Raw genomic sequence first — 57,508 nt, forward strand, 5'->3', positions numbered from 1 at the left:
GGCTGGTCGTCCCGCTCGGGTTGAGACTCAACGGCGGCAGGTAGAGCCCCACCCGCTCTCGAGTCCACCACGCCCCCGTGCGCCGGCGTGTCTCCAGGTCCGTCATCCGATAGTCGTAGAGCACGGCGCGGATGTAGCGCGGTGGGTGCTCGGGGAAGGGATTGCGGGCGAAGAGCTTCAGCACGTCTGGAGCGCCCTCGAGCAGACGCAACAGGAGGGCGAGCACCCAGATGGGCGGCGAGCTCAGCGCCGCGAACCACATCTGCCAGTCCACTCGGGGCTGATGCGGAGCCACCTGCCTCGGCGCGCGCGTTGGGTCACTCACCTTGTAGCGGAAGGTGTACTCGCTCCAGGTCTCGCCGTCGTCAGAGCCCTCGACGGAGATCTCCGGCCGGCGCACCGTCATCACCGCGAAGAGGCCATAGGGATTCACGATGCGCAGCGGGCGGGCCCGCATCTCCAGCCTGTCCAGCCACCGCGGGGACAGGCGGCGCGTCCGGTCGAAGCGGGCCAGTATCTCGTTCGCGCCCAGGGCGAGGAGCGGCATGGCCGGGAGCCAGGCTCCCAGCATGCGCCACAGAGGCCTCGGCTTCGCCGGTGGCGGAGAGGGCAACAGGCGCCGCAGGGCCGCATCGTCCAACAACCACAGGCCGAGCACCAGCGCCTGCACATTGAAGAAGCCGTAGTTGCCCGTGGCGATGAGGACTCCCTGCAGCCCGGAGAAGAGCCAGAAGCCCGCGAGCCTCAACGGCCTCGGAGCGAAGGCGAGGAACGGACCCACCGTCTCCAGTGCGAGCACCGTCAGCGTGGAGAGCTTCTGCACCCGCTCCGGCAGGTGGTGCGCGTAATAGCCCCCCCGGTTCGGGAGCGGCTCCGTCTCGTAGTAGTAGTCGCAGGCGGTGAGCTTGCGCCATGTCTCGTCACCGGACTCCAGCTTGGACACCCCGGAGCCGAAGTAGAGCCGGAAGACGAGCGCACGCCACAGCGCCACCTGTGCCGCGGAGGGCTCGGAGCGGCCCGGCCCCGGCCTGAGTCCCGCGGGGGCCGAGAGGATTCCCAGCAGGCCCATCTCCAGGAGCAGCACGTCCCACTGGAAGGACAGGAACTCGCGCCCCGCCGAGACATAGGAAAGGTACAGGGCCCACAGCCCCGTCAGCGCCGCCTGGGGCGCGAGGCCCAGCATCACCGCCAGGGACAACGCCTGCCCGGCGCGAATGCCACGCACCAGCGTCTTGTCCGACGCGTCCAGCCAGAACAGCGAGGGCAGTTGAAGAAAGCGATCCCGCCCCAGTGCCTTCAACCGCGGCGAGGTGAGCAGGTCGCGCATCGGCAGGATGCCGCGCGAGCCGTAGAGGCCCCGCACCTGACGACCCAGCGAGGTGAAGGCGATGAGGTAGATGCCGCCCAGGGCCCGGAGAAACACCTGCCTCACGAGCCGGTGATGCGGTGGCGCCACCGAGCGCCCGGCGAGCCAACCCAGGAGGCGCGTCACCCTTCGCGCACGGCGGCGCGGACGCCGCGTGGGTAGGTAGCCGGGCGTCCGGAAGAACGCCTTGGTGCCCTGGGGGCTGACAGCACGCATGGGGCTCCCTCCTGCTTCTTCCAAACCTGGAAGCACCGGAGGCCGGGTGCCTGGGGAGGCCAACCCCTCGCCCCGGAAGGGCCCGAGCAGCCGGGCCTCCACACGTCGTGGAGCCGGGTGCCTAGCTTTGCCGCATGAGCGAGCCCAAGGAACGAGCCCACCGCACGGTGCAGGTCATCCCCGGCATCCACCGCTGGAGCGTCAGCGATGACCGCATCGGTGGCGCGGAGAGTGATGCCTACGCCGTGGTGGCCGAGGACGGAGCGGTCACCCTCATCGATCCGCTCCCCATTGACGAGAAGGCCCTGCGCAAGCTGGGACGGGTGGAGGCCATCGTGCTCACCGCCGGCAACCACCAGCGCGCGTCCTGGCAACTGCGCAAGGTGTTCGGCGCCCCCGTGTGGGCACCGCAGGACGCCTACGGACTCGAGGACACACCGGACGCCACCTACTCGGGCGGCGACAACCTCCCCGGCGGCCTCGTGGCCTACCACACCCCCGGCCCCGCCGACTCCATGTACTCCCTCTGGTTGGAGCGGCCCCGAAGCGTCGTCTTCATCTCGGACCTCCTCACCCACATCAGGCCGGGCACACCGCGCTTCGTGGAGAACGAGTACCAGGACAACCCGGCCCGCACCCGCATGAGCGTCCGGCGCATCCTCGACCATCTGCCCGTGGAGGTGGTCTGCTTCGCACACGGCCGCCCCATCCTGAAGGACGGCGCGGCCGCGCTCCAGCGCGCGCTCGACGAAGACACCGAGGCCCCCGCGCCCAGCGAGCCCATTTGAGCCCGGGCCTGTGCCGCGCGACCAGCCAGCGAGTAGGCTCGGCATCCGCCATGTCCTACTCCTACAGAGCGAGCGCCTCCGAACACGCGTATGAGCCCGCCCCCATCCGGGCCGAGCTCATCGTGCGGCCGGACCTGCTCCGCGTGTCCTTCTCCGCATCCCTCGAGACCCAGGGAGTCGAGCAGTCCCTGCCCCTCCTGCAGCGCGCCTGCGAGCAGTTCCAGCGGCGCGTCCGGGACGCCCTCGGGACCGAGGTGACGTTCCGGCCGAAGGACGCGCGGTTCAACCGCTCCGCCCCCAGGAAGCTGGCGCTCCCGGAGGATGACGGGACCTTCGTCGCCGTGGATGGAACGTTCGAGGTGCCACTCCCACCAGAGCCGGACTTCTGGGCGCGAAGCTCGCGGGTGGGCACCCTGGCGCGTGCGTGCCACGAGGCCCAGGCCGACAGCCGTCAGTCGAAGAAACTCCCCCGCTTCAGCTTCGGCTCCGTGGAGGCCCTGGTCGCGCAGCCCGAGTCCCACCGCGCGGAGTTGCTCCGCCGCGTCGTGACACGGGTGCGCGAGCTCGCCACCACCGTGGGCTCGGCCGAGGCCCCCCTGCACGTGGTGGACTGCTCCGCGCCAGGCCTGGTGGAGCAGAGCCCCGTGTCCCTCGAGGAAGTGGGCCTGACACTGAACGTGTACTGCCGGTTGGGCGTGCTGAAGGAGCGTTAGGCGACGGCCGTCGCCGGGCCAGGGCCTGACTCCGGAAGCTCGAGCACCACCTCCGCTCCCGAGCCTTCCACCTCCGCCACCCAGGCCCGGCCTCCGTGGCGCTTCGCCACCTCCTGCACCACCGCCAGACCCAGCCCCGTCCCCTCTCCCTTCGGCTCCACTCGATGGAAGGGCTGGAAGACGGACTGCCGGTGCTCCACCGGAATGCCGGGGCCCCGGTCCCGCACCGAGAGCCTCCACCCGTTGCCCTCGTGCGCCAGACGCACGGAGATCTCCGTCCCCTTCGGCGCGTACCGCAACGCGTTCGCCAGCAGGTTGTCCACCGCCTGCCGCACCGAGGCCCCATGAAAGGCACAGGGCGCCGGCTCGGGGCCGTCCACCGTGACCCAGACTCCTCGCCCCTCGGCCTCCGCACGCGCCGCGGCGGCCGCGTCCTCCACCACCTCTCGCAGGTCTCCCGCTCGCACGTCCCAGCCCCCCTTCCCGAACGAAGCCAGGTCCAGCAGGTTGCCCGCCAGCGCACTCAGCCGCGCCACCTCGCGCCGCGTCTCCTCCAGGGCCTCGCGCAGGGATTGGGCGTCGCGCTCCTTCCAGAGCGCCAGGTCCAAGCTCGTGCGCATCAGCGCCAGCGGCGTGCGCAGCTCGTGCGCTGCCCGGGCGATGAGCTGCTCCTGCGCCTCGCGCGCCTCGTTGAGCCGCTCCGACGCCTCGTGCAGTGCCCCCTCCACCTCGGACACCTCGTCCCCACGCCTCGTCCCCGGAGCCGCGGGCAGGACGCCCTCGCGCAGCCGGCCAATGCGCGCCCGGAGCTGATTCAGACGCCCGGCCAACCACCGCGCCTGCCATGTCTGCAACGCGAACAACACCACGCCCAGCAGCACCGCCACCGCCAACGTCACCGATTGGAAGGCCCTCACCGCCGAGTCCTGCTGCGCCAGCGAGGCCGACAACCGCAGCGTGTACACCCCACCGGACGGAGCCTTGACCCCCACGGTGAGCTGCCGCAACCGTGCGCCATCCGCTCCCTGCAGCGTCTCGAAACGCGGGGGCTCTCCGGCGGAAAGCGGCGCGGGCGTTGGCCCATGGACGCCTTCAGCCGAGGAGGGATAGGACACCAGCCGTCGGCCTTCCGGGCCGAACAACTCGGCCACCGGCGCGAAGGGGCGCACCTCCTCCTCCAGCGGCGAGTCCAGCAGGTGCAGGTGCGGCTGGCCTCCGGGTCCGTCGAAGAGGCTCACCGACTCCACCGCTGCCTGCGACAGCAGGGCCCGGTCCACCTCGCGCGACAGCCATGCCTCGAAGAACGCTCCCGCGAGCCACAACGCCAGCAGGACGCCCGCCATGGGCACCACCGCCCCCAGCAACCACAACCGGGTCGCCAGCTTCACCCGCGCCCCCCCACCACCAACCGGAAGCCCACCCCTCGCACCGACTGGATGGACACCATCGGCTCCACCTCCAGCTTCTTCAGCTTCCCGCGCAGATAGCCCACGTACACGTCCACGATGTTCGGCGGCCCGTCGAAGCTGTCACCCCACACCTGACTGAGCAGTGTGGTGCGAGCCAGCACCTCGCCCACGTGGCTGGCCAGCTCGGAGAAGAGAGCGAGCTCGCGCCCCGTGAGCGGCTGCTCCCGCTCCCCGTGCCTCAATACCCTCCGCCTCGAGTCCAACACCAACGGGCCCACTTGCTGCGCCGGCCCCTGTGCATCACCCCGGCGGTGCAGGGCCTCCAGCCGCGCCAGCAACTCCTCGAAGGCGAAGGGCTTCACCAGGTAGTCGTCCGCGCCCGCGCGCAACCCCACCACCTTCTCCCCCACCGTGCCCCGCGCCGTGAGCATCAACACCGGCGTGCGCAAGCCCTGCTCGCGCCAGCGCCGCAGCACCGCCAACCCGTCGAGGTCCGGCAGGTTCCAGTCCAGCAGCACGGTGTCGTAGGCAATCTGCCGCGCCTGCTCCAGCGCGTCCTCGCCCCGCTGACACACGTCCACCTGGTGACCCGCCTCCGTCAGGCCCCGCTGGAGCAACCGGGCCATCTTCTCCTCGTCCTCGACGAGCAGCAGCTTCATGCGGCGGCCTCCCGGGGACCCGGCTCGTGCTCCTCGCGCGGGTGCGCCTTCGTGCGCTCGGCCCCTGGCCCCCGCGTCCCGGAGGCCCCCGTGCGCTGTCCCACGAACCAGGGATAGAGCGATGGAAGGATGACCAGCGTCAGCAACGTGGACGTCACCAGGCCGCCCACCACCACCGTGGCCAGCGGGCGCTGCACCTCGGAGCCCACGCCGGTGGCCAGCATCATCGGCACGAAGCCCAGCGCCGCCACCAGCGCCGTCATCAGCACCGGCCGCGAGCGATCCCACGCCGCCTGCCGCACCGCCTCCTTCACCGGCAGGCCGCCCGCCTCGTGATGGAGCAGCCTCGCCATCAGCACCACCCCGTTGAGCACCGCGATGCCCGACAGGGCAATGAATCCAATGGCCGCCGAGATGGACACCGGCATCCCCCGCAGCATGAGCGCCACCATGCCCCCCACGCACGCGAAGGGCACGTGGGTGAAGATGATGAGCGCCGGGCGGAGGCGCTGGAAGGTCAGCCAGAGCACGGTCACGATGAGTACCAGCACCGCGGGGATGACGAGAGAAAGTCTTCGGGCCGCCTCCGTCAAGGTCTCATACTGGCCGCCCCACTCCAGGCGGTAGCCGTCCGGCAGGCGGAGCGCCGTGCCCACCCTCGCCCGGGCCCGCTCCACCACCGTGCCCAGGTCCGCGCCTCGCACGTTGAAGCCCACCACCAGCCGGCGCTGCCCCTGCTGCCTGCTCACCAGGCTGGGAGTGGGGACGAGCTTCACGTCCGCCACCCGCGACAGTGGCACCACGCTCCCGGAGGCCACCGGCAGCGGCAGCTCCGCCAGGGAGAAGGCCCCTTCCGCTCCGGACACCCGAAGCACGATGGGAATCCGCACCGCACCGTCGTACGTGGCCCCCACCTCCAGACCCGTGCGCACCGCCTGCACCGCCTCGAGCACCTCGCGCACGCTGAAGCCCATGCGCGCCGCGTCCAGCGGGCGCGGCACCACTTCCAGCATCGACACCTCCGGCGGAGCCAACACCCGCACGTCCTCGGCCCCGGGCTCCTGGCCCACCTCCGCCGCCACGAGCTCGGCCAGCCGGCGCAGCTCCTTCAGGTCCTCGCCGTACACGCTCACCGCCACGTCCGTCACCGTGCCTCCCAGCAGCTCGTTGAAGCGCATCTGGATGGGCTGGGTGAAGGCCGGCTCGCTTCCGGGCGCCTTGTCGTCCAGGACCGCCGCCATCTCCTCGATGAGCGCCTCGCGCGTGAGGCCCGGCCGCCACTCGGCATGCGGCTTCAGGTGGATGAAGACGTCCGCCTGCTCCAGGCCCATGATGTCCGTGGCCACCGCGGGGCTGCCCACGCGCGACACCACCTGCCTCACCTCGGGGATGTGCTTCAGCAGCACCGCCTCCAGACGCCCCGCCTCGCGAGTCGCCGCCTCCAGGCTGATGTCCGCCCCACGCGTCGTCTGCACCACCATGTCCCCCTCATCGAGCTGCGGGGCGAACTCGCTGCCCGCGCGCATGAAGAGGCCCACGCCCAACATGAGCAGCACCACCGCCACGAGCGCCACCCGGTGCGGATGACGAACCATGTGCTCCAGCACAGGGCGGTACACCTTGTCGAAGAAGCGCACCAGCAGGGGCGGATGCTCGGGAACGTCCTCGGGCCGCAGCACCAGGCTGATGGCCGCGGGAATGAAGGTGAGCGACAGCACCAGTGAGGTGGCCAGCGCCAACATCACCGTCAGCGCCATGGGGCGGAACATCTTCCCGTCCACCCCGCTGAGTGCCAGCACCGGCACGTACACCAGCAGGATGATGAGCACCGAGAAGAACACCGGCCGCGCCACCGAGCCCGTCACGTGCGACACCTTCTCCCGCCATCCCTGGCGGCCTCCCCGCTCATGGCCCACGTGATGGAAGACGGCCTCCACCATCACCACCGCGCCGTCCACCAGCAGGCCGAAGTCGATGGCGCCCAAGCTCATCAGGTTGCCTGGAATCTTCAACAGCACCATGCCCACCGCCGCCCCCAGCATGGACAGTGGAATCGCCGAAGCCACCACCAGTCCCGCCCGGAAGCTGCCCAGCAGCAGGAAGAGCACCGCCACCACCAGCAGGCCTCCCTCCAGCAGGTTCTTCGCCACCGTGCGCAGCGTGCCGCGCACCAGCGTGCTCCGGTCATAGACCTCGTCCACCCGCACGTCCCCGGGCAGCGCCTCGCGCACCTGCTCCATCCGCGCGTGCAGGCCCTTCATCACCTCCAGCGCGTTGGCGCCACGCAGCATCTGAACCATCACGTAGACCGTCTCGCCCCGGCCGTTGGAGGTCGCGGTGCCGATGCGTGGCAGTGCTCCCGGCACCACCTCGGCCACGTCCGCGAGCCGCACCGTCCGGCCCTCCGAGCCACGGACCACCGCGCCCCCCAGCTCGCTCGGGCCCGGGGGACGCGCCACCGCGCGCACCAGCACCTGCCGGTCTCCCGTCGTGAGGCTCGCCCCGGGCACGCTGCCCGACACGTCCTCCAACGCCCGCCGCAGCTCCTCCAGCGTCAGCCCCCGCTGCGCCAGCTTCACTGGATCCGCTCGCACCTCGAGCGTGCGCTGCTGGCCACCCCAGCTGTTCACCTCCACCACGCCGGGCACCCCGCGCAGCAGCGGCGCCACGCGCAACTCCGCCAGCTCCAGCAACTCCGCCGAGGTGCGATCCGCGGAGCTGAGGGTGAAGTGGAAGATTTCGCCAAGTCCCCCGGTGAGTGGCCCCAGCTCCGGAGCCTCCACTCCCGGAGGCAGCTCGCCCGCGAGCGCGTTCAACCGCTCCTGCACGAGCTGGCGCGCGCGGTACGGCTCCACGTCATCTCCGAAGACGGCCGTCACCGAGGAGATGCCGTAACGCGACAGGCTGCGGTGCTCCTCCAGGCCGGGCACACCGCCCAGCGCCGTCTCCACCCGCCGAGTCACCAGCCGCTCCACCTCCTCGGGCGTCATGCCCGGAGAGCGGGTGAGCACCAGCACCTGATTGGTGGTGATGTCCGGCAGCGCGTCCAGCTCCATCCGCGCCGCCATCACCGACGCCAGCACGGCGAACAGCGCCGTGAGCCCCAGCGTCCAGCCCCGATGCTTCACCGAGCCTTCCACCAGCCGGGAAATCATGAGCCCTCTCCTTCCGCCGGAAGGACTCGCGAGGCATCCGCGGCCACCGCGTCCGTCTCCTTCAGCGGCCCGCGCACCAGCGCGTCCGCGCCGGACTGCACCACCACCTTCACCGGCTGGCGGCGGTAGCCCTCACCGTCACGCACCAGTACCGAGACCTCGCCGTCCGACAACGCCAGCGCGCGAGCGGGCACCACCGTCACCTCCGGCAACCCGTCCGCCTTCACCCGCACCGTGCCCTGCAGACCCGAGGGCAGGGAGCGCGCCGGCTCGGGCTCGAACCACGCGGCCGAGGACCCATCACTCACGTCCACCGCGGGCGCCCTCCCCACCAGCCGCACCGGCACCGACTCCAGACCCGGCGAGGAGAACTCGAAGGCGACGTCCCCTGGCAGCGCGTGGGCGAGCCGGGCCTCGATGCGCGCGGGGCCCTCGCCCGCGACACGCACCAGCGGCGCCGAGCCACTCTCACGCGACTCGCCCAGCACCGCGTCCACCGCGGTGACGATGCCGTCCATCGGACTGCGCAGCGACACCGTGCCCCGCTGCGCCACACTGGCGGCGATCGAGCCCTCCAGTCCCGCGACCCTCAGCAGCGCCTGCGCGCTCTGCCGTGCCGCGCGGGCCTCGGCCAGGTTCGCCTCGGCCTCGGCCAGCTCGAAGACGCGGGCCATGCCCTGCTCCTGGAGGGCCTTCAACTGGGCCGTGCGGCGCTCGTACGCCTCGAGGCGCAGGGAGGCGGCCTCATAGTCTCCGGCGGCCCGCACCACCTCGGGCATGAGCACCTCGACGAGCACCTCGCCCTTGCGCACCGTCTGGCCGGGCCGCACGGCGATGCGGGTGACACTGCCCCGGAAGGGCAGACCGAGCGCCGCGGCTCCCTCGGGATGCGGAAGCACCCGGGCGGGCGCCTCGGTGAGCGGCACGCCCCGGGCAGGGCGCGGGTGCACCCAGGCGGTGCGCGCACTGGAGCGGGCGGGTGGCGGCACGGCCGGAGCGGGCGGTGGCGTGGAGCAGCCGAGGGCCGCGCCCAGCAGGAAGATGGAAGAGAGGAGCGCGGAGCGACTCATGGCGTGGGGACTCCGGAGAGGGCGTCGATGAGGAGACGGGCCTTCACGCGCGCCCAGGTCTCCTGGGCCCGGGCGTGACCCAGACGAATGCGGGCGGAGGCCAGCGCGCGACGCGCCAGCACCACCTCGGGGACGGTGGAGTCCCCGGACTGGAAGAGGAGCTCGCGCAACCGGGCGGCTTCCTCGGCGGCGGGGAGGAGCTGGCCTCGCAGCGTGTCCAACACCTCGCGCGAGTGCTGCACCTCGTGGAAGGAGAGCGCCAGCTCGGCGGCGGCCCGGTGGCCCACGTCGCGCGCCTCGCCCTCGAGTTTCTCGGCGGTGGCCAACAGCGTGCCGCGGTCCCGCTCACCGCGCTCGAAGAGCGACGGCGTGAGCGTCAACGTGAGGGCGCCACCGGTGGCCCCGTCGTACTCGCGCAGCCCGGCGAGGCCCACCTGGAGCCAGGTACCTCGAGAGGCATGCACCTCGGCCGCACGCGCCCGCTCCACCCGGGCCCCGAGCACCCGCGCCATCGCCTCCGGCAGTTGCGAGGCCCGCGCCACCCATGGCTCTCGCGCCGCGTCCGGAGGCAGTTCCACCTCGGGCAGAGGACCGTGGGCCTGGAGTTGCCGCGTGGGGTCTCGGCCGAGCAGCTTCGCCAGCTCCACCCGTCGCTCGGCCAACAGGCCCTCCGCGTCCAACCCGGCGAGCTTCGCCTCGGCGAGGTACGCGGAGGCCTCGGCCACCTCCAGCTTCGTGGAGGCCCCCAGCTGCGAGGCTCCTTCCACCGCCTGCCGGAAGGAGTCGGCGAGCTCGACCTCGTGGAGGCTCTGGGTGGCGGCCTGCTCGGCGGCCCAGAGGCGCAACCAGGCCTCGGCGATGGCGAGCCTGCGCGAGAGCAGGGCGGCACGAGCCTCGGCATCGAGCGCGGCTTCCTCGGCACGGACGGCGGTATCGCGGGCACTCGCCTGGCCAGAGAGGCCGAACGCCTGGCTCACCCCCACGCGCAGATCGGCCCCCTGTTCGTCCGGGCGCCGGCGGTAACCGGGCTCGACAGTGATTTGAGGATTGAAGACGAAGGGAGACAAAAGGGCGCTCTCTGCACGGCGGACCTCCGCGGCGCGAGCAGCGCCCTCGGGGCCAGGGGTGCGCTCAGCGAGCGAGAGCGCCTCCGCGAAGGTCAGGGGAGTGACCTCCGAGGGCGAAGCGGCCAATACGAGCGCGGCGAGGACGGCAACCATGACGCGCACGGTAGAGAGAGCGCGCATCCCTCGCATGAGACGACTCTGAGAGCTCTCTCAGAGTCCGTGCCCGCGCAGAAGGCCCGAAGGGACCCATGATACGATGACGCAAGAGCCAGCTGGGTTCCCATTGGTCACTGTGCGCCACGCGGAGACAACAGCATCGGCACTGGCCCCCAATGCAGCGAGGAACCTCTGCGGCTGTTGCGCGAGTAGATGCCAGGCGAGGACTCAGGAGAGAAAGATGATCAAGGCTTATGCGCTCGCAGGGCTCGCGGCGGTGTTCCCAAGATGTGTCGTGCCCGCCACTGATTGGAAGGGAAAAGTCGAGTGGCCAGATGAGCACTCTGCCAAGCTTGTCGTTCCATCCGTGGAAGCAGGAGCCACGCTCGCTGCGGCGGCCGCCATCCGCGAGATGGTGAAAACCAACACGGATCCAAGACTGTTCCGGGGATGCTCCAGCCCCGAGCAGGGACTGGATGTCGCCGTGTTCTCAGGCCCGACTCCGGGCTTGTATTACGTGAAGCTGAATCAACGGTTCAATCGGTGCGGCGGTCCACGCGGACGCGTGCTCGATTGGTGGTACGTGTACGCGGTAACCCCCCAAGGCGAAGTCGTGGCCGCGGCCCCGCCTCCCCCTCCCCCGGCGGAGCAAACACAGACACCTGCCACTCCGCCCTCGAAAGCAGAAGGCGATACGCCCGCGCCGGCCCAGATTCCTCCGCCCGCGCCCGAGGTGCCGACACCACCTCCGGCTGCGGCTTCCCCGGCGTCGCCACCACCCACCACCCCCGCGCCAGCCACTCCAATTCCAGACCCCGTCAATCCCAAAGGCCCCTGAGCGCGTGCGCCACTGCCCCCGCTCGGCGCTGGCTACGGCATCCCGAGCACCGCCACGTCGGGCTCGGTCTTCGGCGGCGGCCCGGGCACCACGGCGAGCACCCCGTTCTTCACCGCGCACGTGGCCTCCTTCGGCGACACCACGCGCACAGGGTTGAGCGTCTCCGGCCGGCCGAACTTCACCAGGCTGGTGGCCAACATCAGCTCCTGTTTCTTGCCGCTGTCACTGTCACTGTAGACGACGCTGATGCCCTTGAAGGGCGTGGGCAGCTTCAGCTTCAGGAGGTAGCCCTTCTTGCCAGGCAGCGCGGCGCGCTCGACCTGCAAGGTCTGCCTGGGCGAACCGAAGGCGGGGAACACCTGACCATCGACGATGCGGATGCCCCACTGCGACGGCTTCTGCTCCGCCGTGGGCTTGCCGCAACCGGTGAGCTCCTGAGGCGCCTCCGGTGCCAGCCACACCTCCACGTGGTCATCGTTGAGCCACTTCGCGCTCGGGCCCGTCCATTTGTCGTCATGCACCTCGACGAGCAGCGTGTCCGGCGCCACCAGCAGCGCCTTCAACGACGCGTCCTTCGGGTCGTCCTGGTTGCCCAGCAGGAAATTTCCCGCGGTGTAGCCACACTCGCCGAGCCCCGCCTTCTTCCACCCCTCCTCGAGGTACGTCTTGTCCACCTGCACCTGGGGCAGGTACGGCAGGCTCCTCTCTCCGAGCGAGGACTCGCCCGGCTCACACGTGGGGGCGGCTCGAATCACTTCGCCTCGCAGCGTCTCGAAGTCCCAGAGCTCGCCGCTCTCCTTGTCCCCATCGTCCAGCGCGTCGTAGCTCCGCTGGCTCTCGCGCAGCAACCGCAGCGGGGAGAGCTGCAACGTGCGCGTGAGCGTCCATCGCTCGCGGCTGCCACCCGACTGCTCGTGGGTGAAGAAGTTGTCGCCCACCGTCACCGAGTCATCGCCCACGCCCGCGGCGCCATAGCCGTTGTTGCACACCGACAGCAGGAGCTGCGCGGGCTGGGACGGGCGCACCAGCCACCACTCCCCAACCTCGCACTGGCCACTCTCTCGCGAGCCACTCTCGCTGCGCCCACCGGGTCCGAACTTGCGCCCGAGGAACTGGCTCGACGTCTCCACGTCCGCCCACCCGAGCTCCAGGTGCTTCACCTCCAGGGCGCGGCCCTGCGCGTCCTTCCCCCCATCCAGCGTCTCCACCACCTGGCAGGGCGCGCGCTGGGCGCACAACAGGTCCGACGATGGAGTGGGAGGCGCGCTCAAGAGGGACAACACCCATACGATACCGGTGACATTCATGACGCCACAGCTTGCACCAATGAACGGCGCCCCTCACTTCTTCTCGGGGGCCACGACGTCCACCTGGCGCGCCTTCCACTCACCGCCATCCATGACGTAGGAGGCACGCACCTCGGAACCGGGCTGGAGCGCATCCAGCCCCACGGGGTGCCCATTCCGCAGCACCTGCGTCTGGCCATCCGTGGACAGGACGACGCGCTTGCCATCGGCTTCCCGGAGCTGGAGCTCGCCCCCGGAGGCCTTCGCGACCGTGCCCGCTACCGTGCCCGTTTGAGGACTCACCGTGCCCTGCTCGGCCTCCGTGGGCCCCGCGTCCCCCAGGTCCCGAGCCAGCTCACGCGCCTGCTGCTTCGTGTCCTGTACCGCGCTGTTCAGGTTCTCGCGAATCTTGGGGGCCTCCTCCTGGAATTGCTCGTCCAGCTCGTCGGCCTCCTGCCGCGCCACCTCGCCCGCGGCCGTGGCGGTGCGAGAGGCCGCATCCGCCAGCTCCTCCGCCCGCTGCCTCAGTTCCTCCCGTGAAGCCGCCCGCTCGCGCTCCTGCTGGGCAGCCGGAGCCTGCCCATCCGCTGAAGGAGCAGCCGAGTGCGCGTCCTCCCTCTCCCGGCATCCCGTGCCCACCGTGAGCCCCGCCAACGCGAGTGCCACCACCTCGAGCTTGAGCCATCGCATGTTCGCCACCTCCTCGAACGAAGGCCGGAGAGACTCCCCGGCGCACCTCCATCTTCTGAGGGTAGGCACTCGTCCCGGCCAGCGCCGCCTGCACTTCCCCCCCTCTCCGGGAAGAAGCCCGCTCACGCGTCGAGGAAGGCGAAGGACCGCGCGCTCGTCGAGCGGCTGTGGTCCTGGAGCGAGGAGCTGATGGGCCTGTCGAGCCAGGAGCGGCTGGCTGGCGCGGCTGCTGGTCCGGGGTAGCCTGGGGGACATGTCCGCTCCCCCCTTCGTCTCCAAGGTGCCCTATGAAGCCAGCCACCCCCACGTGCTCGCCGTCTACTGCTCGGACGGGCGCTTCACGGACGCGGTGGAGGACCTGGCGCAGCACCTGGGCCACGAGCGCATCGACACCCTGACGCTCCCCGGAGGCCCCGGATTGCTCAACCGGTGGTCCGCCGACTACCTGGAGAGCGACATGGTGACACGCGCGGCGCACTTCCTCATCCGCGGCCACCACATCACCGAGGTGCTGCTCCTGGCCCATGCCGGCTGTGGCTACTACCAGTCCCGCCACGGCTCGCTCGGGCCGGACTTCGTCGCCGAGCAACAGCTCTCGGACCTGCGCGCCGCCGCCGAGGAGTTGCGCAAGACGTTCCCCGGCATCGCCGTGCACCTCTACTTCGTCCGGCCCCACGGCACGGCCATCCACTTCGAGCCCCTCCCGGAGTCCTGAGCGGGCCCGAGTGCCGAGCGCACGCCCGGCAGCTCTCCCAGGGGCGGACGGGGCCGCCCTGTCCAAACAAAAGGGCCTCCACGGAGGTTGGCACCTCACGAGCCTCCGAGGGATGCCCGCGTATGGACACATCACTTCCACAGGAACAGTACCGATTGCTGGTCGAGCACGCCCCGACGATGGTGTGGCGCTCAGGGCTGGATGCCCTGTGCAACTACTTCAACGCCACCTGGCTGAGCTTCACCGGCCGCACGCACGAGCAGGAGGTGGGCAACGGTTGGGTCTCGGGTGTCCACCCGGAGGACCTGGACCGCTGCATGGAGACCTACCTCTCCCATTTCGAGCGGCGTGAGCCCTTCGAGATGGAATACCGGCTGCGGCGGCACGATGGCATCTACCGCTACATCTTCGACCGGGGCGTCCCCTTCACTGACGACCAGGGCCGGTTCGCCGGCTTCATCGGCAGCTGTGTGGACATGCACGAGCGCCACGAGGCGGAGCGAGCCAAGGCGACATTCCTCGCGCTCGCCGCTCATGAGCTGCGCACGCCGCTCACCTCGATGCGGATGTACCTGGAGGCGCTGCGCCGGCAGCTCGCTCAAGGGGAACCCACGACAGCCGGCGCGCTCGCGCGGATGAGCGCGCAGCTCGAGCGGGTCTCCACCCTGGTGCAGGACATGGAGGACACCGGGCGCCTGGACGCGGACATGCCGCTCGTCCTGCAGGAGGAGGAGCTGGAGCTGGCCGAGCTCGTCCGGACCGTCGTGGCGCTCCACCGCGACACCGAGTCCTTCCGCGCACGGGGACAACCGCGTCACGCCTTCGAGCTCTCCATCGCCCCAGGCCCCTTCCGTGTCCGGGGGGACCGCCAGCGCCTGGAGCAGGTGGTGAGCAACGTGCTCGCCAACGCGGCCAAATACTCTCCGAAGGGAGGCACCCTCCGCGTCTGCCTGGCCCGCGAGGGCTCGGGCTTCGCACTGTCCATCACGGACCCGGGCATCGGGATTCCCGCCGCCGACATCCCCTCCCTGACTCAGTGCTACTTCCGCGCGAGCAACGCCTCCGTCGAGAACTTCCCCGGGCTCGGGCTCGGGCTGTACCTCGTGAAGGGCATCCTGGAAGCGCACGGCGGCGAACTCCGCATCCAGAGCGAGCTGGGACGGGGAACCACCATCACCATCCTCCTTCCCGAAACACGAGAGGCGGTGCCGATATGAAACGTGTGCTCGTTGTCGACGACGACGCCGACATCCTCGATTCGCTCACGCTGCTACTCGAGTCCCACTACGCCGTCACCCCCGCGGAGGACGGCACCACCGCCCTGGAGCTGGTGGAGAAGCACGAGTTCGATGCCGTGGTGCTCGACCTGATGCTGCCCGTGCTCGACGGGACCCACGTCCTCGTGGAGCTGCGCCAGAGAGGCATCCGGATACCCGTCATCCTCATCTCCGCCCACCGGGAGCTCGACAGACAGGAGGAGACGCACCGCCAGCTGGGTGCCTTCGCCTCGCTGCGCAAGCCCTTCGACATCCGGGAACTGGAGAAGCGGCTCGAGGAGGCCCTGGAGCCAGGAGCCTCGGGGGGCCACTCGGACGGCGGAGGAGGGACGGGGAATGAGCCCCTCGCTCCGCCCTCCGGGCGCACACCTCAGGGAACCAAGGCCGGCGGCTGGCCATCCAACACACACAGGTTGGTCGATTCCTCACAGACGATGGGGAACGCCGGATCCAACGACAGCCCCGCCTTCGGCTCCTTGCAGACGCGCGGGTCGCGGACCTTGAGGGTCTTCGTGGGGTCTTCGGGATTCGGCACATCCCGCTCGCACTTGATGGCCGGGAACACGCCCACCGCCTCGTAGGTGGCCGTGCAGTCCCCTTCCGAGAAGGTCAGCTCCGCCGTCCACTGCGTGCCAGGAATCGCCGCCTGGTCCTGGATGCGCAGGTTGCTCCATAGGAAGCGCACGTCCACCGTCGTCCCGGGCTCCGGGCTCACCACCTGCCGGGCCTCGGACAGGCTCGGCACCACGCATACCCCGTCCTCGCCGGGGTACTCGGTGGTGAAGTCTCCCGAGGCCGTGACGGAGTGCGCCGGATCCTTCCCCTCCCACGCCGCCAACGTCGCCGGCTTCAGCACCAGCGTGGGAGGCACGCCGGAGCCGGGCGTGCGGAAGGCCTGTGCGCCGATGATCTCCGCCTTCTTCTGGGCGCATATGCCCGTGCCCGACTTCAGCGAATAACGCACGGCATGATCGCCGCGCCCCACGGCGCACTGGGGCGCCGGCTGCTCACCGCCGCACGCGCCCAACCAGGCCGCGCACCCGAGCGGCAGAATCCACCCAAGGGCTCGATGTGTCTTCATGATGCGTTGCTCCGGCTAGAACGAGAGGCGCGCGCCGAAGCGGATGCTGCGGGGCGTCTGGTAGGAGGTGGGCTTCTGATAGTTGGGGTTGAGGGCCGGTGCGGTACCCGCCCGGTTCTTCACGCTCTCGAGGTCCGACGTCTTGCCATTCACGAGCGGATCCATGTTGTCGAAGGTGTAGTTCTGGTCCACCGACGTGACGGCCTGGAAGTTGAACAGGTTGAAGCTGTCCAGGGTGATGGCGGCGGTGACGCTCTGGGTGAGCTTGTAGTTGAGGCCCAGGTGGGCATCCACGTTGTGCACCCAGGGCAGCCGGCCACCGCTGCCGCGCGGCAGGATGAAGGTGAAGCCCGTGCCGTAGATGTAGTCCGAGCCCAACACGTTGAGGGGCGCGCCCGAGAGGCCCCGGTACGAGAGCCCCACGTTGAGGCTCGCGGTGGGCGAGAGCGAGAACTCCTTCGCGCCGAACAGCTTGACGGCATGCGTGTGGTCCAACGGCAGCGGGCCCGTGTGGTTCTGCGTCAGGGAGATGAGGTCGAAGTCCGAGGTGACGTTGGGGGCGAGCACGTTGTTCTCCGGGCGGTAGAGGCCGGAGTAGTTGCCGCGCAGAGAGGACCAGGTGTAGCTGGCCTGCACGAGCCACAGGTCCGAGAAAGCCTTGTTGAGGTAGACGCTGACGGCGTCGTAGTCACGCACGGCCTTGGGGAACTGGGAGGCGATGCCGCGGCCCGGGTTGCCGATGAAGTAGTTGGTGGCCTCGTTGACGGACATGTCCTCGATGACGTCGTTCATGTAGCGCCGGGTGTAGGAGGCGCCCAGGGTCGCGCGAGGCAGCAGCTCGTACTCGGCGCCCACGAGGATTTCGTCCGAGGACTGGGGCTTCAGCTCGGGGTCCACCGGGCTGTTGATGGCGAACGTCTGGGTGTACTGGCGGCTGATGCCCGTACTGGTGCCGCTGGGGACGGGCACGTTGCGCTTGTCCGCGCACTCCGCATACGGCGCGGACTGGGTGAGAGGGTCACACCCTGGACCGCCCGCGATGGGGGCGCGGCTGCGCGTGGCCCGGATGCGGGTGATGTTGGAGAACTGCGAGTTCACCATGGCCAGCACGGCGTTCTGGTAGTAGCGCGCGTAGCTGGCGAAAAGCTTGGAGCGGCCCTTCTGGGTGAAGTCGTAGACGACGCCCACGCGCGGAGAAATCTGGTCCGGCAGCGTGAAGGCCAGGGCGCCGCCCGTGCCGTAGATGTTCTGCGTGTCGTAGCGCACACCGGCGTTGAGGGTGACGCGGTCCAGGATGCTCCAGCTGTCCTGCACGAAGGCGCCCAGGGCATTGGCGCGCGTGGAGGTGGGGACGTACGGCTGGATGACCACCTGGTCCGGGCCGGTGAGATAGCCGAACGAGCGGAAGTCCGTGAAGGTCTTCCCATCGGTGGACTCGTTGTAGAGGACGCCGCCCGAGTAGGCGCGCTTGTCACGGTTGGTCATCACCTCGACGTCGAGGCCCGCCTTGATGACGTGGTGGCCGAGCGCGTTGAGCAACAGGGTGCCCACGACGTTGCCCTGGTAACGGTCCACGGTGCGATCCAGCAGGAAGCCGGGGCCGCCCAGGAAGTAGTCGGCCACCGGGCAGCGCACGGCGTTGGACGTGCCGGCCGGGTCGCACAGCGACGGGTCGGGCAGCTGCTCCAAGTCATTGATGGAGTAGTAGTTCGGCGCGGTGCGGGTGCCGGTGCGGCGCATCTCGAACTGGGGCACGCCCGAGAGGCCCGAGACATTGCCAATGCCGCTGCCATCCACCGGCAGGGTGGTGTCGGTCTGGTGGTGCCACCCCAGGTTGGCGTCGAGCAGCACGCGCTTGTCGAGGAACGACGAGGACAGCTTCAGGGCCACGTCGCGCGCATCCTGGTCGTAGCGGTGGGCGAGCGCCTCGTAGCGGCCAATCAGGTTGTCCGTCTCGACGGCGCCGGTGTCCAGGTTGTAGCCATAGCTGCCATTGCCGCCCGAACCGCTCGGCGTGCCATACACAGACAGGGAGAGGCTGTGGTCCGGATGCACCTGCCAGGTGAGCTTGCCGATGTACTGCACGGAGCGCTGGTCGGCGAAGTAGCGCTGGGTGGTGTTGGGAATGGGCTCGGTGACGGAGAAGCCGTTCGCGTCCTTGATGGGCTTGCCGTCATCGCCGAGAACGAAGGCATTGAGGCCGCGGTCGAGCGCCCGGCGCGTGAAGGAGGGTGCCACGCCCGCGAAGAACCAGAGCTTGTCCTTGAGGATGGGGCCGCCCAGGGTGGCGCCGAAGTCACCCAGGTTCCACAGCCGCTGGCTGGTGGTGATGACGGTGCCCTCACGCGCCACGCGGGTGGGCGAGCCCTCGAGGAAACCCGGGGTGAGGTTGCCGAAGAGCGAGCCGTGGAACTCGTTGGAGCCGGACTTCGTCACGGCCGTCATCACGCCACCGGTGGAGCGGCCGAACTCGGGCATGAAGCCGCCGGTGATGACGTTCACCTCCTGGATGAACTCGACCGACACCGGCGTGCCGAGGATGCCGAGCGCCGGGTTGCCCGTGGACAGGCCATCCACCAGGAAGCCGTTCTCCGGCGAGGTGGTGCCATTGAGGGACACGCCGTAGCCATCCGTGTTGGCGCCGGGCGCGAGCTCCGCGAGGCTCTCGAAGGAACGCGACGCCGAGCCCTTGGAGCCGGGGCGCACCACGGCGAGGTGGTTCAGCACATCCTTGTCCACACTCGTGCCGGTGCGGGTGGAGCCCACGTCGACGGCGGGAGCGGTGGCGACCACCTCCACGTTCTCCGTCACTCCCTCGGGGAGGAGCTCCGCGTTGTAGCGGACGGTGGTGTTGAGGCGCAGGGTGATGTCGCCGCGAGCGAAGACCTTGTAGGTCTCCTTCTCGAAGCGCAGCGTGTAGACGCCGGGAGGAAGCTGCGGAATCCGGTAGAGGCCCGTGGCGTCGGTGACGACCACCTGCTCGCCCTGGAGGTTGGGAGAGGTGGCGGTCACCACCACGTCCGCGACAGGTTGTCTGGTGCTGGCATCCGTCACCGTGCCGGTCAGCACGGAGGTGCCCTGCGCCAGGGCGGGCGGCATCCACATGCACACGCCCAGCGCCAGCGCGGCCACGGGGACTCGCGCCTGGATTATTGGAAGACGTCGGTTCAAAGGAGTTGCCCTCTGTTGAGTGCCTGCCTGCTTCATGCCGGCTGGCAGCCCTGTTAACCGTGCTACAATGGGAATTCAGGCGAAAACAACTGGGCGGGGCGGGAGACCGCACCCGGGCCCGGCAGGGAGTGAGTGCATGTTCCTCAAGGATGTGGAGACACACGAAGGCACGGGGCCCTACTCGGATCTCATCCGGCGAGCGCGGCAGACCCAGGTGCCTCCCTCGGGACTCTGGCACCTGTTCGCCTTCAAGCCGGAGATGACGAACGCCCTGGCGCAGCTCACCCAGGCGGCGATGCGGGGCCCCTCGCCGCTGTCGCCCGGGATGCGCGAGCTCATCGCCGCCCTCACGTCGCGGCGCAACCAGTGTGTGTTTTGAACGAACTCTCACGCCGCGGTCGCGGCGCGATTGCTGGAAGACGAGCAGAAGGTCGCCGCCGTCCTGGAGGACCTCGACGCGGCCCCCATCCCGGAGGCCGAGCGGGCACTGTTCCGCTTCGTGGAGAAGGTCAACCGCGAGTCCGAGCACATCCAACAGGAGGACGTGGACGCGGTGAAGGCCGCGGGCTGGACGGACGAGGCCCTCTACGACGCCATCACCGTCTGCGCGCTGTTCAACTTCTACAACCGGTGGGCGGATGCCACGGGCGTGCGCATCCACCCGGCCGAGGTCTATGAGCGGGGTGCCGAGCGGCTCGCGACGGCGGGCTATGGCGGCCCTCCGCCCGGGAGCCCCCCGCCCGACAAGAAACCGTAGACGCCGGGCTCAGGACTTCGAGCGCTCCTCGGGGCTCTTCTCGCCCGGCTTCACCGTCGAGCGGACGACGATGATCTTGTTGAGCACGTCGAACCAGAAGGGGGCGCCGAGCGAGACGGCGAACCCCGTCATGAGCAGCCCGAGCACCTTCAGCACCCACCCCATGGGGGTGGTCGGCGGCTGGCGGAGATTCGCCAGCGGGCTCCCTTCGGTCGCCTTACCGGAGCTCCAGCCCAATGGCAGCCCGAGCTCTCCGAGCGCCTTGAGTTGCTCCTGGAAGTGCTCCTTGTCCTGCTCCGACTCCGTCCCCTGCGGGAACCCGGCCCGCTGCTGATTCTCGGCGGCGGTGACCAGCGCGGCTCTCAGCGCGCTGTCACGCGAGAGCTGGTTGAAGATCTGGATGGTGTCGATGTTGTAGGCGGCCGAGAACACCAGGCCGACGGTGAAGACGATGACCTGCGTCCGGCGCTTGTACCAGCCCGAGAGCCGATCCATCGCGGCGTTGAACCAGTCCTCGAGGCTCGTCTGGAAGCGCTCGAGGTCCCCATCCGCGGCGGCGATGAGCGCCAGGAGCGACTGTTTGAGTTTGTCGGCCTGCGGCGGCAACGCCTGCACCTTCCGCTCGACGTCATCCATGGTGCCCTTGACGCCCCGCTTCAATACCCCCTCCACCAGGGCAATCACGAAGGTGCGCGTGGGGATATAGGAAGGCGGCTTGCCCTGGACCGTTTTCAGCGACTGGATGAGCGCGTGTGAGTAGAAGTCCCTGGCGCCCTGGTCTCCGAGGATGTCCGTGAGGGTCTGCTGGAGGGCCTTCGCGCGCTTGCGGATGAAGACCTCGAGTCCCTCCACCGCCGCTGAACAGATGAGGCTCATCGCCAGGAAGATGAAGGTGACGCCGAGCAAGACATCCACCATCGTGAACATGGACGGCCCTCCCCCTCGCCCACGTTCACCTTCCCGAGCCCCCGCCCGGTAGTCCCCGCGGCCGATGCGGTCCGAAAGACAACGTCCGCCCCACCACAGGGTCCACCACCCAACCGAAGGGTGCGACCCGGGGACGCGGGTATTACTTGCGAGCCCGTCGCAGCACGGCGCTGCTGATGGCCCCGAGCGGGAGGACATCCTCCGCGGCGCCTCGCTCGATGGCCGCTCGCGGCATCCCGAACACCACACAGGTCGCCTCGTCCTGCGCGATGGTCGCCGCTCCGGCCAGCTTCATCGTCAACAGCCCGTCCGCTCCGTCATCCCCCATCCCCGTCAGCAGCACACCCACCGCGTTGGCTCCCGCCGCTCGCGCCACCGAGTGGAACAGCACATCCACACTCGGCTTGTGCCCCGACACCCGCTCCGAATCCAACAACTCCACCCGGTAGTGCCCACCGCTGCGCTGCACCCACAGGTGCCGGTTGCCCGGGGCAATCAACGCCCTGCCCTGCTGCACCCGGTCTCCCGAGGCCGCCTCCTTCACCTCGATGCGGCACAGCTCGTTCAGCCGCTTCGCGAACGCGGACGTGAACTGCTCCGGCATGTGCTGCACGATGACGAGTCCGGGGCAGTCCGGAGGCATCGGCTCCAGGAGCTGCCGCAGTGCCTCGGTGCCTCCCGTGGAGGCCCCCACCGCCACCACCTTGTCCGTCGTCACCGTGAGCAGGGAGGGCGCCGGCCGCTCCGGCCGCTCCGGCACCACCACCTCCACCGGCACCGGGGCCGCCCGCCTCGCCAGCCGGGGACGAGACCTCGCCGCGCTGCGGAGCGCCTCCACGAGCCGGGACCGCGACTCGCGCAGGAAATCCCCCACGCCCAGCGTGGGCTTGGTGATGATCTCCACCGCGCCCTCCTCCAGCGCGCGCACCGCCGTCTCCGAGCCCGGCCCCGCGAGTCCGGAGCACACCACCACCGGCACCGGTTCGTCCTCGCGCATCAACTGGCGCAGGAACGTCAGCCCGTCCATGCGCGGCATCTCCAGGTCGAGCAGGATGACGTCCGGCCGGTGGCTCTTCATCTTCTGTTGAGCGATGAAGGGATCCGACGCCACCTCCACCACCATGCCCGGCACGTGCTCCAGCAGCATCAACATGCTCTGACGCACCACCGCTGAGTCATCCACCACCAATATGCGCAGCGCCATGCCTCACCCTCGCCGGGCGGCCTCCGAAACCGGGGGCCGAGGTGTGTAGACAGTGGGCATCACCGTGCGCACGCGCCAGCCAATGCCCGTGAGGCTCTCGGCGTGTCCGAGGAACAGCAGCCCATGGGGGCACAGGTGGCTCAGCAGCCGCTCCACCGTGCGCGCCTTCGAGGCCGTGTCGAAATAGATGAGGACGTTGCGGCAGAAGACGAGGTCGAAACGACCCATCAGGCCGTGGCCGTCATTCAGGTTCACTCGCTGGAAGCGCACCAGCGAGCGCAGCTCGGGGCCCGCCTTCATCTTCCCTTCCTGGCTGCCCACCCCGCGCAGCATGTACGCCCGGAGGTAGTGATTCGGAATCTCCTCCGCCTTGTCCAGGGGCCAGAGCGCCTGGCGTGCCCGCTCGAGGATGCTCGTGGAGAGGTCCGTCGCCAGGATTTCAATGTTCCACCCCTCCTCCGCCGGCAGGTGGTGACGCAACACCATGGCCAGGGAGAAGGGCTCCTCCCCCGTCGAGCACCCCGCGCTCCACACCCGCACGCGCCGCCCCTCGCCGCTCCCGGTGCCGCCCTTCGCGCGCCACCTCGGAAGCACCTCGCGCTCCAGGAGCTCGAAATGCCGCGGCTCGCGGAAGAAGTGCGTCTCGTGCGTGCAGATGGCATCCAGCAGCCGGACCCGCTCCGCCTCGTCCGCCTCCGCCCGCTGCAGGTAGGCGCCGAACGAAATCCCTCCCAGCTCGCGCAGCCGCCGCGAGACCCGCCCCACCAGCAGCGCCCGCTTCGCCGGTGACAACCAGATGCCCGCCTCGCGATAGACGAGCTGCTGGTACCCGGTGAACTCCCGGTCGGAGAGGGGGGGTGGCTCGCGAGGAAGGAAGGACTCCCGCTCCTCCAGGGATCGCTCTTTCACACCACCGCCTTCAGCTCACGCTTCGAGGAAGCCCCGGAGGAGGGGGACGGAAGACGAGAACCGCGCCCGGCGCCGTCACCCAGGTGGAAGAAGGACACGAGCTGGCTGAGCGCCTCCGCCTGGGAGGACAGCTCCTGCGCCGTGGACGCCAGCTCCTCGGACGCCGACGCGTTGCGCTGCGTCACCTGGTCCACGTGCTGCATCGCCTTGCTCATCTGCGTCACCCCGCTGGACTGCTCGGTCGACGCCGCCACCACCTCCTGCACCAGGTCCGCCGTCTTGCGGATGGACGGCACCAGCTCTCCCAACAGCTGTCCCGAGCGCGTCGCCACCTTCACGCTGCTCGAGGCCAGCCCTGAAATCTCCTTCGCCGCCGTCTGGCTGCGCTCCGCCAGCTTCCTCACCTCCGTCGCCACCACCGCGAATCCCTTTCCGTGCTCTCCCGCCCTCGCCGCCTCTATCGCCGCGTTGAGCGCCAGCAGGTTCGTCTGGTACGCAATCTCCTCGATGATGGAGATCTTCTCCGCGATGGAGCTCATCGCCTCCACCGTCTCCTTCACCGCCTTGCCGCCCTCCTCCGCGTCCCGGGCGCCCTGCACGGCCATCTGCTCCATCTGCCGGCCATGGTCCCGGTTCTGGGTGATGCTGGCCGTCATCTGCTCCAGGCTGGAGGTGGTCTCCTCCACGCTGCTGGCCTGCTCACTGGTGCCTTGCGACAGGCTCTGCGAGGACGCCGACACCTGCGAGGACGCCGATGCGAGCGCGCTGGACCCTTCACGCACCTCGCCGATGACCTCGGCCAGCCCGTGCACCATGCGCTGCAGCGCCGCCAGCAGCCGGCCCACCTCGTCATCACGCCGCAGGTCGACCTCGACCGAGAGATCCCCCTCGGCGATGCGATCCACCAGCGCCACCGCCTTGCTCAGCGGCTGGGAAATGGACCGGGCGAGGAAGAGGCAGAGAGACGTGATGACGGCGCATCCGAACAGGGTCATGAAGACAGCCGACCGCTGCCTCCCCACATGGAAGGCATCGAGACTCTCGCTCACCGCCTTCGCGCTCTCGACGTTGAGCTCCACCAGCTTACCCAGCGTGGTCCCGGCGGCCTGGAAGGACTGCTGCGAGCGGCCGCGAAGGGCCTGCTGGGCCGCCTGATCATCGTTCGCCCGCGAGAGCTCGAGGAGTCTGTCGTGCTGCTCGAGGTAGTCCTTCCAGTGCGTCATGAACTCATCGAACAGGCGCCGCTCCGAGTCCCGCTGGATGAGCGGCTCGTACTTCTTGATATTGCGCTCGAGATTGTCCTGCTCGATGCGCATCTGCCGCTCGTACTCGGCCATCTGGGTGGCGTCCTTCGCGAGGACGTGTTGCAGCTCCGCGACGCGGAAGTCCGAGAGGTTGGTGTTCGCGTCCGCGATGGCGGCAACGCCTGGCAGCCGCTGACTGGCCACCTCATGGGCCACCCCGCGGACCGTCGCCTCCTGTTCAGCGGAGAGCCCCCCCATCCCAGCGCTCATGGCGATGAGCACGAGGAAGGCCACCATGAACTTGACGCTGATCTTCAGGTTGTTGAACCAGGTCATGAAGGCTTTCAGGAGAAGGGGGAGGGCTCAGGCCGCCGAAGAGGTCGCCCTCGGCCCGTGTGCTTCCGACGAGCCCCGGTGCCCCCCAGGACCGGACCGGGACACCGGGAGCCAGCCTCGCCGGGAGCCCTCGTCCAGGTGGAAGAAGGACACCAACTGCTTGAGCGCCTCCGCCTGGGCGGACAGCTCCTCCGCCGTGGACGCCAGCTCCTCGGACGCCGACGCGTTGCGCTGCGTCACCTCATCCACGTGCGTCATCGCCTTGTTCATCTGCGCCACGCCAGTGGCCTGCTCCGCCGACGCCGCCACCACCTCCTGCACCAGGTCCGCCGTCTTGCGGATGGACGGCACCAGATCTCCCAGCAGCTCCCCCGAGCGCACCGCCACCTTCACGCTGCTGGAGGCCAGCCCCGATATCTCGCGCGCCGCCGTCTGGCTCCTCTCCGCCAGCTTCCTCACCTCCGTCGCCACCACCGCGAATCCCTTGCCATGATCTCCCGCTCTCGCCGCTTCGATGGCCGCGTTGAGCGCCAGCAGGTTCGTCTGGTAGGCGATCTCCTCGATGATGGAGATCTTCTCCGCGATGGTGTTCATCGCCTCCACCGTCCCCTTCACCGCCCGGCCCCCCTCCTCCGCGTCGCGCGCGCCCTGCACGGCCATCTGCTCCATCTGCCGGCCATGGTCCCGGTTCTGGCCGATACTGGCCGTCATCTGCTCCAGGCTGGAGGTGGTCTCCTCCACGCTGCTGGCTTGCGAGCTGGTGCCCTGGGCCAGGCTCTGCGAGGACGCCGACACCTGCGAGGACGCCGCGGCCAGTGCGTTGGCACCATCCCGCACCTCGCCAATGACCTCGCCCAGCCTGTGCACCATGCGCTGCATGGCCGCCAGCATCCGGCCCGTCTCGTCTTCGGAGCTCACTTCGATGTTCACGCCCAGGTCGCCCTCGGCGATGCGGTCCGCCACCGTCACCGCCCTGACCAGCGGCGTGGAGATCACCCGAGCCACGAAGAAGCAGAACAGCAGGCTCGCGGCGAGGCAGCCCATCATGACCCCGAAGATCCACTTGCGTGCGTTCTCCTGGGTGGTGTTCGAGTGCTTCACCGCCGCCATGCTGGCCTTGTAGTGGAGGTCCCTCAGCGTCCGGAGCTGGGTGTTGGCCGCGAAGAAGTTGTGGTGGGACTGGTTGGCGATGAGGTCTTGCGCCTGCGCGGTCTGCTTCGCCCGCGAGAGGGCGACGATCTGGTCGTGGTCGACCACATACGCCTTGAAGAGCGACTTGAACTCCTCGAGTGCGTGACGCTCCTCCTCGGTGCTGGCGTGCGACTCGAACTTCTCGAGGCTGTGCTCGAGCTTGTCGGCGTCTTCGTGCATCCGCTGCTCGTAATCGCTCATGGTCTTCTCGTCCTGGGCGATGGAGTGCAGGAGCTCGGCGCGGCGGAAGCTGGCCAGACGGTCGGTCGTGTCCGCGAGATAGATGATGCTCGGTAGCCTGTTCTCGGACACCTCGTCGGACGCCTCGCGCATGTCATCCATCTGCGAGATGGCGAAGAAGCCCAGGAAGGCCGTGAAGCCCAACAGGACGAGGAATGCAACGAGGAGCTTCGAGGAAATCCTCAGATTGAGAAACCAGGTCATGGCTCACTGTGCGGAGGAGAGGATCCAAGCCGTGCTGCCCAGGGGACTGCGTCAGGGCGTGCTCGACGGCGGCGGCTCCGGGGGCGGGGTGGGGGATGACTGGGGAGCATCCTCCGAGGCTCGCAGCGCGTTGGCCGTCAGGACCTCCTGACTGCTGAGCACCTTGTCGATGTCCAGCAGCAGCACGAACTTCTTCCCGGCGCCCATGCGGCCCATGCCCAGCAGGTAGTCCACGTGGACCGGCGTGCCGAAGGAGGGCGGCGGCACCACGTCTCCGGACTCCAGATCGATGACCTGTCCGATGGCGTCCGTCAGCAGGCCGAGCACGATCCGCTCTCCGCCCAGGCTCACCTCCACCACCACGATGCAGCTCCACCGGGTGAGCGAGGCGGGGGTCATCCCCAGCTTCACCGCCAGGTCGACCACTGGCACCACACTGCCTCGCAGGTTGAACACCCCTCGCACCCAGGGGGGCGAGCCGGGGATGCGCGTGACGGTGTCGTACTCGATGATCTCCTTCACCTGAAGGATGCCGAGAGCGTACTCCTCTCCGGCGATGATGAAGCTGAGGTACTGCGTGGATACGACGGGAGTCTGTGGGCTCATGGCTATCACCTAGAAGCGCTTGAACTCGCGGTCCTCATCCGGAAGCGGAGCGTGGCTGGAGGTACGGGGAGACGGGGCCTGGGGAGCAACGGCCTGGGCCGCGGCCTTCAATCCGTTCGCGGCGGAGGGAACCTTCACTCCCGGGTGTCCGCCCGTCGCGGGCCGCAACACCTGGCGCGGCCCCAGACGAGAACCTCCATCCCCCACGTGGAAGAAGGACACGAGCTGGCTGAGCGCCTCCGCCTGCGCGGACAGTTCCTCCGCCGTGGACGCCAGCTCCTCGGACGCCGACGCGTTGCGCTGCGTCACCTGGTCCACGTGCTGCATCGCCTTGCTCATCTGCGTCACCCCGCTGGACTGCTCGGTCGACGCCGCCACCACCTCCTGCACCAGGTCCGCCGTCTTGCGGATGGACGGCACCAGCTCTCCCAACAGCTGTCCCGAGCGCGTCGCCACCTTCACGCTGCTCGAGGCCAGCCCTGAAATCTCCTTCGCCGCCGTCTGGCTGCGCTCCGCCAGCTTCCTCACCTCCGTCGCCACCACCGCGAATCCCTTTCCGTGCTCTCCCGCCCTCGCCGCCTCTATCGCCGCGTTGAGCGCCAGCAGGTTCGTCTGGTACGCAATCTCCTCGATGATGGAGATCTTCTCCGCGATGGAGCCCATCGCCTCCACCGTCTCCTTCACCGCCTTGCCGCCCTCCTCCGCGTCCCGGGCGCCCTGCACGGCCATCTGCTCCATCTGCCGGCCATGGTCCCGGTTCTGGGTGATGCTGGCCGTCATCTGCTCCAGGCTGGAGGTGGTCTCTTCCACGCTGCTGGCCTGTTCGCTGGTGCCCTGCGACAGGCTCTGCGAGGACGCCGACACCTGCGAGGACGCCGATGCGAGCGCGCTGGACCCCTCTCGCACCTCGCCGATGACCTGGGCCAGCTTCTGCACCATGCGCTGCAGCGCCGCCAGCAACCGGCCCGTCTCATCCGTCCCCTCCGCGGAGATGCGGACGGTGAGGTCTCCCTCGGCGATGCGGTCCGCCATCTGCACCGCGCTGGTCAGCGGCCGGGAGATGACCCGGGCAATGAGGATGCTGAGCAGGAGGCCCACGAAGAATCCCACCACAATGCCCCCGACAATCCACCCTCGCGCGAGCACATAGGTGGCATCCGAGAAGTCCGAGGCCTTCTTCGAGCCCACCTGGATGACCTCCACCAGGTCCCCCAACAGTCCGTTGGCGGTGTCGTAGGCCTGCCGCGAACGGGTGCGGCTGAGCTCTCGGGCCTCCTCCTTCTGGTTCGCACGCGAGAGCGCGATGACCTTGGCGTTCACGTCCAGGTAGTCCTTCCAACGCGCCGTGAACGAGTCGTACAGACGCCGCTCCTCATCGAGCAGGATGTGGGTCTGGTAGCGCTTCATGCTGCGGTCGATCGCCTCCCGCAGCTCCCGCATGTCCCGCTCGGCCTCGTCCATCTGCGCGGCGTCGGTGGCGAGGATGTGGCGCTGCTCCGCGATGACGAAGTCCGAGGTCGCGGTGTTCGTGTCCGAGACGTCCTTGAGGCTCGGCACCCAGGTGTCGGTGACATCATCCGTGGCGGTGTTCATCGCCTCCATCTGGTGGATGGCGAAGAAGCCCAGCAGAACGGTGAGGGCGCCCTGACAGAGACAGGCGATGAACAGCTTGGAGGAGATCTTCAGGTTCTGGAACCAGGTCATGACAGTGTCTTCGGTGGGCGAAGGCTCAGGCCGCGGCGGCGGGAGGGGCCGCCCTCAAGGCCTGCTGAAGGAGCGCGGGCACGTCGAGGATGAGGGCCACCCGGCCATCCCCCAGCAGGGTGGAGCCCGCCAGCCCGGGCAGTCCCTGGCACGGCTTGCCCAGGGGCTTGATGACCGTCTGGCCCTGACCCAGCAGCGTGTCCACCGCGATGCCCGCCCGGCCGGGTCCATGGCCGATGACGACGATGCTCTCGCGGGACGGCTGCTCCCCCCCGAGCGTGAAGTGCTCGCGCAGGCGGAGGTAGGGCAGTGGCTCTCCGCGCAGGTTGACGAAGCCGGTGCGGCCGGGACGGCGCTCGGCGTGCGGCAGCTCCACGCACTCGACCACGTTCTCCAGCGGAATCACATACGTCTCCTCGCCCACCCCGACGGAGAAGCCCTCGATGATGGAGAGGGTGAGCGGCAGGCGCAGGCTGAAGGTGGTGCCCTTGCCGGGCGCGGTGTCCACGGAGATGGTGCCGCGCAGCAGCTCCACGTTGCGCTTCACCACGTCCATGCCCACGCCCCGGCCGGACAGCTCGGTGATGCGCTCGGCGGTGGAGAAGCCCGGCTCGAAGATGAGGCCGAAGACGTCCGCGTCGGTGGGCTCGTCCTCCGGCCCCACCATCCCGCGCTCCCGCCCCCGCGCGAGGATGCGCTCGCGGTCCAGTCCGGCCCCGTCCTCGGACACCTGGATGACGATGGTGCCCGCCTCGTGGAAGGCGCGCAGGGCGAGCATGCCGGTGGGATCCTTGCCACGCGCCTGGCGCACCTCGGGCGTCTCCAACCCGTGGTCCATCGCGTTGCGCACCAGGTGGGTGAGCGGGTCTCGGATGAGCTCGGCGACGGTGGTGTCCACCTCCACGTCTTCGCCGCTCACCTCCAGCCGCACCTGCTTGCAGGTGGCCAGGCACAGGTCGCGCACCGTGCGCGTGAAGGACTGGAAGGTGCGGCCAATGGGCACCATCCGCACCTTCATCACCAGCTCCTGAAGGTCCAGGTAGAGCCGGTCCGCCTCGCGGTGCGCCTCCAGCAGCTGCTGGGGCGAGTAGCGGTGAGCCTGCGCGAGCATCGACGTGAGGCGCCCTCGCGCGATGGAGATCTCCCCCGTGAGGTCCAGCATCCGGTCCAACCGGTCCAATCCCACACGCAGGGTGCGCTCGCGGGTGGGAGGCGCATCGGCGCACTCCGCGTGCGCCTCCAAACCGTGCCGCTCCGTGCCACCACTCCCCGGACGGGGAGTGATGGGCCGGGCCGCTTCGACGGTGGAGGCCAGCAGGCTGTGCACGTCCTTGGCGGGCAGACGCAGGTCGGGCTCGGCCACGGGCCTCAGGCCCACCAGCTCACGCAGCGCGTCCACCGCCTGCAACAGCAGGGTGCCCAACCCCGAGTGCAGCACCAGCACCCCGGCCTCCAGCCGGGTGAGCAGGTCCTCGAGCGTATGGGCCAGCTCCACCGCATCGGTGAGCCCCATCACCGCCGCGCCGCCCTTCAGCGTGTGCACTGTGCGGAAGACCGCTCGCAGGGTCTCCGGCCCGGGAGACGCTTCGAGGGCGAGCAGGTCCTGCTCCAGGCTGACGAGCTGCTCTTCCGTTTCGGTGAGGAAGACGGCGTGGACCTTCTCCAACTCGGGCTTCATCTGCCCGCGTCAAGAGCAATTTCCACACCACTGTCCGGCAAATGACAACGTCCTGGAATCGCAATCTCTCACAGCCTGTGGAAGGGGTCGTGTCTGGAATCTGGAATCTGAATTCTAGACTTTGGACGAGAGGCCCAGGCGCTTGAGCTTCTGGTACAGCGAACTGCGCGGAATCCCGAGCCGTCTGGCCGCCCGCTCCACGTGCCCGCCCTCGGCGGCGAGCACTCGCTCGATATGTCGGCGCTCCAATTCCTGCAGGGTCAGGTCCAGCTCCGGATCTCCGGCCAGAGTCCCCTCTGCCTCCGCGGGCAGACGCGGGAGCGCTCGCGCGAGCGCATGGTTGAACTGCAAGTCATCAGAACCCAGCACGGGAGTGGAGGAGAGGAGCACGGCGCGCTCCAGCACGTTGCGCAGCTCGCGCAGGTTGCCGGGCCAGGCGTAGGCGCGCAGGGCGGACTCGGCCGCGGGCGTCAGGTCCATCCCGGAACGGCCAATCTCGCGGGAGAGCCGCGAGAGCATGGCGCGGGCGATGACGGGGATGTCCTCGGGCCGCTCGCGCAGTGAAGGGATGCGCAGCGGCAGGGGGCTGATGCGGAAGTAGAGGTCTCCACGGAAGCGCTGCGCACGCACGGACTCGGCCAGGTTCTGGTGGGTGGCGGCGATGAGGCGCACGTCCACCGAGCGGTCCTCCACCTCGCCCAGCCGCCGGAAGCGCTTCTCTTCGATGACCTTGAGGAGCTTGGGCTGCACCTGGAGGTCCATGTCTCCAATCTCGTCGAGGAACACGGTGCCGCGGTGGGCCACCTCCAGCAGGCCCTGCTTGCGGCTGACGGCGCTGGTGAAGGCACCGCGCTCGTGGCCGAAGAGCTCCGTCTCCAGGAACTGGGCCATCAACCCCGCGCAGTTGAGCTGGACGAGCGGGCCTCCGGAGCGAGGGCCCTGCAGGTGCAGCCAGGAGGCCAGCACGCCCTTGCCGGTGCCGGTCTCGCCCAGGATGAGGACGGGGCTGTCGCTGTCCAACACGCGGCGCGTGGTGGCCTCCAGGTCGCGGATGACGCGGCTCCCGCCGAGGAAGGGGTTGATCTCCTCGGAGCTGCTGGCGACCAGGGCCTGCTGACGGCGGCGGGCTTGCTGGGCCTCCAGCAGGCGCTCCACCATGACCAACAGGGTGGGCAGCTCCACCGGCTTGGGCAGGAAGTGTTCCGCGCCCTGCTTGATGACCTGGACGGCGGTCTCGATGGAGACGTGCGCGGTGAGCACCAGCACGGGGATGGAGGAGTCCATCGCCCGCATCTCCGGAAGCAGGTCGAGCGCGGTGCCATCCGCCAGGCGGTAGTCCAGCAGCACCAGGTCCGGCCGGGAACCGCGGAAGAGCTCGCGGGCCTCCCGGCAGTTCTCCGCTTCGATGACCTCCAGCCCATGAGCCTCGAAGAAGTGGCGGATGCCGAAGCGGACCGCCAGCTCGTCATCGACCACCAGGATCCGTCGCCGCATTCGGCTCCCCTTCAGCTGGCAGGCATACCCGGACCTCGGCTCCCCCCTCGGGCCTGTTGCCCACGGAGACCGTCCCGTGATGCTCCCCAACGATACGTTGGACGATGGGAAGGCCCAGGCCCACCCCCCAGGACGTTGTGAGTAGAACGGCTCGAAGACGCGCGGCAGATCTCCGGGGAAGAAGCCGGGCCCCTGGTTCAGCACCGGCACGACGCGGCCACGCAGGTTGATGACACTCAGGTACGGCCCGCCGAGGCATTGCGCACGGGGACGAACGGGCTGTGGAGGTAGCCAGGCATCCCCGGCCGGGGAGCAGCGGCCGGCAGGTGATGGCTCTCGCGGACCTGGAAGAAGGAGACGAGCTGCCGCAGCGCATCGGCCTGGGCGGCCAGCTCCTCGGCGGTGCTCGCCAGCTCCTCGGAGGCCGAGGCATTGCGCTGCGTCACCTGATCCACCTGCTCCATGGCGCGGTTCATCTGCGACACGCCCGTGGACTGCTCGCGGCTGGCGGCGGCGATCTCCTGGACCAGCTCGGCCGTCTTCTTGATGGAGGGGACGAGCTCGCCGAGCAGTTGCCCACTGCGCTCGGCCACCTTCACGCTGCCCGCCGCGAGGACTGAAATCTCCTGGGCCGAGGTCTGCGCCCGCTCGGCCAGCTTGCGCACCTCGGTGGCCACCACCGCGAAGCCCTTGCCATACTCACCCGCGCGCGCCGCCTCGATGGCCGCGTTGAGCGCCAGCAGGTTCGTCTGGTAGGCCATCTCCTCGATGATGGAGATCTTCTCCGCGATGGAGTTCATCGCGGCCACCGTCTCCTTCACCGCCTGGCCGCTCTCCTCCGCCTGGCGAGCTCCCTTCACCGCCATCTGCTCCATCAGGCGGTTGTTCTCGCTGCTCTGGGTGATGGTGGCGGACATCTGCTCGAGGGTCGCCGTCGTCTCCGCCACGCTGCTGGCCTGCTCACTGGTTCCCTCGGACAGGGCCTGGCTGGAGGCGGAGACCTGCGCGGAGGCCTGGGCGAGCGCGTCCGCCCCTCCGCGCACCTCGCCGATGACCTCCGCCAGCTTCTCCGACATGACCCTCATCACATGCAGCAGGCTTCCCTCGGAAGCGCCACGGGTGTCGATGGCCATGGTCAGCTCTCCGTCGGCGACCCGGCGAGCGATCTCCGCGACGTGGTTGGGCTCGCCACCCAGCTTCTTGAGGATTCCCCGGGTGGTCAGCGCGCTGACGACCAGTTGCACGATGAACGCGACGACGATGATGGACAGCACCCCCATGCACAGTTCGACCCGCTCCGTCTCGCGCACGACGGCCGCTTGCGTGCGCGCATCGAGTATCGAGAAGAACTCATCGATGGGCCGCATGATGATGGCCTTCTGCGTGTGATAGGCGCCGTCGTGCATGATCCGCACCGCCATGGAGGGATCCGGCTCGCGGCGGACGGTGAAGTTTCCGCTCTCGTCGGCGAAGAGCCCTTTCACCGCGTTCATGGCGATGGACTCGGTCCTGACGAGGTCGTTGGAAACACGCTCCGCCTCGGCGAGCTTGTCCAGTTCCTCCCGGGTGAACCCCAGCTCCTTCATCAATTGGATGAGCGAGATGGACCGGCCGTCATGGCGCGGCTTCTCGCCATTGCGGACCGCGAGCACATCCCAATACATGCGCTCGTACCGGGTATCGCCAGTGACCACGTACGTCCGGGCGAGCCGTGTCAGGTCTTCTGAAGACTGACGTAGCTCGTCGGCGAGCTGGTACGAGGCATAGCGGATGTACTCCTGCTCCCGGGCCCGCTGTGCCCCTCGGTACAACAAGGCGACGACCACGATGAGGGAGAACAGGAAGACTGCATACAATGTATGGGTGATGATGAGCGATCTCTTGACGGACATATCGCATACTCCAGGTGAATGACTTCACAGCCGCCTCGGGGCGGTTGGGGATGGCGGGGCGAAATGCCCCAGATGTATGGCTTCGGGGTGAGTCGTGAAGAGGGAGCTCTCGCGATGGGACCGCGGAACCGAGACACTCTTCAGGTCGTGGAATCAGTTGCTGACGTGGATCTTCTCCAGCGCGGGCTTCATGTGCCCACGCCTGGAGCACTTCCCACGCCAGCATCCAGTAGATGACAACTCCCTGGAATTGCAACACACCGCCAGCGCGTGGACAGGCCGCGTCTGACGGGAGGATCCTGGATCTGGGACGAGCAGCCCAGGCGCTCGCGCCACGAATCCACGACCCCACGTCGCATGACTGGCGGCCCGGCAACCAGGCCGGTTGCTGCGCGCCTGGGGCATCGGCTTCACCGCGCTCGACGACCGCCTGGACCCCGGTACAATCCGGCGCATGGCATCCGCGACTCCCCAGGTCTCCGCGTGGAGGGGACTCGCCGTCTACCTGGTCCTCACCTTCGCGCTCGCCTGGCTCCCCGCATTCCTGCTGCGCGATGTGCTGTCCGGGGTGACGCGCGGTTTCTCGCATCAGCTCCTCGCGGCGTCACTGCTCTACGCGGTGACCATGGGGTGGCAGCCGCTCGCGGCCTCCTGGGTGGTGCGCCGCTGGGTGGAGCCGCCCGGCCCCGGAGATTCCGGACTCCATCCCGCCCGGTTCTCCTACAACGTCCTGGCGACCTTCGCGCCCCTGGTGCTCGCCGGGGCCGCGCTGCTGAGCGCCTGGGGCCTCCACGAGCTGCGGCGCTATACGGGTCCGCTCGAGCTGCCCATCCCTCGCGCCCCCCACGCTCCCGTGCGCTCGCTCCCGGCGGCGTTGGTGATGACACTGGCGTTCTTCGCCTCCCTCCTCCTCATCTGGTTGCAGGCGCTCGCCGAGGAGGTGGGATGGCGCGGCTACTTCCTCACCCGGCTCATGCGGCAGCTCGGCCCCTGGGAGGGGCTGCTCCTTCATGGCCTCTTCTGGGGCCTGTGGTATGCCCCTCCCCTGCTGCTCATGGCCGATGCGCCGGGCTCCGCGCCCCTTCCCCTGCACGGCGTGCCCTTCGTCCTCACCTGCACGCTGCTGGGCGCCCTGCTGGGATGGCTGCGGCTCGCCTCACACAGCGTCATCCCGACCACCATCGCCAACGCCGTGCTGACGCTCTCTGCGGGCCTGCCCCTGCTGTTGCAGGGCGTCGAGGTGGGGCCGAGGGGCGCCGCCTATGGCCCTCCGGGCTGGCTCCCCATGGGGCTGGTGCTCGCGGCGATCGCCCTGGGCCGCTGCCGGCACGCGGTGAAGCTCCCCGAGCACTCCACTCCGTAGCACGCGGGCGCGAGGGCCCGGCCGGCCTGGAGTGCCCGCTGTCGGAAGCTCGCGTGAACTCCGTGCTGGGCATGAGCCCGCTCCTTGGCGAGTCTTGGGCCCGTGGACACCCTGCCCGCTCCCGAGGAGCTCGAGCCCCTTCTCTCCGCCGCGCTGGCCCTGCCAGCCCTGAAACCCCAGGCCGCCCGCCTCGAGCGGCTGCGCCAGGACTACGCACGAGGCCTGGAGCGCAAGGACGCGCCCCTTACCGTGGCCCTGGTGGGCGCCACCGGCGCGGGCAAGTCCACCCTGATCAACGCGCTGGCCGGACAGTCGCTCGCGCGGGAGGGAGAGGATCGCCCCACCAGCACGGCCGCCACCGTCTTTGCCCCCGAGGGCGCCGGTCTCGAGGACCTGGGCCGCGTGGGCGCGAAGGTGGTGCGCTACTCGGTGGATCCACGCGGACTGTGGAGCGGCCAGGTGTTCATCGACACGCCGGACCTCAACAGCGTGGCCCGGGAGCACCGCGAGGTGGCGCGCTCGGCCCTGGAGCGCGCGGACGTGGCATTGGTGGTGATGCACCGCGGGAGCGTGGCCGAGGCCACCCAGGCCGAGTTCCTCGCGGACTTCGCCCGGCGCCGCGCGCTCGTGTTCCTCATCAACTTCGCGGATGAGCTGTCCACCGACTCGCGCGAGACGCTCAAGGCGCAGGCGCGCCGGCTGGCCTCGGAGCAGTTCGGGCTGCCGGCGGAGTCCGTGCCCGTCTTCGCCATCAGCGGCCGGGCCGCGAAGGAGGGCAAGGATCCCTCGGGCGAGTTCGGCACCTTCCTCTTCCAGCTCAAGTCCCTGGCGACGCAGGCGGTGGCCGAGCGCGTGCGGCGAAGCAACGCCCGGGGCGCGCTGGAGGAAATCACCTCGCGGGTGGAGGGGGCGTTGAAGGACACGGAGGACACCCTGGCGCGGGCGCGGGCGGCGCTGGAGTCGGGTCTCGGGCGGGCCTCCGAGGGGCTGAAGGCGGACTTCGACACGCGGCTGGCGCTGGCGCAGGGTCACCTGGCCTCGGAGGTGCGGAGCCAGGCGGCGGGACGCTTCTGGGGTCCGGCGGCGTGGGGCATGCGGCTGTCGTACGTGGGCGCCGGGGGCCTGGGCGCGGCGACGCTGCTGGCCAGGCGCAGTCTGCCCGTGGGGCTCGCGGTGGCGGCGACCTCCACGGTGCTGGACGCGGTGCGGGACAAGACGCGCGCCCGAGCGGCGGAGACCACCGTGGTGGAGCCCTTCGAGGACGAGCTCTCCGTGGAAGGGGCGGCGCGCGCCGCGCTGGCGGAGGCCCGGAGCCTGGCGCACGCGAGTGGACTGTCCCCGGAGTCCCTGGGACTGCCGGACGTGGAGACACTGCTGGTGGAGCTGAAGTCCGCACGCGCGAGCGCCTGGCGCTACACGGTCACCACGGCGGTGGCGGAGGCGGTGGCCGGCTGGTGGCGCACGGCGCGCTGGTTGCTGCTGCCGCTCATCAACCTGCCCCTGCTGGCGCTGCTGGGACACGTGGGCTACCGCGTGGTGCGCGCGTACGTCGAGGGCCCGCTCTTGGGCGTGGAGTACTTCCTCAACGCGGGGGCGCTCTTCGCGGTGCTGGCGGGCACCGGGGCCCTGTTGGCCTCGGCGAGCCTCGCGGGGACGACTCGCGCCGTGCGCCGCGCGGGACTCGGGCGCTTCACCGCGTTGCTGGGTTCACTCGGCGGCCGGCTGGGAGAGACGATCCAGGACAGCTTCCGTCCCGGACGTGATGCGGCGCGCGCCCTGCTCCGGCTCCGCTGAGGAGGCGACACGGGCCTCGGACCCATGGGCGTGCGCACGCGCGCCCATGAACACCTCCCTCGGACTCCGGGACGGGTACTCACCAGGCGGGCAAGCACCCACGTTCGAGCCTGCAGGACGACCCCACCCCACCCACCCGGGCGCGCCTGCCTGGAGTCCGCCTCCCATGCGCCTTCCCTCCACCATCGCCCTGTCCGCGTGTCTCCTCGTGTCCGCCTGCGGCGGCTCGGAAGTGGAGGAGGACTCGACACCGGCGCTTCCTCGCGAGCTCATCGGCACCTACAACGTCACGGGGAACCTCACCACCATCGTCCATGGCGTCTCGAGTTCGAGCCCGACGGGCGAGACGCTCGTGCTCCAGGCCGGCACCTCGCGGGAGGCCCTGACGCTGGAGCTCGTGGGACTCGGCTGCGACTTCCAGGGACAGATGGTCGGCGCGCGCACCTTCACCCTGCGGAACAGGTCGTGCGCACTGCCATCCGATGACGCCTGCACCTCCACGTTGAATTTCAGCAGTGGGAGCGGCGGCGTGAAACAGGAGGGGCTCGAGGTCTCTCTCGAGGCCCAACGCCTCACGCGCTGCGGCGGTGTGACCACCGCGACCTCCATCACCCTGGTGCTGTCGGGCCCTCGGAAGTGAACGGCGTCCAGTCGAGCGGCGGCGCTAGCGGGAGCCGCCCGAGCCGTCGTCCGAGGCCTGGACCTGAGGCGCTTCCTGGCGCTTCGGAGCAGCCTCGGAGGCCGTCCGAGAGACCTGCTCCAGCACGGCCTTGGCACCCGGGGGGATACCACCGGCGGCCTGCTGGTTGTCGTTCGGCAGGGCCGGGGTGGGAGCGAGCGGCAGGTTGGCGCGAGCCGGGTCGCTGGCGGCCATCACCGGCATGTCCTGGTTCTTGCCGCACGCGGGCGCGGCGATGAGGGTATCGCGCACCGGGTCGCCGTAACCGGCGATGAGCGCGGGAACGGAGGGGTTGTTCCACCCGGAGCCCTCCGTGCGAGCCACCTTGAAGTGCAGGTGGGGGCCGCAGGACCAGCCGGTGTTGCCCGAGTAGCCGATGAGCTGACCCTTGTGTACCTGGTCGCCGGGCTTCACCACGACGGCGCTGAAGTGGAGGTATTGGGTCTCCACGCCGCCCGAGTGCGTGATGACGACGTAGTTGGCGGACTGAGCCATCTTCGGGTCGCAGGCCCCCTGGGTGCTGTCACCGCGAGCCATGCGCACCACCCCCTCCTCCGCGGCGACGACGGGCGTGCCGATGGGCATGCGGAAATCCCACGCATAGGTGTCGTTCTGCAGGTGGCTGCCCGTGTCGTGGCCCTGGCTGACCGGGAACACACGGCCACAGGCAAAGGGGACGCCCATTTCGGGAGCCACGGTGTTGCGGGCGGGGGGAACTGCCGGAGCCGAAGCGAGAAGGAAGAGCGTAGGCAGGATCATAGTGGGGGCCGCGCGAAAACGACGCAGTGCTCCCCTACTATTCCAAATCCAGCCTGGCTCCGCTGCCTGGCCGCTGGTCCCGGGCGGCAGGCAGGCGGGCAGGCGGAGCTATCCTTTAGAGCGATGGTGCCTCTCAAGGGAGCGTCCCCCGTGGCGAAGGAAGACCGAGCGCACGTCAACGGGAGGTGCCTTGTCACGAAGGACCGTGTCGGCCCGTGCCGCGTGGCCCTGGCCACGCTTGGAGGGCGGAACGATGTGAAGCGCCTGAACGCCGCCACCGGGCTGGCACTGCTGCTGGGGGTGGCGCTGCTCACCACGGGCTGCGCCACGATGACTCCGCCGCCCGGCGGGAGCGGCCCCATGTCCGCGTTGCGAGAGACGGCGGCCGGTACGCCACCACTCCAGACGCATCTCGCGCTCTCTTCCACCGAGCCGGGTGGACAGGAGCGGTTGCACCGCCGCCGGAGCGCTCGTGGACCGGGCTCGTCCGTCGCCATGGCGAGCGCGGGGGCTACGACCCAAGGCCCTCTTACCTGCGGAGGACAGGCCGTGCCCCCGGGCTGGCCCGACTTCTCCTCCGGCGACCAGGAGGCACTGTTCGCCCCCTTCCTCACGTGCACCTCGCCCGCCGAGTTCGTCGCGTTGCAACAGCGCGTGGACATGCCCCGGCTGGTGGAGGCGTTGGACGACTGGCACGCGGTGCGGCTGGGCGCCCTGGGGCCCGTGCGCGAAGACGCCGCCCACATCCTCCAGCGCAAGCGGGCCTCCTTCCTCACCACCGCCACCGAGCGCTACGGCCTCATCCACGCCGAGGTGTTCGCCCTCTTCGTCCTGCACTCGGCCCATGACGACGAAGTGGACGAGGTGCTGCAACTGCTGGCCCGGGACAAACTGTTGGGCCAGACGCTGGCCCTCATGCCGTCGGTGCGCGAGGAGTTGGAGCAGCGAGGAATGCCGCTCTCGCGCTACCCGGAGCGGGCCGAGCAGGCCGGAGACGTGCTGCGGGGCATGGGCCGCGCCGCCAGGGACGTGCTCTCCACCAGCCCGGGGAGCGACAGCACCCGGTACATGGAGATGACCGCGCGGCGGGCGCAATTGCCACCACCCTACCAGCAGGCCAGTGAGCAGGTGGAGCGGGCCCTGGCGCTGCGACACTTCGCCCCGGGCAGCGTGGCGCTGGGCACCTTCGACTCCATGACGTTTGGAGTGCCGCTGGGCTCCTACTACCTGCTGGCGGGCTCGGGCCATGGATTGTACTCGCTGACGCAGGGCCAGTACGAGCAGGCCGCGCGCGAGTTGGCACCCGCGTTGCTGCTGGGAGCCCTGTACGCCGGAGGCAAGGGCCTGCACGCCATGTCCAAGGTGCGAGGAGCCCCGGGCGCCGGACTGGGAGGAGCGCGAGGGCTGGGACTACCGGAGCCGCGCTTGACGGCCCTCAAGGAGATGGCGCGGCAGTTGGAGTCACAGCTGGGCGTGGAGGGCCTGCGGGAGCTGGCCCGGGACATCCAAGCCAGCCGGGAGGCGGGCCACTTCGTGGCCGTGGGGGGAGTGGATGCTGCCCTGGCCCTGCATGAAGCCCGGGGCAACGTGGCCCGGGCGCAGGCGATGATGTCCAGGGCCAGGCCCGGGGCCACGGGCTCCTCGGCGGTGCGGAGCGAGGTGGGGAAGGGCTCTGGGGAAGTGGCCACCGTGGCGGACGACGCCGTACGTCCCACCCTCAAGAGGGCCAGTGCAGCGGAGCGCTCCGGGGGTCTGGCCTCCCTGGTGGACGAGCAACTGGGTCTCACCCAGGAGGTGGTGGAGGCCAGGCTCGCAGCGGTGGAGCTCGAGTCCACGGGCCCTCGCCTGCCAAAGGACGTGGCGGTGCTGGAGAAGCAGCGCCCCTCCCTCGATGCCTCGCCACCCGGAGCTGAAGGCAACCCGCGTTGGGGTGAATACGTCGCCTATTACGAGAATCGCCTGGGGGAGCTCAAGCAGGGCAAGGCCGCCAAGGGGCCTCTGCGTTGGGAGGCCTACGAGAGGATGTGGGGGTGGTTCACCCGGGGGCTGGACTTCGAGCGCTTCATGGTGAGGCTGCTACAGGCCGACGCGGAACTGCCTCGGGCGCAGCGCCGCTTTCTCGGGGACTTCAACAAGCCTCGCATCGAGACGTATGTGGGCGTGTGGAAGCCGGGCACCGGCCTGCGCTTCGCGGATGTGCTCATCATCGAAGAGGGCGAGCTCGCCGGAAGGCCTCCTCGCGTCGAGACATTCAGCTTCAAGAGTCGAAATCTCGCGCAGCTGGAGCCAGAGGCCTTGAAGACGCAGATGAGAGAGGACGCGAGGGAAGCTCTGCGGAAATACGGCGAAACCGTGGACATCCGCCGAGAATCCCTCCATCTCCTTCTCCGCGAGGGCAGCGAGGCTTCCGTCCAGCGGGTCCGCCTCATCTACGAGGGCGGCGAACTCACACCCAAGGACGTAGACGGATTGGAGCTTGCCGCGCGCGCAATTGAGAGAGAGGTTCCGGAAGTGGAGGTCTTGTTCCAATGAAGAAGCTGAGCGTGCACGATTTGAAGCCGGAGGACAGCCTCCTGCTCATCTTCGACGGTGCCTACGACCCACAAGCGGCACGAGAGAGCGCGCTGGAGCCCCTTCTTCAGGTCCTCGAGAAGCACGCGGGCGAGTGGATGCCGGACGTCGTGAAAAGCAAGCGGCAACGGAAATACGCCCGCGCCGCCGTCTGGAAGGCCATGGAGGAGCGGGGCGGCGAAAGATACACCCATTGTGGGCTCTTTCGCACGAAGTGGCCCGCGGTGGAGATGTCGCTCGGGATCTGCCTACCACCTCTTCCGCCCATGCTGGACGTCTATCTCAATGTGAAGCCACTCTCCTTCTTCGCGGAGATGGAACGCTGTCGCCAATTCGTGGAGATGGTGCGCGCCTGGGCCGCTCACTACCCGGTCTCCTACGCCATGGCCCATAGTATGGCGGACAGGGGGTTGTCTGGCGCTCCCTACTTCGGCCGCGATGACAAGACTTCGCGAAGGGACGGTTTCGACAAAATCTACGAGGTGTTCTGGCTCAACGTCTTCGGCCCGAAGCTGGTGGAGAGCGTCGGCCGCGAGCGCGTGCTGTCCACGCCGGCCTGGCGGGTGGAGGAGCTCCCCAACGGCTCCGTCCTCCTGGTGACGTGGCCCACCGTGACGGACTTCGCCAGCAAGGAGGCACGGCTCGCTCAGGCCCGCGCCCACGCGCACCTCCGGCCGGACCTGGACTACGACACCGTGCTGCGCACCCTGCTCGAGCGCAGCGCCACGCTGGCCCCCGTGGAGCCCCGCTTCCACCCGGACGTGGCGCCACTCCTCTCGCGCGTGGTGGACCTCGTCGCCATTCACGAGCGCCAGCGCAGGATCGCCGAGCTCAACGCCTGGCAACCGCCCGAGCCCGAGGAGTGGCGCCCCGCCGACTCCGCCCTGCCCCCGGACGTGGACGACCCGGAAGGAGCTCGCGAGCATTACGACGACCTCGCCGAGCACCTCGTGGCCCTGCTGCACACCCAGGTGCCCTCCGTCTTCGACGCGACGCCCGAGTCGCTCACGGACGCCGACTTCTACTTCTGGCGCGAGGAGTTCCCCAGGGTCTTCCAGCGAGAGAACATCGACGCACATGCGGTGCCCGCCATTGGCGCGTACCTGGGCGAGGTGCTCGTGCGCAACCTGGGCGGCAGGTGGATACCGCGCAAGAAGCTCATGGAGGCGCAGGTGCTCGTGGGCAACCGCGTGTGGTTGCCGTTTGTCCGGGCCTGGAACTACATGCGCTCGAGACAGTCGCTGCTGGACTACTCCCTCACCCGGCTCTACCGCGAGGCCGAGCGACACCGGGCCTGAAAGCAGGGGACAATGCTCGCCTGCCTCGGGAACAAGCCCGCAGGCATCGATGTTGCGGCGCCGCCCGGGTGGCACCGGGCCTGGGGGAGCACACGACATGACGCGAGAGATACGGTGGGTGGCCCTGAGCCTGGCACTCGGGATGACGGCCTGCGGCACGACCTCGGCCACACCGCCCGTGGACGCGGAGCGGCCCTCGGAAGACACGGTGGCCTTCGTGGACGTGAACGTCGTCCCCATGGACTCCGAGCGCCTGCTGCCCCATCAAACCGTGGTGGTGCGCAAGGGCCGCATCGCGTCGCTCGGCCCCGCGGACTCCACCTCCGTCCCCTCGGACGCAGTGCGTGTCGAGGGCCAGGGCCGCTACCTCATGCCGGGGCTCGTCGACATGCACCTGCACCTGGTTCCGGGCACGGGCCAGCCCGAGGACCCCGCGGGCCAGGTGCTCTCGCTGCTGCTGGCCAACGGTGTCACCTCGGCGCGAGCCCTGGGCGGTCCCAAGGACACTCCGCTCGTGGTGCGCAACCGCGTGGCGCGCGGCGAGGTGCTCGGGCCCACGCTGTACGTGGCGGGCCCCTCGCTCCATGGCAGGTCGGTGCAGGGCCCGGAGCAGGTGCGCCAGCGGGTGCGCGAGTACAAGGCAGCGGGCTATGACCTGCTGAAGACGCACGGCTCCCTCGGCCGCGAGACGTACGACGCGATGATGGCCGAGGCGCGGGCACGGGGCCTCGTGGTGAGCGGCCACGTGACACCGGACGTGGGGCTCTTCCACGCACTGGAGTCGGGACAGCAGATTGAACACCTGGACGGCTACCTCAACGAGCTGCTGCCGGAGAACGACCCCGCGAGGGCCGAGGTGGGCCAGGTGGAGGTGGGTGCGGCGCTGGACCGGATGGACGCGGCGCGCATCCCGGCGCTGGCGGAGGCCACGAGGAAGGCGGGGGTATGGAGCTCGCCGACGCTGGCGCTCTTCGAGACGGTGACGAGCCCCGACGGCGCGGAGCCGCTGCGCTCGCGTCCGGAGCTGCGCTACGTGTCGCAGGCGGCGGTGACGGCGTGGACGCAGATGGCCTCGAGCGACCCGCAGATGGAGGGAGTGCCGACGGAGCGCAAGCGCAGGTTCGCCGAGCTGCGGCGCGAGCTGGTGCGCGGGCTGTACACGGCGGGGGCGAAGCTGCTGGTGGGGTCGGACTCGCCGCAGCTCTTCATGGTGGCGGGCTTCGCGGTGCACCGGGAGATGGAGGCACTGGCGGCGGCGGGGATTCCCGCCTATGGGGTGTTGGAGGCAGCCACGCGCAACCCGGCCGAGTTCATGCGCGAGGCGGACACCTGGGGCACGGTAGCCCGGGGCAAGCGCGCGGACCTGCTGCTGCTGAACGCCAATCCGCTGGAGGACGTGAAGAACACGCGCGCCATCGCGGGGGTCATGGTGCGTGGACACTGGCTGCCGCGCGACGAGCTGGACGCGCTGCTCGAGCGCACGGCCGTGGTGGCGAACGCACCGCCCCGGGCGAAGAAGAGCGTGGCCACCGCCGCGTCCCAGGCTCCATGATGGAGTGGAACGGGAGACCACCGCATGGCACGCATGGACAGCTTCGTGGAGTACACGCTGGAGTTGCTGGAGCCACTCGGCCCGGTGCAGGCGCGCGCCATGTTCGGCGGATGGGGCCTGTACTCGAGCGGGAGGATGTTCGGGCTGATCATCCAGGACCGGCTCTACCTCAAGACGGATGACACCACGCGCTCCGCCTTCGAGTCCGCGGGGGGCGAGCCATTCGTCTACGACTCGGGCAGGGGCAAGCCCGTCACCATGTCGTACTGGACACCTCCGCCGGACGCGAGTGACGACGCCCACCTGCTGCTGCCCTGGGCCCGTCGCGCGGTGGACGCCTCCCTGCGGGCCGCGCAGAAGAAGCCCGCGGCGAAGAAGTCCGCCCCCACGAAGAAGCCCCCAGCGGCGAAGAAGCCCGCACCGGCGAAGGCGAAGTCCACTCCCGCGAAGAAGCAGGCCCGGGCGAAGAAGCCCGCCGCGAAGAAGGCCCCGGCCCCGGTGAAGAAGAAGACGGCACGGCCCTCGCGCCGCGCCTGAGACTGTCGCCTGGCCTCACTTCGCGCACGAGCCTGGCGCCCTCCCCGGTGGCAGCCGCTATCCTGCCGCCTCTTCATTCAACGGAGGCAGCACCGTGGCCGCAGACACCATCTTCGCGAAGATCGTCCGAGGCGAGATTCCCTGCCACAAGGTCTGGGAGGACGACCGGCACCTGGCCTTCCTGGACATCCGTCCGCTGAGGCCGGGGCACACGCTCGTCATCCCCAAGGTGGCGGGGGACTATCTCTTCGACATGGACCCCGAGGCGTACGGGGCGCTGACGCAGGCGGTGCGCACGGTGGCGCGGCTGCTCAAGGAGCGCACGGGGTGCCAGCGCGTGGTGGAGGTGGTACTCGGCTATGAGGTGCCGCACGCGCACGTGCACCTCATCCCCACCAACTCCATGGCGGAAATACCGTCCCTCGCTGGCACGCCCGCCGACCAGGCCGAGCTGGCGAAGGTGGCCGCGCGACTCCGGGGCGGGACGTGAGCTGACGCGGCGGGACGAGCGGACGGCGGCGACGCGTGGCAGGCTACGGGCCCTCACCTCAACCCGATACACGAGGGACTCCGTGCAACAACGCCTGAAGCCGACGCTCGCCGCGCTGTCGTTGATGCTGCCGCTGACGTCGCTGGCCGGTGCCAAGAGCGCCGTGCCCCCGCCGCCCGTGGCGGCGAAGAAGGCCGTGGTGGACACCTACCACGGCACGAAGGTCGACGACCCGTACCAGTGGCTCGAGAAGAGCGACGACCCCGAGGTCCGCAAGTGGGTGGACGGAGAGGTCGCCCACATGCGCGCGGTGCTCGACAAGCTGCCCTCGCGCGACGCCATCCGCGCCCGCCTCACCACGCTGATGACGCACAAGTCGCCGGCCCACTCCGGGATGATCCAGAAGGGCGGCGTCTTCTTCGCCATGAAGTTCCAGCCGCCCAAGCAGCAGGCCTTCCTGGTGGTGCTGCCCTCGCTGGAGGACCCCTCCACGGCGCGCGTGCTGTTGGACCCGGTGGAGCTCGACCCGAGCGGCCACACCACCATCGACTTCTTCGTCCCCTCGCCGGACGGCAAGAAGGTGGCGGTGTCGCTGTCGAAGGACGGCACGGAGAGCGGTGACGTCTCCATCTACGACATGGCCACCGGCAAGCCGCTGCCCGGAGAGCTGGTCCCCCGGGTGAACGGCGGCACCGCGGGCGGCAGCCTCGCGTGGAATGGAGACGGCTCGGGCTTCTTCTACACGCGCTACCCGCGCGGCGAGGAGCGCCCGGCCGAGGACCGCGACTTCTACCAGCAGGTGTACTTCCACAAGCTCGGCACGCCGACGGACAAGGACACCTACGAGTTGGGCAAGGACGCCCCGCGCATCGCCAACTACGCGCTCAGGACGTCCGAGAACGGCGCGCACGTGCTGGCCATCCTGGGCAACGGCGACGGCGGCGAGTACGCGCTCTACCTGCGCGGCCCGGCGGGCACCTGGACGCAGCTGTCGAAGTTCGAGGACAAGCTCGACAGCGGCGCCTTCGGGCAGGACGGCGCGCTCTACGTGCTCTCGCGCAAGGGCGCGCCGCGCGGCAAGGTGCTGCGGATTCCGCTCGCCACGCCGTCGCTGGACAAGGCCACCGTCGTCATCCCCGAGGGCAAGGCCGCCATCGAGGGCTTCCGCCCCACCGCCACGCGCCTCTACGTGATGGAGCAGCTCGGCGGCCCCTCGCAGCTGCGCATGGTGGGCCTGGACGGCAAGGACCTGGGCGTGGTGCCCACCCCGCCCGTCTCCTCCGCGGGAGGCGTGGTGGCCCTGGGCGGTGACGACATCCTCCTGTCCACCAGCAGCTACACCGAGCCCTTCACCGTGCACCGCTATGCGGCGAAGGACGGGGCGCTGACGAAGACGACGCTGGGCCGCACCTCGCCCGTGGACACCAGCAACGTGGTGGTGGACCGCGTCATGTGCACGTCCAAGGACGGCACCCAGGTGCCGCTCAACATCCTGCACGCGCGAGGCACGAAGCTGGACGGCAACAACCCCACGCTGCTCACCGGCTACGGCGGCTTCAACATCTCCCTCAGCCCGGGCCTCAACGTGCGCCACTTCGCCTTCATCGAGCAGGGGGGCGTGGTGGCCATCGCCAACCTGCGTGGCGGCTCCGAGTTCGGTGAGGAGTGGCACGCCAACGGCTCGCTGACGAAGAAGCAGAACGTCTTCGATGACTTCTACGCCTGCGCGAAGCTGCTGGTGGACAAGAAGTGGACGAAGCCCGAGCGCCTGGCCATCCAGGGTGGCAGCAACGGCGGCCTGCTGATGGGCGCGGCGCTCACCCAGCACCCGGAGATGTACCGCACCGTGATTGCCCAGGTGGGCCTCTACGACATGCTTCGCTCGGAGCGCACGAACAACGGCCAGTTCAATGTCACCGAGTACGGCACGGTGAAGGACCCCGAGCAGTTCAAGGCGCTCCAGGCCTATTCGCCCTACCACAACGTGAAGAACGGGACGAAGTACCCCTCGGTGCTCTTCACCTCGGGAGACAATGATCCGCGCGTGGATCCCTTCCACTCGCGCAAGATGGTGGCCCGGCTGCAGGAGGCCACGAGCTCCAAGCGCCCGGTGCTGCTGCGCACCAACAACATGGGCCACGGCATGGGCACGCCCCTGGCTCAAATCATCGAGGAGTCGGTGGACCTCTACGCCTTCCTCTTCAATGAGCTGGGCGTGAAGTACCGGCCGGTGGACGGCAAGGTCGCCGCGCCCGCGCCGAAGTAACCCCCGCGTCACCGCTCCCCTCCCGTCCTCCGGGAGGGGGCCTGGGTGAGGGGAATGGGCTCCCCCCTGGGCCCTAGGGCCGGAGGGCCCGGGAGACAACCCGGGACCCGGATACCCTCACCCTGTCCCTCTCCCGAGGGGAGAGAGACGTGGGGCACGGCTCAGGCGGCGCGCGTATCGCCGCTCTTCTCGGCCTCGCGGTACAGCTCCTCCACCGCCTCGCCGTACTTCTTGAGCACGCCGCGCCGCTTGAGCTTCAGCGACGCCGTCAGCATGTCGTTGGCGACGGAGAAGTCCTCGCTGATGAGCAGGAAGCGCTGCGGCTTCTCGTAGCCCTTCGCCTCCTTGGTGTACTCGGAGATCTGCTCCCGGTAGAGCTGCTGCACTTCAGGCCGCTTGAGCAGCTCGGGGATGGACGAGGCGTCCAGCCCCTTCTCCGCCGCCCACTTCTTCAGCGACTCCATGTCCGGGACGATGATGACCACGTTGAAGGGCTTGTTCTGCCCGTGCAGCATCGCGTTGACGATGAAGGGCGAGAGCTGCAGCGCCTGCTCGATGGGCACCGGCACCACGTACTTGCCGTTCTCCAGCTTGTACTGCTCCTTGATACGGCCGGTGATCCACAGGTACCCCTCGTCATCCAGGTAGCCCATGTCGCCGGTCTTGTAGCCCCCATCGCCGGTGAAGGACTTCGCGTTCTCCTCGGGCATGTTGTAGTAGCCCAGCATCACGTTGTGGCCGTGGACCACGATCTCCCCCTGCTTGGGGTCACCGGTCTCGGTGCGGTCGATCTCCACGCGCACACCGGGCAGGGGCTTGCCCACCGAGCCGATCCTCCGGTTGTCGGGGAAGTTGGCGGTGGCGATGGGCGACGTCTCGGTGAGGCCGTAGCCCTCGTAGACGGTGATGCCGAGGTTGTCGATGAACTCCGCCACCTCGCGGGAGATGGCCGCGCCGCCGCTGAAGGCGTACTTCAGCCGGCCGCCGAAGCGCATGCGCACCTTGGAGAAGACGACCTTGTCGAAGAAGGTGTACTGCAGGTCCAGCAGCGCACTGCTCTGCTTCTTCTCCGCGAGCTGCCGGCGCTGCGCCGCCACCGCCATTCCGCGCGAGAAGAGCATGCGCTTGATGGGGGACTCCGTGGCCATGCGCTTCTGCAGCACGTCATAGAGGCGGTTGAAGATGCGCGGCACCGAGAAGAGCAGCGTGGGCTTCACCTCGCCCAGGTTGTCGATGATCTTCTCCACCGCCTCGGCGATGCCCATGGAGGCGCCCATGGAGAAGAGGCCATGCAGCTCCACCGTCTGGCCGAAGACGTGCGCCCAGGGGAGGAACGCCAGCGAGCTGTCCTCCGAGGCCATGGGGAAGATGTCGTGCAGGGCTCCCACGTTGCGCGCCAGGTTCGAGTGGCTGAGCATCACGCCCTTGGGGTTGCCCGTGGTACCCGAGGTGTAGATGAGGCCACAGAGGTCCGAGCCCTTGGGAGAGATGACGGGCACGGGCGTCTCCGCGCCGCGGCGCAGCAGACATGCGAAGCTGTCCGTCTCGTGCTCGGTGCCAGTGAAGCGGATGATGTGCTCCAGCTTGGGCAGCTCCGATTGGAGCCCCTTCACCTTCGCGGCGATGGCGTCGGTGGCGGCGAACACCACCTTGGCGCCACAGTCGTTGAGGATGTACTTCCACTCCTTCTCCTGCTGCTGCTCGTACATGGGAACGTAGGCAGCTCCCAGCGTGTAGCAGGCATAGGCGCCCACGGCCCACTCGTGCCGGTTGTTGGAGATGACCGCCACCCGGTCCCCCGGAGTCACGCCGAGCTGGGCCAGTCCACCTCGCAGGTCATCCACCATCTGCCCGAAGCGGGCGTACGTCATCCACGTCCACTGTCCGTTCTTCTTCTCACCGAAGAGGTTGCGGGGGCCAAAGTGGGCCGTGCTCTGCAGGAAGACATCGACCAGCGTCTCGAACTTGGGGCTCGCCATGTATTCGGGCTCCTTGGGGTCTAGGATTGGGCGGGCAGTCTCGTCACAAGGCCCCCCCTGTGCCTGAGAACCCGGGACGCTACCTCATTTGGAGTCCCTACTGGATGGGTCCGGACGCGCTTTTTCCCGGACCGGGGGTGGAAGCGTCGGCGAGAACACCCTCAACAGGAGCAGGAGCGAGGGGACGATGAGGGCCGCCCCCACCGCGAGCGCCACCAGGAGGACTCGCAGAGAAGCCTCGGGGGCCGAGGCCGCCTGGAGGGTGAGGTCCGGCACGACCAGGTAGGGGTACTGGGAGGCCGCCCACCCCACCACGATGAGCCCCACCTGGGCCGCGGCCGCCACGCGCGCGGGCCAGAAGCGCCGGGCGAGCAGCAGGGCGAAGGCCAGCACGGCCGCCACCGCCGTCGCCCCGTGCAGGGCCAGCGCGAAGGGCGAGCCCGTCAGCCCCGTCCACACCCGGGGCGCCCCCTCGCGGGCGAGCACCAGCACGCCGAAGGCCGCCAGGAACACGGCCACACCCGCGCCCAGGGCACGCCGCCGGAAGTCCTCCTGGAGCGCGGGCTCGGGCGTCTCGGCCAGCAGGTACACCGCCGCCAGGAAGGCGAAGAGGCACAGGGCCAGCAGCCCCACCGCCAGCGCGAAGGGAGACAGCCACGCGGAGAAGAAGCCGCTCTCCACCAGGAGCCCCCGCACGCGGATGTCCCCGCTCACCACCGCGCCCACGCACATGCCCAGCAGCGCCGGAGACAGCACGCTCGCCCCGCTGAAGACGAGCCCCCAGCGCCGCTGCACCTGGTCGCCTCGCGCGTCGTAGGTGCGGAAGGTGAAGGCCGTGCCCCGGAAGACGATGCCCAGCAGCAGCAGAGTCAGCGGCACGTGCAGCGCCACGCTCAGCGCCGCGAAGGCTCGGGGGTAGCCCGAGAAGAGGATGACGATGCCGATGATGAGCCAGACGTGGTTCACCTCCCACACCGGCCCGATGGCCTGGGAGATGAGCGCCCGCTGCTCCGCCTTGCGCGGCCCCGAGGCCAGCAAATCCCAGACGCCCCCACCGAAGTCCGCGCCCCCGAAGAGCGCGTAGAGGACGAAGCAGGCCACCAGCACGCTGCCCAGAATCAGCTCAGTGGGCATGGGCCGCCTCCCCCGAGTCCTCGTGGCCCGGCAGCGTGCCCGCCACCTGCCGCACCAGGAGGAACACCACCATCGCGCCCAGGAAGAGGTAGACGAGCGTGAACGTCCAGAAGGGCACCGCCAGCGGTTGCACCGGCGTCACCGCGTCCGCCGTGCGCATCACTCCTCGGACAATCCATGGCTGGCGGCCCCACTCGGTGACGAGCCACCCCGCCTCCATCGCCACCACCCCGAGCGGCCCGCACAGCAGCCAGCCCCACAGCACGCGCCGGCCCTCGGGCCACGTCTTGTGCCGCCAGCGCAGGAAGAGCGTCACCACCGCCAGCAGCGCCATCACGCTCCCCGTGCCCACCATGAGATCGAAGGCCAGGTGCACCTTGGCCACCGGCGGCCACTCGTCGCGAGGGAACGCGTCCAGTCCCTTCACCTCCGCGTTGGGGTCGCTGAAGGCCAGCAGGGACAGCCCCTTCGGAATCTCGAGCCCGTAGGGCATGGTGCCCGTCTCCACATCCGGCAGCCCGCCCACGGTCAGCGGAGCGCCCCGCTGCGTCTGGAAGAGGCCCTCGGCCGCGGCCAGCTTCGCCGGTTGCGCATGCGCGATGTGCTCCGCCTCCCGGTGTCCCGCGAGCGGCTGGAGGAGCGCGGAGACGCAGGCCAGCGGCAGCGCGATGGAGAGCGCCTTGCGGTGGAAGGCCGCCCCCGGGTGGCGCAGCAGCACGAAGGCGTGGATGCCCGCCATGGCGAAGGCGCTCGCCTGGTAGCAGGCGAGCAGCGTGTGCACCACCTGGTACTGCCAGCCCGGGCTGAACATCGCCGCCACCGGGTCCACGTTCACCGGCCCGCCGGCAGTGGGCGTGAAGCCCGCCGGGTGGTTCATCCACGCATTCACCAGCGTGACGAAGAAGGCGCTCGCCGCGCCACTCAGCGCCACCATCACCCCCGAGAAGAGGTGCAGCCCCGGGGAGATGCGCTCCCTGCCGTACAGGTAGATGCCGAGGAACACCGCCTCGGTGAAGAAGGCCGTGCCCTCCAGCGAGAAGGGCAGCCCTATCACCTCTCCGTAGGCCCCCATGAACGAGGGCCACAGCAGCCCCAGCTCGAAGGACAGCACCGTGCCGCTCACCGCGCCCACCGCGAAGAGGATGGCCGTCCCCTTCGCCAACTTCCGGCTGAGCGTCACGTAGTCCGGGTCTCCCGTCCTCCGGGCCTTCAAGTCGCTGAGCACCATCAGCAGCGGGAGCGCGATGCCCGCCGCCGCGAAGATGATGTGGAAGGCGAGGGACATCCCCATCTGGGCGCGTGCGTAGAGCAGGTCCATGACGTGGATGAGTGTGCTTTATGCACCAATTCCACGCAATCACCAATTCTTATGAATCTATCACCACCCGACATGAGCGCGGCGCCCCCATCGCCCGACGGTGCCACGTCCGCATCCCGGGCCGGACACTACGCGCGAGCGGGGGACTGGGTGGTGAGCAGTCCGAGACGCGTCCTTCCCGGCTGCTCCGGCGTCTCGGAAGAGGAAGGCACCAACGACTGCACGGCACTCTTCGCCATGGCCGAGGCCAGCGTGGTGACGAAGATGAGCACGAGCTTGCGGCCGAGCTCGATGGCGACGGGGCGCTCCTCTGCGTGGGAAGCCAACCGATCCGGGTGCACCCAGGCGCGCCGCAGCGCCTGCGCCCGGTGCTTCCACAGCAGCTCCTCGCGGTGACGCTCCCTCCACCAGGAGTAGCCCATGCCCACGAGCGCCAGCGCGAGTGCGACGCCGCCCGCCTTGAGGATGACGTCGCGGTTCTTGCCGAGCGCGTGGCGGAACTGGTAGCGCACGTCCATGGCCCGCTCGCGGCGGCGCTCCAGCTCCTCGAGGGTGAGCAGCAGCTCGTCGCGCAGACGGTCCGCCGTCTTCTCCACCTGCTCACGGTCGCTCATGCTGGCGGTGATGTGCCCGCCGCCCTTGTTCTCCTGCTCGCTCATTGCAGTGTCTCCCGGGTGCGGGCGAAGTCCGTCTTCAGCCGATCCTGCGTCCGCGGGAGGGGTTTGGTGGGCAGCCGCTTGTACCCGGCGAACGCCAAGCCGCCGCACAGCAGCAACAGGAAGACGCCCACCAGGAGCACCCCGAGCCACTGCGCCAGCGGCAGCGCGAGCCCCACCGCCACCAAGAGAGCCGCCAGGCCCAGCAGCCCCAGCACGCCACCGGCGCCCAGGAGGATGCCCGCGGTGCGCGCCGCCTTCAGCTCCTCCTGGAGCTCCTTCTTGGCGTGCAGCACCTCCGCACGAGCAAGCAGCCGGGCCTCCTCGATGGCATGACGGACGAGCTCCGCCGTGGACAACGACTCCAGTTGCATGCGCTCCAGCCGCTCAGATTCGAGTTCCACGTCGCCGCCTCCCGCGGTCTCCTTGCGGAAGGTGGGAGCGGGACGATGCCGGGGGAAGTCTGGCCGCCAGAGCCCCCGCATGCCCGGTCCCCTCCTCCCCCGGGCGGGCGGGCAGCCAGGGGCTCGAGGCCATGCCCCAGAGGGAGGGGCGGCTCAGCGGCGGCGCTTGTGCGGGTTCTGCTGGGCGAGCGCGGTGGCCAGCGTCTCGCGCACCTGCCGGGCCTGAAAGAGCCGATCCGCCGTGTCCAGGAGCGTGTCCGCGTACAGCACGTTCTTGCGCAGCCGCGCGGGAATCGCGGCCGTGCCCAGGTGCGCCCCGAGCAGGGCCCCGGTGCATGCCGCGGCCACGTCGGCCTCGCCGCCGCAGCGCAGCGTCAACTCCACCGCCTGCCGGAAGTCGTGGGGCACCTTCAGCGTGGCGTACAGGGAGGTGAGCAGCACCGGCACCACGTGCGGCGGGAGGCCGTCCACGCCCCGGAGCTGACTGGGCGGCACGCTCACCTTGCGCAGCTGCCCGAGCGCCCGCGCCGTGTCCCAGGTGAGCAGCCGGGGCAGGTGCCGCAGTTCCTCGGCCAGCTCCTTGTCGTGCGCCGCCGCCGCCAGCGCCAGCTCCTCGCAGAACTCCGCGGGCGTGGGGGGCTCCTTCGTCGTGAGGCCCAGCGCCACCGCCTGCGCGAAGGCGGCCGCGGCCGCCGCGCACGTCGGGTCCTTGTGCGTGAGCACCGTCAGTACGCCCGCGTCGTGGCGGATGCGCACCCGGCTCTTGCTCTCGAAGAGGCCCACCACCACCGCGCGGCTGAGCACCGAGGGACACTTCATCCCCAGCGACGCCCCCGCGCTCATCCACGGCGTGCCCTGCGCCAGCTTCTGCAGCGACTCGGCCAGCGCCTTGGGCGGCTGGAGGATGATGCCCTCCTGCCACAACCACGCGAAGTGCGCCGCCGCGCTGCGCCCGTCGACCTTCCCCTCGCGGATGACGCTCTCGGCCGCCGCCAGCATCAGCTGCGTGTCATCCGAGAACTGGCCCTTGGCGAACTTCCCCCGAGGCCGAGGCGCGAAGTCCTCCGCCAGCCCAGGCAGCCGCGCGAGGCTCGCAGGCGGGATGCCCCGCAGGGGAAAGCCCAGGGCATCCCCGATGGCGAGTCCCAGGAATGCCGCTTGGAACCTGTCCTGGCGCTCGGCGGGTGTCAGCGACATGGGGAGCGGCAAGATAACCGAGCCGCGCTCCATGACTAGCCCCGACTTTCATCCCTCCGTGAGTTCCCTGCATGCCGGTGCATAGGTTGGGTGAAGGGTGCTCTCCCACCACAAGGCCCGAGCGCGCGTGGGACGCTGGCACGCGCCGTGCCGGACGGGCTACGCGTCGCGGCCGAGGTTGACAACCGCCTGCAGCCGGGCCACGACCGCCTGGGCGCCCTGGTGCAGGTGCTCGCCATCCCAGAGTGCCGGGGTGCTGTGTCCACCGAGTTTCCGCCACTCCGCCTCGGCCTCCGGAAAGGCGACATTGCGGAAGTGCACCCGGTCCTCGAGCGCGTAGTCCACCACGTAGCGGCGCGCCTCCGCCGAGGGCGGGTCCGCGATGCGGTGGAAGAGCTCCAGCGCGCGCCCCACCATGCGTCAGCTCGCCCCGCCCGCTTCCACCGTGGGCTTGAGGAAGTAGTTGGACAGCTTGCGCGGGCTGCGCCGGATGAGGTCCTCCAGCGTGTACTTGTCCAGCGTGGACAGGAAGGCCTTCGTCGCCTCGTTGAGCACGCCGATGAGCCCACAGGCCGGCGTGATGGGGCAGGTGTTCGTCGCGGAATCGAAACATTCCACGATGTGGAAGTCCGGTTCCATGTGGCGCACCACCTGTCCCACGGAGATCTCCGCGGGGGGCCGAGCCAGCACGACGCCTCCCGAGCGTCCCGGCCGCACCTCCACGAAGCCGTGGCGGTTGAGGCCCTGCACCACCCGGACGAGGTGGTGCTTGGAGATGCCGTAGGCATCACTCACCTCTCCGGTGGAGACCACCCGAGCGGGGTTGGCCGCCAGGTACAGCAGCACGCGCAGCGCGTAATCAGCGTGAAGAGTCAGATGCACTGGCCATCGCTCCCGCTCCCACCTGCGGCGGAGGCGAGCTCGGAAGGAACGCATCCGCGTGGATGTCCTTGAGCGAGAGTCCGGCGAGGAAGAGCTTCTTCCTGAGGGATAGCACCAGGTCCGGGTTGCCGCACAGCCAGGCCCTCCAGCCCGTCAGCCGGGGGCACGCTTCCTTGATCAACGCATCCACCGCCCCCACCGAGATGCCCACCCGTTCCTGTCCTCTCAGAACACAAGGACGGTAGTGGAGCTGGCTATAACGGGATTGCAACTCCCGGAGCTCCTCGACGAGGTAGAGCCCGGAGGCCTCGACGGCGCCGTGGAAGAGCCAGATGGGCCCGGTATGTCCCTGGGCGAGCGCATCCCGGACGATGCCGTACAGCGGCGCGAGGCCCGTCCCCGTCCCGGCCAGGAGCAGCGGCTGCTCGGGCCTGCCCGGCACGTAGAAGCACTCGCCCGCGGGTCCCTGGAGGTCCAACGCATCACCGGGCCGGGCCTCCTCGAAGAGCCAGCCGCTCATGCGGCCCCCGGCGATGCGGCGAACATGTAGCTCCAACGACTCTTCGTGCGGCTGGCTCGCGATCGAATAGCTGCGAGCCAGTCCATCCGCCCGGAGCAGGGACACGTACTGACCGGGCCGGTACTCGAAGCCCCCCTCGGGACGCAGCCGCATGCGCAGCACGCTGTCGCTCAACCGCTCCAGCGCGGTGATGCGCGCGGGCACCCTCAGGTCCGCCCCCGCGCCCGCCACCTCGAGTTCGCTCTCTGGATGGCACACGCACGCGAGGAAGTACCCCTGGGCCTTCAACGTCTCCTTCAGCCCGGCCTGCGCCTTGGCCGGCACCTCTCCGCGCCCGGCCCGCATCAGGCAGGACTGGCACGCCCCTGCCCGGCACGAGTGCGGCACCTGCACGCCCTGCCGCAGCAAGCCGTCGAGCACCGACTCGCCTTCCTCCAGCCCGTACCACTGTCCCTCGTGATTCACCCTGGCCATGGTGCGTGCCCTCCCCTGCCTCAGCGGTTGAGCACGTCCGCTCGCGCGCTCTCGGCGATGGCGAGCACCTGGTCCACCAGGGGCTTGGCCACGCCCAGCTCCGTGAGCGTCGCGGCCAGGTTCTCGGCCACCGCGTTGAAGTGCATGTCGTTCAACCCCCGCTTCACCAGGTGCGCGTGCCCCTTGCGCATGTCCTGGCCCGAGTACGCGGCCGGCCCTCCGCACACCATCGTGAGGAACGCCTTCTGCTTCGCCGCCTGGCGCTCCATGTCCACATCCTCGAAGAAGTGGCTGATGCGCTCGTCCGACAGCACCTTCCGGTAGAACAGCTCGACCGCCGCGCTCATCGCCGGCTCCCCGCCAATCCGCTCGTACAGGCTGCTCTGCTTCCCCGCGACATCCGTGCTCATTACGCTCGCTCCCCGGACCTCGTCTGGTCCGCCATATGATGCATTTTAAATGCATCTTTAAAGGTGCACATAAAATGCTCCTTTAGTCACGGAGAGTCAAGCCAACCGCTCGCGCACCCCGGACAGTGGGTATGAGGCGGTGGAGGCAGGTGGACGTGCGTGGGCCTGTGCCCGGGCACGAAGTGGGTCGGAAAGGGAGAGGGGTGCTCACGACGGGCAGCCGGGGCGACTCGAGAGCGGGAGTCGCGCGTCCTGGCACTGCCGGGCCTGTGAGGCCGTACGGCTCGAAGGGGTATGGTGCTCGCCCCGCCCCTCGCCTGCGAGGCGAGGGGTTTCGTTTCAGACGGGGGTGCTGACGGGACGGCGGCTCAGCGCATCGAGGCGGCGGTCATGCGAGCCGTCTCGCGGCGCACCGTCGCCTGCTCGATGTCGAAGCGCACGTCATCCGCCGACATGCCGCGCAGGCGCTCCTGCGCCTCCTGCATCCGCTTGCGCGCCGCCTCCACGTCGATGCCCGTCACCGGCTCGGCCACATCCGCCAGCACCAGCACCTTGTCGTTGCTCACCTCGGCGAAACCACCCGCCACGAAGTAGTACTCGCGCCGCCCACCATCGATGAGCGTCAGCGGGCCCGGCTCCATCAGCGTCAGGAACGGGGTGTGGCCGGGCCGCACGCCGAACAGACCCTTGCCGCCGGGGACGATCGCCTCGTCCGCCTGCACCGACAGGATGCGCTTCTCGGGGGTCACAATCTCGACCGTCAGCTTGGCCATGGGCTTGCGTGCTCCCTGCGTACCGCTCTTTTCAGAAGGACAACTGGTGGGACTTGCCACCCACCGTCTCGAACTCGATGCGCCCGGAATCCGTCAGGCGCGGGCCCTTGCCCGGAACCCCGAGCAGGCCTTCCAACCACTTGAGGTGCTGGCCCAACAACCGCACCTCGCTCAGCTCCCGCTGGGCCACCAGGTCCAACAGGCTCCGCTCCTGCAACCGCCCACCCTGGCGGTCCAACTCCACCGCCACCACCGTGTTGGCCCACGCGGGCACCTTCTTGTACTTCTTGCCGGACAGCTTCTTCGTGCCCTTGGGGGCCAGCGGGTAGAACACCCACACCCGCGCTCCGTCGTTGGAGACGAAGTACAGGTCGTCCACCCCGCCCACACACTCCTGCACCGTCCAGAC

At 69.4% G+C, this 57,508-nt stretch carries 49 protein-coding genes and 1 pseudogene (2 of these 50 only partly in view); 16 read left to right on the forward strand and 34 right to left on the reverse strand.

Annotated elements, in window-relative coordinates:
* Positions 1-1,582: the 5' portion of a lipase maturation factor family protein gene (locus DAT35_RS13885; RefSeq protein WP_108067474.1), read on the reverse strand. The gene continues 26 nt to the left of window position 1, outside the view; only the first 1,582 of its 1,608 coding nucleotides appear in the window; it begins with the start codon at positions 1,580-1,582; its stop codon lies off the left edge, out of view.
* A 134-nt stretch (positions 1,583-1,716) separates the two neighbouring features.
* Here DAT35_RS13885 and DAT35_RS13890 point away from each other — a divergent pair, with 134 nt between their 5' ends.
* On the forward strand, positions 1,717-2,370 hold the full coding sequence (locus DAT35_RS13890; RefSeq protein WP_108067475.1) for an MBL fold metallo-hydrolase: 654 nt from the start codon (positions 1,717-1,719) through the stop codon (positions 2,368-2,370).
* A 50-nt stretch (positions 2,371-2,420) separates the two neighbouring features.
* Positions 2,421-3,083 carry a hypothetical protein gene (locus DAT35_RS13895; protein WP_108067476.1) on the forward strand — a complete coding sequence of 221 codons (663 nt, stop codon included), beginning with the start codon at positions 2,421-2,423 and terminating at the stop codon, positions 3,081-3,083.
* On the opposite strand, the gene DAT35_RS13900 is transcribed toward DAT35_RS13895, so the two are convergent.
* From DAT35_RS13900 to DAT35_RS13935, 7 genes are all read right to left on the reverse strand, one after another.
* A complete protein-coding gene (locus DAT35_RS13900) occupies positions 3,080-4,471 on the reverse strand; it encodes a HAMP domain-containing sensor histidine kinase (protein ID WP_108067477.1) in 1,392 nt (463 codons plus the stop codon). The two genes, DAT35_RS13895 and DAT35_RS13900, sit on opposite strands and share 4 nt — an antisense overlap.
* Positions 4,468-5,151 (reverse strand): response regulator transcription factor, encoded by a 684-nt coding sequence (locus DAT35_RS13905; protein WP_108067478.1) that lies wholly within the window; start codon positions 5,149-5,151, stop codon positions 4,468-4,470. Before DAT35_RS13905 ends, DAT35_RS13900 begins: the two co-directional genes overlap by 4 nt.
* The gene (locus tag DAT35_RS13910) at positions 5,148-8,306 is read right to left on the reverse strand and encodes an efflux RND transporter permease subunit (RefSeq protein WP_108067479.1); all 3,159 of its coding nucleotides are present in this window, start codon (positions 8,304-8,306) and stop codon (positions 5,148-5,150) included. Before DAT35_RS13910 ends, DAT35_RS13905 begins: the two co-directional genes overlap by 4 nt.
* Positions 8,303-9,376 carry an efflux RND transporter periplasmic adaptor subunit gene (locus DAT35_RS13915; RefSeq protein WP_108067480.1) on the reverse strand — a complete coding sequence of 358 codons (1,074 nt, stop codon included), beginning with the start codon at positions 9,374-9,376 and terminating at the stop codon, positions 8,303-8,305. The genes DAT35_RS13910 and DAT35_RS13915 overlap by 4 nt, the downstream gene beginning before the upstream one ends.
* Positions 9,373-10,623 (reverse strand): TolC family protein, encoded by a 1,251-nt coding sequence (locus tag DAT35_RS13920; protein ID WP_158501694.1) that lies wholly within the window; start codon positions 10,621-10,623, stop codon positions 9,373-9,375. Before DAT35_RS13920 ends, DAT35_RS13915 begins: the two co-directional genes overlap by 4 nt.
* 846 nt (positions 10,624-11,469) lie before the next feature.
* On the reverse strand, positions 11,470-12,744 hold the full coding sequence (locus DAT35_RS13930) for a hypothetical protein (RefSeq protein ID WP_108067482.1): 1,275 nt from the start codon (positions 12,742-12,744) through the stop codon (positions 11,470-11,472).
* Positions 12,745-12,777: 33 nt separating this feature from the next.
* The gene (locus DAT35_RS13935; RefSeq protein WP_108067483.1) at positions 12,778-13,413 is read right to left on the reverse strand and encodes a hypothetical protein; all 636 of its coding nucleotides are present in this window, start codon (positions 13,411-13,413) and stop codon (positions 12,778-12,780) included.
* A 253-nt stretch (positions 13,414-13,666) separates the two neighbouring features.
* Here DAT35_RS13935 and DAT35_RS13940 point away from each other — a divergent pair, with 253 nt between their 5' ends.
* The 3 genes and pseudogenes from DAT35_RS13940 to DAT35_RS62355 all read left to right on the forward strand — a co-directional run.
* A complete protein-coding gene (locus tag DAT35_RS13940; RefSeq protein ID WP_108067484.1) occupies positions 13,667-14,128 on the forward strand; it encodes a carbonic anhydrase in 462 nt (153 codons plus the stop codon).
* 122 nt (positions 14,129-14,250) lie between these two features.
* Positions 14,251-15,345 (forward strand): ATP-binding protein, encoded by a 1,095-nt coding sequence (locus DAT35_RS13945; protein WP_108067485.1) that lies wholly within the window; start codon positions 14,251-14,253, stop codon positions 15,343-15,345.
* A pseudogene (locus DAT35_RS62355) lies at positions 15,342-15,620 on the forward strand (response regulator transcription factor); the annotation flags it as partial. The gene DAT35_RS13945 and the pseudogene DAT35_RS62355, both read left to right, overlap by 4 nt.
* A gap of 155 nt (positions 15,621-15,775) precedes the next feature.
* On the opposite strand, the gene DAT35_RS13955 reads toward DAT35_RS62355, so the two are convergent.
* Together DAT35_RS13955 and DAT35_RS13960 are read right to left on the reverse strand one after the other, a co-directional pair.
* On the reverse strand, positions 15,776-16,486 hold the full coding sequence (locus tag DAT35_RS13955; RefSeq protein ID WP_108067487.1) for a hypothetical protein: 711 nt from the start codon (positions 16,484-16,486) through the stop codon (positions 15,776-15,778).
* Positions 16,487-16,501: 15 nt separating this feature from the next.
* The gene (locus DAT35_RS13960; protein ID WP_369945639.1) at positions 16,502-19,657 is read right to left on the reverse strand and encodes a TonB-dependent receptor domain-containing protein; all 3,156 of its coding nucleotides are present in this window, start codon (positions 19,655-19,657) and stop codon (positions 16,502-16,504) included.
* A 136-nt stretch (positions 19,658-19,793) separates the two neighbouring features.
* Here DAT35_RS13960 and DAT35_RS13965 point away from each other — a divergent pair, with 136 nt between their 5' ends.
* Together DAT35_RS13965 and DAT35_RS13970 are read left to right on the forward strand one after the other, a co-directional pair.
* Entirely contained in the window at positions 19,794-20,036 is a 243-nt protein-coding gene (locus tag DAT35_RS13965) for a peroxidase (RefSeq protein WP_108067489.1), read from the forward strand.
* A gap of 30 nt (positions 20,037-20,066) precedes the next feature.
* Positions 20,067-20,414, forward strand: coding sequence for a carboxymuconolactone decarboxylase family protein (locus DAT35_RS13970; protein WP_108067490.1), 348 nt, complete (start codon positions 20,067-20,069; stop codon positions 20,412-20,414).
* 9 nt (positions 20,415-20,423) lie between these two features.
* On the opposite strand, the gene DAT35_RS13975 is transcribed toward DAT35_RS13970, so the two are convergent.
* From DAT35_RS13975 to DAT35_RS58950, 11 genes are all read right to left on the reverse strand, one after another.
* Positions 20,424-21,341 (reverse strand): hypothetical protein, encoded by a 918-nt coding sequence (locus DAT35_RS13975; protein WP_108067491.1) that lies wholly within the window; start codon positions 21,339-21,341, stop codon positions 20,424-20,426.
* A gap of 142 nt (positions 21,342-21,483) precedes the next feature.
* Positions 21,484-22,545, reverse strand: coding sequence for a chemotaxis response regulator protein-glutamate methylesterase (locus DAT35_RS13980; protein WP_108067492.1), 1,062 nt, complete (start codon positions 22,543-22,545; stop codon positions 21,484-21,486).
* Between the two features lie 3 nt (positions 22,546-22,548).
* Positions 22,549-23,454 carry a protein-glutamate O-methyltransferase CheR gene (locus tag DAT35_RS13985; RefSeq protein WP_108067493.1) on the reverse strand — a complete coding sequence of 302 codons (906 nt, stop codon included), beginning with the start codon at positions 23,452-23,454 and terminating at the stop codon, positions 22,549-22,551.
* Positions 23,451-25,034 (reverse strand): methyl-accepting chemotaxis protein, encoded by a 1,584-nt coding sequence (locus DAT35_RS13990; protein ID WP_108067494.1) that lies wholly within the window; start codon positions 25,032-25,034, stop codon positions 23,451-23,453. The genes DAT35_RS13985 and DAT35_RS13990 overlap by 4 nt, the downstream gene beginning before the upstream one ends.
* Positions 25,035-25,061: 27 nt before the next feature.
* Positions 25,062-26,669 carry a methyl-accepting chemotaxis protein gene (locus DAT35_RS13995; protein WP_108067495.1) on the reverse strand — a complete coding sequence of 536 codons (1,608 nt, stop codon included), beginning with the start codon at positions 26,667-26,669 and terminating at the stop codon, positions 25,062-25,064.
* 51 nt (positions 26,670-26,720) lie between these two features.
* On the reverse strand, positions 26,721-27,275 hold the full coding sequence (locus DAT35_RS14000) for a chemotaxis protein CheW (RefSeq protein ID WP_108067496.1): 555 nt from the start codon (positions 27,273-27,275) through the stop codon (positions 26,721-26,723).
* 9 nt (positions 27,276-27,284) lie between these two features.
* Complete coding sequence (locus DAT35_RS14005; RefSeq protein ID WP_108067497.1) at positions 27,285-28,979, reverse strand: methyl-accepting chemotaxis protein; 1,695 nt, start codon at positions 28,977-28,979, stop codon at positions 27,285-27,287.
* Positions 28,980-29,004: 25 nt separating this feature from the next.
* Positions 29,005-30,657: a chemotaxis protein CheA gene (locus DAT35_RS14010; RefSeq protein WP_108067498.1), complete on the reverse strand. Its 1,653-nt coding sequence runs from the start codon at positions 30,655-30,657 to the stop codon at positions 29,005-29,007.
* Positions 30,658-30,771: 114 nt separating this feature from the next.
* A complete protein-coding gene (locus DAT35_RS14015; RefSeq protein WP_108067499.1) occupies positions 30,772-32,151 on the reverse strand; it encodes a sigma-54 dependent transcriptional regulator in 1,380 nt (459 codons plus the stop codon).
* Complete coding sequence (locus DAT35_RS62360; RefSeq protein ID WP_369945644.1) at positions 32,123-32,410, reverse strand: ATP-binding protein; 288 nt, start codon at positions 32,408-32,410, stop codon at positions 32,123-32,125. The genes DAT35_RS14015 and DAT35_RS62360 overlap by 29 nt, the downstream gene beginning before the upstream one ends.
* A complete protein-coding gene (locus DAT35_RS58950) occupies positions 32,388-34,043 on the reverse strand; it encodes a methyl-accepting chemotaxis protein (RefSeq protein WP_233261468.1) in 1,656 nt (551 codons plus the stop codon). Before DAT35_RS58950 ends, DAT35_RS62360 begins: the two co-directional genes overlap by 23 nt.
* Positions 34,044-34,428: 385 nt before the next feature.
* Between DAT35_RS58950 and DAT35_RS14025 the strand changes: the two genes are divergently transcribed.
* The 3 genes from DAT35_RS14025 to DAT35_RS14035 all read left to right on the forward strand — a co-directional run bounded on the left by DAT35_RS14025 (position 34,429) and on the right by DAT35_RS14035 (position 37,840).
* Complete coding sequence (locus tag DAT35_RS14025; protein WP_108067500.1) at positions 34,429-35,406, forward strand: CPBP family intramembrane glutamic endopeptidase; 978 nt, start codon at positions 34,429-34,431, stop codon at positions 35,404-35,406.
* Positions 35,407-35,490: 84 nt separating this feature from the next.
* Positions 35,491-37,200, forward strand: a complete 1,710-nt coding sequence (locus DAT35_RS14030; protein WP_369945645.1) for a GTPase — start codon at positions 35,491-35,493, stop codon at positions 37,198-37,200.
* 166 nt (positions 37,201-37,366) lie between these two features.
* The gene (locus DAT35_RS14035) at positions 37,367-37,840 is read left to right on the forward strand and encodes a hypothetical protein (protein WP_108067502.1); all 474 of its coding nucleotides are present in this window, start codon (positions 37,367-37,369) and stop codon (positions 37,838-37,840) included.
* Positions 37,841-37,864: 24 nt separating this feature from the next.
* Here the strand turns inward: DAT35_RS14035 and DAT35_RS14040 are convergent, their stop codons facing one another.
* Positions 37,865-38,563 (reverse strand): M23 family metallopeptidase, encoded by a 699-nt coding sequence (locus tag DAT35_RS14040; protein WP_233261469.1) that lies wholly within the window; start codon positions 38,561-38,563, stop codon positions 37,865-37,867.
* A 330-nt stretch (positions 38,564-38,893) separates the two neighbouring features.
* Between DAT35_RS14040 and DAT35_RS14045 the strand changes: the two genes are divergently transcribed.
* The 6 genes from DAT35_RS14045 to DAT35_RS14070 all read left to right on the forward strand — a co-directional run bounded on the left by DAT35_RS14045 (position 38,894) and on the right by DAT35_RS14070 (position 47,352).
* Positions 38,894-41,170 (forward strand): hypothetical protein, encoded by a 2,277-nt coding sequence (locus DAT35_RS14045; protein WP_369945646.1) that lies wholly within the window; start codon positions 38,894-38,896, stop codon positions 41,168-41,170.
* On the forward strand, positions 41,167-42,507 hold the full coding sequence (locus DAT35_RS14050) for a hypothetical protein (RefSeq protein ID WP_108067504.1): 1,341 nt from the start codon (positions 41,167-41,169) through the stop codon (positions 42,505-42,507). Before DAT35_RS14045 ends, DAT35_RS14050 begins: the two co-directional genes overlap by 4 nt.
* A gap of 97 nt (positions 42,508-42,604) precedes the next feature.
* A complete protein-coding gene (locus tag DAT35_RS14055) occupies positions 42,605-44,059 on the forward strand; it encodes an amidohydrolase family protein (protein ID WP_158501695.1) in 1,455 nt (484 codons plus the stop codon).
* A gap of 24 nt (positions 44,060-44,083) precedes the next feature.
* Positions 44,084-44,596 (forward strand): TfoX/Sxy family protein, encoded by a 513-nt coding sequence (locus DAT35_RS14060; RefSeq protein WP_108067506.1) that lies wholly within the window; start codon positions 44,084-44,086, stop codon positions 44,594-44,596.
* A 94-nt stretch (positions 44,597-44,690) separates the two neighbouring features.
* Positions 44,691-45,086: an HIT family protein gene (locus DAT35_RS14065; RefSeq protein ID WP_108067507.1), complete on the forward strand. Its 396-nt coding sequence runs from the start codon at positions 44,691-44,693 to the stop codon at positions 45,084-45,086.
* A gap of 124 nt (positions 45,087-45,210) precedes the next feature.
* Positions 45,211-47,352 carry a prolyl oligopeptidase family protein gene (locus tag DAT35_RS14070; protein ID WP_108067877.1) on the forward strand — a complete coding sequence of 714 codons (2,142 nt, stop codon included), beginning with the start codon at positions 45,211-45,213 and terminating at the stop codon, positions 47,350-47,352.
* Positions 47,353-47,513: 161 nt separating this feature from the next.
* Here DAT35_RS14070 and DAT35_RS14075 read toward each other — a convergent pair whose 3' ends face one another.
* The 12 genes from DAT35_RS14075 to DAT35_RS14130 all read right to left on the reverse strand — a co-directional run.
* Positions 47,514-49,331, reverse strand: coding sequence for a long-chain fatty acid--CoA ligase (locus DAT35_RS14075; RefSeq protein WP_108067508.1), 1,818 nt, complete (start codon positions 49,329-49,331; stop codon positions 47,514-47,516).
* Between the two features lie 84 nt (positions 49,332-49,415).
* Positions 49,416-50,465 (reverse strand): cytochrome d ubiquinol oxidase subunit II, encoded by a 1,050-nt coding sequence (locus tag DAT35_RS14080; protein WP_108067509.1) that lies wholly within the window; start codon positions 50,463-50,465, stop codon positions 49,416-49,418.
* Entirely contained in the window at positions 50,455-51,783 is a 1,329-nt protein-coding gene (locus DAT35_RS14085) for a cytochrome ubiquinol oxidase subunit I (RefSeq protein ID WP_199242884.1), read from the reverse strand. Before DAT35_RS14085 ends, DAT35_RS14080 begins: the two co-directional genes overlap by 11 nt.
* A 128-nt stretch (positions 51,784-51,911) precedes the next feature.
* A complete protein-coding gene (locus DAT35_RS14090) occupies positions 51,912-52,442 on the reverse strand; it encodes a hypothetical protein (RefSeq protein ID WP_108067511.1) in 531 nt (176 codons plus the stop codon).
* The gene (locus tag DAT35_RS14095) at positions 52,439-52,843 is read right to left on the reverse strand and encodes a phage holin family protein (protein WP_108067878.1); all 405 of its coding nucleotides are present in this window, start codon (positions 52,841-52,843) and stop codon (positions 52,439-52,441) included. Before DAT35_RS14095 ends, DAT35_RS14090 begins: the two co-directional genes overlap by 4 nt.
* Positions 52,844-52,996: 153 nt before the next feature.
* Positions 52,997-54,040 (reverse strand): ADP-ribosylglycohydrolase family protein, encoded by a 1,044-nt coding sequence (locus tag DAT35_RS14100; protein WP_108067879.1) that lies wholly within the window; start codon positions 54,038-54,040, stop codon positions 52,997-52,999.
* Positions 54,041-54,199: 159 nt separating this feature from the next.
* Complete coding sequence (locus tag DAT35_RS14105) at positions 54,200-54,457, reverse strand: hypothetical protein (protein ID WP_108067512.1); 258 nt, start codon at positions 54,455-54,457, stop codon at positions 54,200-54,202.
* 3 nt (positions 54,458-54,460) lie between these two features.
* Positions 54,461-54,922 (reverse strand): Rrf2 family transcriptional regulator, encoded by a 462-nt coding sequence (locus DAT35_RS14110; RefSeq protein ID WP_108067513.1) that lies wholly within the window; start codon positions 54,920-54,922, stop codon positions 54,461-54,463.
* Positions 54,900-55,916, reverse strand: coding sequence for a 2Fe-2S iron-sulfur cluster-binding protein (locus tag DAT35_RS14115; protein WP_108067514.1), 1,017 nt, complete (start codon positions 55,914-55,916; stop codon positions 54,900-54,902). Before DAT35_RS14115 ends, DAT35_RS14110 begins: the two co-directional genes overlap by 23 nt.
* A 20-nt stretch (positions 55,917-55,936) precedes the next feature.
* Positions 55,937-56,326 (reverse strand): group 1 truncated hemoglobin, encoded by a 390-nt coding sequence (locus DAT35_RS14120; protein WP_108067515.1) that lies wholly within the window; start codon positions 56,324-56,326, stop codon positions 55,937-55,939.
* A gap of 368 nt (positions 56,327-56,694) precedes the next feature.
* Complete coding sequence (locus DAT35_RS14125; protein ID WP_108067516.1) at positions 56,695-57,099, reverse strand: F0F1 ATP synthase subunit epsilon; 405 nt, start codon at positions 57,097-57,099, stop codon at positions 56,695-56,697.
* Positions 57,100-57,130: 31 nt separating this feature from the next.
* Positions 57,131-57,508, reverse strand: partial view of a hypothetical protein gene (locus DAT35_RS14130; protein WP_108067517.1) — the 3' portion only. It continues 168 nt past the right edge of the window; only the last 378 of its 546 coding nucleotides appear in the window; the start codon falls outside the window, past its right edge; it ends in the stop codon at positions 57,131-57,133.

Source organism: Vitiosangium sp. GDMCC 1.1324 (assembly GCF_003044305.1).
In the GTDB taxonomy this organism is placed as follows: domain Bacteria; phylum Myxococcota; class Myxococcia; order Myxococcales; family Myxococcaceae; genus Archangium.

Coding starts and splice junctions, on each gene's coding strand:
- DAT35_RS14010 (WP_108067498.1), bottom strand. CDS start 30,657: ATGAAGCCCGAGTTGGAGAAGGTCCACGCCGTCTTCCTCACCGAAACG.
- DAT35_RS13905 (WP_108067478.1), bottom strand. CDS start 5,151: ATGAAGCTGCTGCTCGTCGAGGACGAGGAGAAGATGGCCCGGTTGCTC.
- DAT35_RS14120 (WP_108067515.1), bottom strand. CDS start 56,326: ATGAGCACGGATGTCGCGGGGAAGCAGAGCAGCCTGTACGAGCGGATT.
- DAT35_RS13980 (WP_108067492.1), bottom strand. CDS start 22,545: ATGGCGCTGCGCATATTGGTGGTGGATGACTCAGCGGTGGTGCGTCAG.
- DAT35_RS14100 (WP_108067879.1), bottom strand. CDS start 54,040: ATGTCGCTGACACCCGCCGAGCGCCAGGACAGGTTCCAAGCGGCATTC.
- DAT35_RS14125 (WP_108067516.1), bottom strand. CDS start 57,099: ATGGCCAAGCTGACGGTCGAGATTGTGACCCCCGAGAAGCGCATCCTG.
- DAT35_RS14115 (WP_108067514.1), bottom strand. CDS start 55,916: ATGGCCAGGGTGAATCACGAGGGACAGTGGTACGGGCTGGAGGAAGGC.
- DAT35_RS14015 (WP_108067499.1), bottom strand. CDS start 32,151: ATGCGGCGACGGATCCTGGTGGTCGATGACGAGCTGGCGGTCCGCTTC.
- DAT35_RS14090 (WP_108067511.1), bottom strand. CDS start 52,442: ATGAGCGAGCAGGAGAACAAGGGCGGCGGGCACATCACCGCCAGCATG.
- DAT35_RS58950 (WP_233261468.1), bottom strand. CDS start 34,043: ATGTCCGTCAAGAGATCGCTCATCATCACCCATACATTGTATGCAGTC.
- DAT35_RS14075 (WP_108067508.1), bottom strand. CDS start 49,331: ATGGCGAGCCCCAAGTTCGAGACGCTGGTCGATGTCTTCCTGCAGAGC.
- DAT35_RS13955 (WP_108067487.1), bottom strand. CDS start 16,486: ATGAAGACACATCGAGCCCTTGGGTGGATTCTGCCGCTCGGGTGCGCG.
- DAT35_RS14055 (WP_158501695.1), top strand. CDS start 42,605: ATGACGCGAGAGATACGGTGGGTGGCCCTGAGCCTGGCACTCGGGATG.
- DAT35_RS14070 (WP_108067877.1), top strand. CDS start 45,211: ATGCTGCCGCTGACGTCGCTGGCCGGTGCCAAGAGCGCCGTGCCCCCG.
- DAT35_RS13990 (WP_108067494.1), bottom strand. CDS start 25,034: ATGACCTGGTTCAACAACCTGAAGATCAGCGTCAAGTTCATGGTGGCC.
- DAT35_RS13910 (WP_108067479.1), bottom strand. CDS start 8,306: ATGATTTCCCGGCTGGTGGAAGGCTCGGTGAAGCATCGGGGCTGGACG.
- DAT35_RS14040 (WP_233261469.1), bottom strand. CDS start 38,563: ATGGGCGTCCCCTTTGCCTGTGGCCGTGTGTTCCCGGTCAGCCAGGGC.
- DAT35_RS14085 (WP_199242884.1), bottom strand. CDS start 51,783: ATGGACCTGCTCTACGCACGCGCCCAGATGGGGATGTCCCTCGCCTTC.
- DAT35_RS13965 (WP_108067489.1), top strand. CDS start 19,794: ATGTTCCTCAAGGATGTGGAGACACACGAAGGCACGGGGCCCTACTCG.
- DAT35_RS14060 (WP_108067506.1), top strand. CDS start 44,084: ATGGCACGCATGGACAGCTTCGTGGAGTACACGCTGGAGTTGCTGGAG.
- DAT35_RS13890 (WP_108067475.1), top strand. CDS start 1,717: ATGAGCGAGCCCAAGGAACGAGCCCACCGCACGGTGCAGGTCATCCCC.
- DAT35_RS62360 (WP_369945644.1), bottom strand. CDS start 32,410: ATGCCTCGGCGGGCCGTACCTGAGTGTCATCAACCTGCGTGGCCGCGT.
- DAT35_RS13940 (WP_108067484.1), top strand. CDS start 13,667: ATGTCCGCTCCCCCCTTCGTCTCCAAGGTGCCCTATGAAGCCAGCCAC.
- DAT35_RS13935 (WP_108067483.1), bottom strand. CDS start 13,413: ATGCGATGGCTCAAGCTCGAGGTGGTGGCACTCGCGTTGGCGGGGCTC.
- DAT35_RS13915 (WP_108067480.1), bottom strand. CDS start 9,376: ATGAGTCGCTCCGCGCTCCTCTCTTCCATCTTCCTGCTGGGCGCGGCC.
- DAT35_RS13975 (WP_108067491.1), bottom strand. CDS start 21,341: ATGTTCACGATGGTGGATGTCTTGCTCGGCGTCACCTTCATCTTCCTG.
- DAT35_RS13920 (WP_158501694.1), bottom strand. CDS start 10,623: ATGCGCGCTCTCTCTACCGTGCGCGTCATGGTTGCCGTCCTCGCCGCG.
- DAT35_RS13930 (WP_108067482.1), bottom strand. CDS start 12,744: ATGAATGTCACCGGTATCGTATGGGTGTTGTCCCTCTTGAGCGCGCCT.
- DAT35_RS14000 (WP_108067496.1), bottom strand. CDS start 27,275: ATGAGCCCACAGACTCCCGTCGTATCCACGCAGTACCTCAGCTTCATC.
- DAT35_RS13945 (WP_108067485.1), top strand. CDS start 14,251: ATGGACACATCACTTCCACAGGAACAGTACCGATTGCTGGTCGAGCAC.
- DAT35_RS14105 (WP_108067512.1), bottom strand. CDS start 54,457: ATGGTGGGGCGCGCGCTGGAGCTCTTCCACCGCATCGCGGACCCGCCC.
- DAT35_RS14080 (WP_108067509.1), bottom strand. CDS start 50,465: ATGCCCACTGAGCTGATTCTGGGCAGCGTGCTGGTGGCCTGCTTCGTC.
- DAT35_RS14005 (WP_108067497.1), bottom strand. CDS start 28,979: ATGACCTGGTTCCAGAACCTGAAGATCTCCTCCAAGCTGTTCATCGCC.
- DAT35_RS14050 (WP_108067504.1), top strand. CDS start 41,167: ATGAAGAAGCTGAGCGTGCACGATTTGAAGCCGGAGGACAGCCTCCTG.
- DAT35_RS13895 (WP_108067476.1), top strand. CDS start 2,421: ATGTCCTACTCCTACAGAGCGAGCGCCTCCGAACACGCGTATGAGCCC.
- DAT35_RS14035 (WP_108067502.1), top strand. CDS start 37,367: ATGCGCCTTCCCTCCACCATCGCCCTGTCCGCGTGTCTCCTCGTGTCC.
- DAT35_RS13995 (WP_108067495.1), bottom strand. CDS start 26,669: ATGACCTGGTTTCTCAATCTGAGGATTTCCTCGAAGCTCCTCGTTGCA.